The 54,445-nt window shown below is 69.7% G+C and carries 58 protein-coding genes and 1 tRNA gene (1 of these 59 only partly in view); 35 read left to right on the forward strand and 24 right to left on the reverse strand.

Annotation, left to right across the window (positions count from 1 at the left end):
* The first annotated feature begins 46 nt into the window (after positions 1-46).
* From OS889_RS05470 to OS889_RS05485, 4 genes are all read left to right on the forward strand, one after another.
* Positions 47-307 carry a hypothetical protein gene (locus OS889_RS05470; RefSeq protein WP_372388000.1) on the forward strand — a complete coding sequence of 87 codons (261 nt, stop codon included), beginning with the start codon at positions 47-49 and terminating at the stop codon, positions 305-307.
* 174 nt (positions 308-481) lie between these two features.
* Complete coding sequence (locus OS889_RS05475) at positions 482-940, forward strand: DUF5804 family protein (RefSeq protein ID WP_372388002.1); 459 nt, start codon at positions 482-484, stop codon at positions 938-940.
* A 109-nt stretch (positions 941-1,049) separates the two neighbouring features.
* Positions 1,050-1,364: a PRC-barrel domain-containing protein gene (locus tag OS889_RS05480; RefSeq protein ID WP_372388004.1), complete on the forward strand. Its 315-nt coding sequence runs from the start codon at positions 1,050-1,052 to the stop codon at positions 1,362-1,364.
* A 129-nt stretch (positions 1,365-1,493) separates the two neighbouring features.
* Positions 1,494-1,922 carry a hypothetical protein gene (locus tag OS889_RS05485; RefSeq protein WP_372388006.1) on the forward strand — a complete coding sequence of 143 codons (429 nt, stop codon included), beginning with the start codon at positions 1,494-1,496 and terminating at the stop codon, positions 1,920-1,922.
* A 6-nt stretch (positions 1,923-1,928) separates the two neighbouring features.
* Here OS889_RS05485 and OS889_RS05490 read toward each other — a convergent pair whose 3' ends face one another.
* Positions 1,929-3,086 (reverse strand): glycosyltransferase, encoded by a 1,158-nt coding sequence (locus OS889_RS05490; RefSeq protein WP_372388009.1) that lies wholly within the window; start codon positions 3,084-3,086, stop codon positions 1,929-1,931.
* A gap of 63 nt (positions 3,087-3,149) precedes the next feature.
* Positions 3,150-4,283, reverse strand: coding sequence for a glycosyltransferase family 4 protein (locus OS889_RS05495; protein ID WP_372388011.1), 1,134 nt, complete (start codon positions 4,281-4,283; stop codon positions 3,150-3,152).
* Positions 4,284-4,428: 145 nt separating this feature from the next.
* On the opposite strand from OS889_RS05495, the gene OS889_RS05500 reads away from it, so the two are divergent.
* From OS889_RS05500 to OS889_RS05510, 3 genes are all read left to right on the forward strand, one after another.
* On the forward strand, positions 4,429-4,710 hold the full coding sequence (locus tag OS889_RS05500) for a ribonuclease P protein component 4 (protein WP_372388013.1): 282 nt from the start codon (positions 4,429-4,431) through the stop codon (positions 4,708-4,710).
* A 136-nt stretch (positions 4,711-4,846) separates the two neighbouring features.
* Positions 4,847-5,095, forward strand: coding sequence for a YhbY family RNA-binding protein (locus OS889_RS05505; protein WP_372388015.1), 249 nt, complete (start codon positions 4,847-4,849; stop codon positions 5,093-5,095).
* Positions 5,092-6,003, forward strand: coding sequence for a mechanosensitive ion channel family protein (locus OS889_RS05510; RefSeq protein WP_372388017.1), 912 nt, complete (start codon positions 5,092-5,094; stop codon positions 6,001-6,003). Before OS889_RS05505 ends, OS889_RS05510 begins: the two co-directional genes overlap by 4 nt.
* Positions 6,004-6,054: 51 nt before the next feature.
* Here OS889_RS05510 and OS889_RS05515 read toward each other — a convergent pair whose 3' ends face one another.
* Together OS889_RS05515 and OS889_RS05520 are read right to left on the reverse strand one after the other, a co-directional pair.
* Positions 6,055-6,873 (reverse strand): HD domain-containing protein, encoded by an 819-nt coding sequence (locus tag OS889_RS05515; RefSeq protein WP_372388019.1) that lies wholly within the window; start codon positions 6,871-6,873, stop codon positions 6,055-6,057.
* Between the two features lie 63 nt (positions 6,874-6,936).
* Positions 6,937-7,416 (reverse strand): redoxin domain-containing protein, encoded by a 480-nt coding sequence (locus OS889_RS05520; protein ID WP_372388021.1) that lies wholly within the window; start codon positions 7,414-7,416, stop codon positions 6,937-6,939.
* A gap of 120 nt (positions 7,417-7,536) precedes the next feature.
* Here OS889_RS05520 and OS889_RS05525 point away from each other — a divergent pair, with 120 nt between their 5' ends.
* Both OS889_RS05525 and OS889_RS05530 read left to right on the forward strand, forming a co-directional pair.
* Positions 7,537-7,806, forward strand: coding sequence for a Sec-independent protein translocase subunit TatA/TatB (locus tag OS889_RS05525; protein ID WP_372388022.1), 270 nt, complete (start codon positions 7,537-7,539; stop codon positions 7,804-7,806).
* Positions 7,807-7,891: 85 nt separating this feature from the next.
* Positions 7,892-7,965 (forward strand) — tRNA-Arg (locus OS889_RS05530).
* 260 nt (positions 7,966-8,225) lie between these two features.
* On the opposite strand, the gene OS889_RS05535 is transcribed toward OS889_RS05530, so the two are convergent.
* From OS889_RS05535 to OS889_RS05545, 3 genes are all read right to left on the reverse strand, one after another.
* Complete coding sequence (locus OS889_RS05535; protein ID WP_372388023.1) at positions 8,226-9,059, reverse strand: MBL fold metallo-hydrolase; 834 nt, start codon at positions 9,057-9,059, stop codon at positions 8,226-8,228.
* Positions 9,060-9,489: 430 nt separating this feature from the next.
* Positions 9,490-10,179 carry a CPBP family glutamic-type intramembrane protease gene (locus OS889_RS05540; protein WP_372388025.1) on the reverse strand — a complete coding sequence of 230 codons (690 nt, stop codon included), beginning with the start codon at positions 10,177-10,179 and terminating at the stop codon, positions 9,490-9,492.
* 12 nt (positions 10,180-10,191) lie between these two features.
* The gene (locus OS889_RS05545) at positions 10,192-10,473 is read right to left on the reverse strand and encodes a DUF5789 family protein (protein WP_372388026.1); all 282 of its coding nucleotides are present in this window, start codon (positions 10,471-10,473) and stop codon (positions 10,192-10,194) included.
* A gap of 167 nt (positions 10,474-10,640) precedes the next feature.
* On the opposite strand from OS889_RS05545, the gene OS889_RS05550 reads away from it, so the two are divergent.
* On the forward strand, positions 10,641-11,576 hold the full coding sequence (locus OS889_RS05550; protein WP_372388028.1) for a cell division protein CdpA domain-containing protein: 936 nt from the start codon (positions 10,641-10,643) through the stop codon (positions 11,574-11,576).
* A gap of 4 nt (positions 11,577-11,580) precedes the next feature.
* On the opposite strand, the gene OS889_RS05555 is transcribed toward OS889_RS05550, so the two are convergent.
* Genes OS889_RS05555 through OS889_RS05565 form a run of 3 tightly spaced genes read right to left on the reverse strand, consistent with a single transcriptional unit; the run spans position 11,581 to position 14,301 of the window.
* A complete protein-coding gene (locus OS889_RS05555; protein ID WP_372388029.1) occupies positions 11,581-12,102 on the reverse strand; it encodes a Mut7-C RNAse domain-containing protein in 522 nt (173 codons plus the stop codon).
* A gap of 7 nt (positions 12,103-12,109) precedes the next feature.
* Positions 12,110-13,864, reverse strand: a complete 1,755-nt coding sequence (polX, locus tag OS889_RS05560; RefSeq protein ID WP_372388031.1) for a DNA polymerase/3'-5' exonuclease PolX — start codon at positions 13,862-13,864, stop codon at positions 12,110-12,112.
* Positions 13,861-14,301 (reverse strand): DUF5788 family protein, encoded by a 441-nt coding sequence (locus OS889_RS05565; RefSeq protein WP_372388033.1) that lies wholly within the window; start codon positions 14,299-14,301, stop codon positions 13,861-13,863. The genes polX and OS889_RS05565 overlap by 4 nt, the downstream gene beginning before the upstream one ends.
* A gap of 171 nt (positions 14,302-14,472) precedes the next feature.
* On the opposite strand from OS889_RS05565, the gene OS889_RS05570 reads away from it, so the two are divergent.
* A complete protein-coding gene (locus tag OS889_RS05570) occupies positions 14,473-15,822 on the forward strand; it encodes an alkaline phosphatase family protein (RefSeq protein WP_372388036.1) in 1,350 nt (449 codons plus the stop codon).
* Between the two features lie 42 nt (positions 15,823-15,864).
* Here the strand turns inward: OS889_RS05570 and OS889_RS05575 are convergent, their stop codons facing one another.
* A complete protein-coding gene (locus tag OS889_RS05575) occupies positions 15,865-16,953 on the reverse strand; it encodes a tubulin/FtsZ family protein (protein WP_372388038.1) in 1,089 nt (362 codons plus the stop codon).
* A gap of 123 nt (positions 16,954-17,076) precedes the next feature.
* Here OS889_RS05575 and OS889_RS05580 point away from each other — a divergent pair, with 123 nt between their 5' ends.
* The 8 genes from OS889_RS05580 to OS889_RS05615 are packed head-to-tail and all read left to right on the forward strand — an operon-like array spanning position 17,077 to position 26,813.
* On the forward strand, positions 17,077-17,565 hold the full coding sequence (locus tag OS889_RS05580) for a DUF7310 family coiled-coil domain-containing protein (protein WP_372388041.1): 489 nt from the start codon (positions 17,077-17,079) through the stop codon (positions 17,563-17,565).
* On the forward strand, positions 17,562-18,038 hold the full coding sequence (locus OS889_RS05585; RefSeq protein WP_372388044.1) for a DUF7311 family protein: 477 nt from the start codon (positions 17,562-17,564) through the stop codon (positions 18,036-18,038). Before OS889_RS05580 ends, OS889_RS05585 begins: the two co-directional genes overlap by 4 nt.
* Before the next feature lie 43 nt (positions 18,039-18,081).
* Positions 18,082-20,136 carry an ATPase, T2SS/T4P/T4SS family gene (locus OS889_RS05590; RefSeq protein ID WP_372388046.1) on the forward strand — a complete coding sequence of 685 codons (2,055 nt, stop codon included), beginning with the start codon at positions 18,082-18,084 and terminating at the stop codon, positions 20,134-20,136.
* The gene (locus OS889_RS05595; RefSeq protein WP_372388049.1) at positions 20,133-21,905 is read left to right on the forward strand and encodes a type II secretion system F family protein; all 1,773 of its coding nucleotides are present in this window, start codon (positions 20,133-20,135) and stop codon (positions 21,903-21,905) included. The genes OS889_RS05590 and OS889_RS05595 overlap by 4 nt, the downstream gene beginning before the upstream one ends.
* A gap of 57 nt (positions 21,906-21,962) precedes the next feature.
* Positions 21,963-22,442, forward strand: coding sequence for a DUF7283 family protein (locus OS889_RS05600; RefSeq protein ID WP_372388052.1), 480 nt, complete (start codon positions 21,963-21,965; stop codon positions 22,440-22,442).
* Positions 22,420-22,839, forward strand: coding sequence for a DUF7285 family protein (locus OS889_RS05605; RefSeq protein WP_372388054.1), 420 nt, complete (start codon positions 22,420-22,422; stop codon positions 22,837-22,839). The genes OS889_RS05600 and OS889_RS05605 overlap by 23 nt, the downstream gene beginning before the upstream one ends.
* The gene (locus OS889_RS05610; protein ID WP_372391558.1) at positions 22,836-23,750 is read left to right on the forward strand and encodes a DUF7284 family protein; all 915 of its coding nucleotides are present in this window, start codon (positions 22,836-22,838) and stop codon (positions 23,748-23,750) included. The genes OS889_RS05605 and OS889_RS05610 overlap by 4 nt, the downstream gene beginning before the upstream one ends.
* On the forward strand, positions 23,751-26,813 hold the full coding sequence (locus OS889_RS05615; RefSeq protein ID WP_372388055.1) for a DUF7286 family protein: 3,063 nt from the start codon (positions 23,751-23,753) through the stop codon (positions 26,811-26,813).
* 63 nt (positions 26,814-26,876) lie between these two features.
* Here OS889_RS05615 and sufD read toward each other — a convergent pair whose 3' ends face one another.
* From sufD to OS889_RS05635, 4 genes are all read right to left on the reverse strand, one after another.
* Positions 26,877-28,091 (reverse strand): Fe-S cluster assembly protein SufD, encoded by a 1,215-nt coding sequence (gene sufD, locus OS889_RS05620; RefSeq protein WP_372388057.1) that lies wholly within the window; start codon positions 28,089-28,091, stop codon positions 26,877-26,879.
* A gap of 1 nt (position 28,092) precedes the next feature.
* Positions 28,093-29,523, reverse strand: coding sequence for a Fe-S cluster assembly protein SufB (gene sufB / locus OS889_RS05625; protein ID WP_372388058.1), 1,431 nt, complete (start codon positions 29,521-29,523; stop codon positions 28,093-28,095).
* Between the two features lie 58 nt (positions 29,524-29,581).
* On the reverse strand, positions 29,582-30,505 hold the full coding sequence (locus tag OS889_RS05630; RefSeq protein ID WP_372388060.1) for an ABC transporter ATP-binding protein: 924 nt from the start codon (positions 30,503-30,505) through the stop codon (positions 29,582-29,584).
* A 169-nt stretch (positions 30,506-30,674) separates the two neighbouring features.
* Entirely contained in the window at positions 30,675-33,422 is a 2,748-nt protein-coding gene (locus OS889_RS05635) for a DNA-directed DNA polymerase (protein ID WP_372388062.1), read from the reverse strand.
* 114 nt (positions 33,423-33,536) lie between these two features.
* On the opposite strand from OS889_RS05635, the gene OS889_RS05640 reads away from it, so the two are divergent.
* The 3 genes from OS889_RS05640 to OS889_RS05650 all read left to right on the forward strand — a co-directional run bounded on the left by OS889_RS05640 (position 33,537) and on the right by OS889_RS05650 (position 34,756).
* Positions 33,537-33,725 carry a DUF7331 family protein gene (locus OS889_RS05640; RefSeq protein WP_372388063.1) on the forward strand — a complete coding sequence of 63 codons (189 nt, stop codon included), beginning with the start codon at positions 33,537-33,539 and terminating at the stop codon, positions 33,723-33,725.
* A gap of 73 nt (positions 33,726-33,798) precedes the next feature.
* Complete coding sequence (locus tag OS889_RS05645; protein WP_372388065.1) at positions 33,799-34,191, forward strand: DUF7322 domain-containing protein; 393 nt, start codon at positions 33,799-33,801, stop codon at positions 34,189-34,191.
* Positions 34,192-34,216: 25 nt separating this feature from the next.
* Complete coding sequence (locus tag OS889_RS05650; protein WP_372388067.1) at positions 34,217-34,756, forward strand: DUF7346 family protein; 540 nt, start codon at positions 34,217-34,219, stop codon at positions 34,754-34,756.
* A 7-nt stretch (positions 34,757-34,763) separates the two neighbouring features.
* On the opposite strand, the gene pan1 is transcribed toward OS889_RS05650, so the two are convergent.
* The 3 genes from pan1 to OS889_RS05665 form a co-directional block, all read right to left on the reverse strand.
* Positions 34,764-35,981 (reverse strand): proteasome-activating nucleotidase Pan1, encoded by a 1,218-nt coding sequence (pan1, locus tag OS889_RS05655; RefSeq protein WP_372388069.1) that lies wholly within the window; start codon positions 35,979-35,981, stop codon positions 34,764-34,766.
* A gap of 80 nt (positions 35,982-36,061) precedes the next feature.
* The gene (locus tag OS889_RS05660; RefSeq protein WP_372388072.1) at positions 36,062-36,991 is read right to left on the reverse strand and encodes an alpha/beta fold hydrolase; all 930 of its coding nucleotides are present in this window, start codon (positions 36,989-36,991) and stop codon (positions 36,062-36,064) included.
* Positions 36,984-38,345, reverse strand: coding sequence for an FAD-dependent oxidoreductase (locus tag OS889_RS05665; protein WP_372388074.1), 1,362 nt, complete (start codon positions 38,343-38,345; stop codon positions 36,984-36,986). Before OS889_RS05665 ends, OS889_RS05660 begins: the two co-directional genes overlap by 8 nt.
* Positions 38,346-38,552: 207 nt before the next feature.
* Here OS889_RS05665 and OS889_RS05670 point away from each other — a divergent pair, with 207 nt between their 5' ends.
* The 5 genes from OS889_RS05670 to nth all read left to right on the forward strand — a co-directional run bounded on the left by OS889_RS05670 (position 38,553) and on the right by nth (position 44,117).
* Positions 38,553-38,816: a MarR family transcriptional regulator gene (locus tag OS889_RS05670; RefSeq protein WP_372388076.1), complete on the forward strand. Its 264-nt coding sequence runs from the start codon at positions 38,553-38,555 to the stop codon at positions 38,814-38,816.
* Between the two features lie 95 nt (positions 38,817-38,911).
* On the forward strand, positions 38,912-39,376 hold the full coding sequence (locus OS889_RS16810) for a DUF7966 family protein (protein WP_504923073.1): 465 nt from the start codon (positions 38,912-38,914) through the stop codon (positions 39,374-39,376).
* The gene (mre11, locus tag OS889_RS05675; protein ID WP_372388078.1) at positions 39,373-40,647 is read left to right on the forward strand and encodes a DNA double-strand break repair protein Mre11; all 1,275 of its coding nucleotides are present in this window, start codon (positions 39,373-39,375) and stop codon (positions 40,645-40,647) included. Before OS889_RS16810 ends, mre11 begins: the two co-directional genes overlap by 4 nt.
* On the forward strand, positions 40,648-43,347 hold the full coding sequence (rad50, locus tag OS889_RS05680) for a DNA double-strand break repair ATPase Rad50 (RefSeq protein WP_372388080.1): 2,700 nt from the start codon (positions 40,648-40,650) through the stop codon (positions 43,345-43,347). It begins immediately after the preceding gene.
* A gap of 83 nt (positions 43,348-43,430) precedes the next feature.
* Entirely contained in the window at positions 43,431-44,117 is a 687-nt protein-coding gene (gene nth, locus OS889_RS05685; protein ID WP_372388082.1) for an endonuclease III, read from the forward strand.
* A 50-nt stretch (positions 44,118-44,167) separates the two neighbouring features.
* Here nth and OS889_RS05690 read toward each other — a convergent pair whose 3' ends face one another.
* Complete coding sequence (locus OS889_RS05690; RefSeq protein WP_372388084.1) at positions 44,168-44,650, reverse strand: DUF7321 family protein; 483 nt, start codon at positions 44,648-44,650, stop codon at positions 44,168-44,170.
* A gap of 102 nt (positions 44,651-44,752) precedes the next feature.
* On the opposite strand from OS889_RS05690, the gene OS889_RS05695 reads away from it, so the two are divergent.
* From OS889_RS05695 to OS889_RS05730, 8 genes are all read left to right on the forward strand, one after another.
* On the forward strand, positions 44,753-45,646 hold the full coding sequence (locus OS889_RS05695; RefSeq protein ID WP_372388086.1) for a DUF7319 domain-containing protein: 894 nt from the start codon (positions 44,753-44,755) through the stop codon (positions 45,644-45,646).
* Positions 45,647-45,779: 133 nt separating this feature from the next.
* The gene (locus OS889_RS05700; RefSeq protein ID WP_372388087.1) at positions 45,780-46,445 is read left to right on the forward strand and encodes a plastocyanin/azurin family copper-binding protein; all 666 of its coding nucleotides are present in this window, start codon (positions 45,780-45,782) and stop codon (positions 46,443-46,445) included.
* Positions 46,445-46,831 (forward strand): DUF7318 family protein, encoded by a 387-nt coding sequence (locus OS889_RS05705; protein ID WP_372388089.1) that lies wholly within the window; start codon positions 46,445-46,447, stop codon positions 46,829-46,831. Before OS889_RS05700 ends, OS889_RS05705 begins: the two co-directional genes overlap by 1 nt.
* 3 nt (positions 46,832-46,834) lie before the next feature.
* Positions 46,835-47,641, forward strand: a complete 807-nt coding sequence (locus OS889_RS05710) for a cytochrome b (protein WP_372388091.1) — start codon at positions 46,835-46,837, stop codon at positions 47,639-47,641.
* A gap of 4 nt (positions 47,642-47,645) precedes the next feature.
* Positions 47,646-48,431: a cytochrome b family protein gene (locus OS889_RS05715; RefSeq protein ID WP_372388092.1), complete on the forward strand. Its 786-nt coding sequence runs from the start codon at positions 47,646-47,648 to the stop codon at positions 48,429-48,431.
* A gap of 178 nt (positions 48,432-48,609) precedes the next feature.
* Positions 48,610-49,083: a DUF7315 family membrane protein gene (locus OS889_RS16795; protein ID WP_443673228.1), complete on the forward strand. Its 474-nt coding sequence runs from the start codon at positions 48,610-48,612 to the stop codon at positions 49,081-49,083.
* Complete coding sequence (locus tag OS889_RS05725; protein ID WP_372388093.1) at positions 49,076-49,351, forward strand: DUF7314 family protein; 276 nt, start codon at positions 49,076-49,078, stop codon at positions 49,349-49,351. The genes OS889_RS16795 and OS889_RS05725 overlap by 8 nt, the downstream gene beginning before the upstream one ends.
* A 104-nt stretch (positions 49,352-49,455) precedes the next feature.
* Positions 49,456-49,905, forward strand: coding sequence for a DUF7313 family protein (locus OS889_RS05730; RefSeq protein WP_372388095.1), 450 nt, complete (start codon positions 49,456-49,458; stop codon positions 49,903-49,905).
* 81 nt (positions 49,906-49,986) lie between these two features.
* On the opposite strand, the gene OS889_RS05735 is transcribed toward OS889_RS05730, so the two are convergent.
* The 5 genes from OS889_RS05735 to OS889_RS05755 form a co-directional block, all read right to left on the reverse strand.
* Positions 49,987-50,790: an NAD(+)/NADH kinase gene (locus OS889_RS05735; protein ID WP_372388097.1), complete on the reverse strand. Its 804-nt coding sequence runs from the start codon at positions 50,788-50,790 to the stop codon at positions 49,987-49,989.
* 121 nt (positions 50,791-50,911) lie between these two features.
* On the reverse strand, positions 50,912-51,835 hold the full coding sequence (locus OS889_RS05740; protein ID WP_372388099.1) for an alpha/beta fold hydrolase: 924 nt from the start codon (positions 51,833-51,835) through the stop codon (positions 50,912-50,914).
* Positions 51,836-51,882: 47 nt separating this feature from the next.
* Positions 51,883-53,031: a methylmalonyl Co-A mutase-associated GTPase MeaB gene (meaB, locus tag OS889_RS05745; RefSeq protein WP_372388101.1), complete on the reverse strand. Its 1,149-nt coding sequence runs from the start codon at positions 53,029-53,031 to the stop codon at positions 51,883-51,885.
* Positions 53,031-53,462 carry a cobalamin B12-binding domain-containing protein gene (locus OS889_RS05750; RefSeq protein WP_372388103.1) on the reverse strand — a complete coding sequence of 144 codons (432 nt, stop codon included), beginning with the start codon at positions 53,460-53,462 and terminating at the stop codon, positions 53,031-53,033. The genes meaB and OS889_RS05750 overlap by 1 nt, the downstream gene beginning before the upstream one ends.
* A 49-nt stretch (positions 53,463-53,511) precedes the next feature.
* Positions 53,512-54,445: the 3' portion of a GAF domain-containing protein gene (locus OS889_RS05755; RefSeq protein WP_372388105.1), read on the reverse strand. 380 nt of this gene lie beyond the right edge of the window; the window shows 934 of its 1,314 coding nt (coding positions 381-1,314); its start codon lies beyond the right edge, outside the window; its stop codon occupies positions 53,512-53,514.

The following is a 54,445-nucleotide window of genomic DNA, read 5'->3' on the forward strand; positions in this document are numbered from 1 at the left end:
CCGGGCAAAAATGGATTTACATACGTAGAGACCGTACGATCTGTCGATGTCAAAGACGTGCCGGCCCTCCCCGTCGGCGTCCGACCCCGAGTGGACCGTCCGCCAGGTGGTCGAGCGCCGCGACTGGAACGAAACGACCGAGACGTGCCCGCTGTGCGGCGACGCCGTCGATCTGCTCGGCCCCCACTACCAGGTCGAACTCGACCGCGAACGCACCCCCGGCAACGGCTCGAAACTCACGCGGGAGCGCCGCCTGCTCTCCTTCTGCGACGAGGCCTGTGCGACCGCGTGGCTCGGCGACGACTGATCTGCACGCTTTTTTGTCCGTCTCTCGCACCGCAATCGATTTATGAGCCCCAGCGGAACCCGGAGACGACCCGCGCGCCGCCGCAGGACGACCGACTATGACCGACGCCCCGTCGCCGCTCGCCCGTAGACCGCCCCGCGACCGCCCCCGTTCGAGCCGGGGGCGACCGGCCCGATGACCCGCGTCTGTCTCGTCGGCGCCGCCGACGTCGACGTCCAGTACGAACTCCTCTCGCGGGAGACCGCCCGCGAGGCGCTCTCGACCTACGAGCGACACGCGCCCTTCGAGAACTCCCTGGCGGTCGACACCGTGAGCCTCGGCGCGGCGGTGTCGCTGTGCAACGACCTGAACTGGTATCTCGTCCGCTTCGTCGACCTCGCGCTCGTCCGCGAGCCGAGCGTCTCGACCGAGGAGTGGCTGAGCCGCTCGCTCGCGACGCAGGTCCGCGACGGCGACGCCGACCCCGCGGAGACGGGCGACCTGCTTGCGGTCTACGGCGTCGAGGACGGCGCGCTCGTCGAGCCGATGTACGTCACCCGCCGGCCCGACGGGACCGTCCCCGAGTACGACCTCCGGCCCGCCTCGGAGACGGTCGTCGTCCGCGTCACAGAAGACGAGTTCGGCCGCGGGTAGGCGCCGCGGTCGGGACGTCTGACGCGCGTCTGTCTCTTCGGCCGTCAGCGCCCGGTTCGGCGCGCCGCGCCTGCGAACTATTAAGACGAACGCTCCCGACTGCCGGCATATGGACGAGACACCCGAGAAGATCACGACGCTCGTCGGCCGCGAGGTGTACTCGAACGAAGGCGTCTTCGTGGGCGAGGTCGCCGACGTCCGCCTGGACCTCGAAGACCGGCAGGCGGTGACCGGGCTGGCCCTCACACAGCTCAACGACGAACTCTTCGCCGATCTCGTGAGCGGGCAGAAGGGCGTCATCCTCCCGTACCGCTGGGTCCGCGCCGTCGGCGACGTCATCCTCATCAACGACGTCACCCTCCACGACGTGATCGAGCAGATGACCCAACCGAACAAGGACGACGCCGAAGACGCGCTGGCGTGACCGCTTTTCGATAGCTCGCTCTCTCCTCCGGGTCGCGGCCGCGTCCCTCCGCCGCCCGCGCCCGGACGTCCGACCGCCGTCACGGCCCCGACCAACAGCCATTTGCGGGGCGAGGCTGTATCCCGGCGTATGTCGGACGAACCAGACGATTCCGCTGTCGACAACGACACCGACGAAGCGCCCGACGGCGACGACGCCGAGGAGAAGTCCTTCCGCGAGCGCGTCGAGGAGATCCGCGAGCGACGCGCCGAGGAGCGCGAGGAGGGCGAGCGCCCCGACCCCGAGGAGATGATGGGCGGTGGCGGCGGTCCCGGCGGCGCCGGCGGCAACCCCTTCGCGCAGATGATGAGCGGGATGATGGGCGGCGGCGGACCCGGCGGGATGGGCGGCGGCCCGCCCGGAATGGGCGGCGGCGGCCCCGGCGGCCGCGGCGAGGAGAGCGACTCCGCGGGCAACGAAGAGCTCGTCCGCGAGGTCCGTCAGCTCCGCGACGAGGTCCGCGATGCGACCCGCCAGCTCCAGCGGATCGCCCAGGCAGTCGAAGACCTCGACGACTGAGACCGACTACGCCCGCGTCTCGCGCGCTCCGGGCGCCCCGCGATTTTCTCCGAGAAGCCGCTCGTAGAGGGCCGCGAGCTGATCGACCGCGTGTTCGACGCTCAGTTCGTCGCGTCGGGCGAGACACGACTCCGACAGCGACTCGCCCTCGTCGAGAACGCGCCCGATCGCGTCCCGACAGCCCGCGAGGTCGCCGTGGTCGTAGTGATAGCCCGTGACGCCGTCGTCGACGGTGTTCGAGAGCGCGCCGGCGTCGACGGCGACGACGGGCGTCCCACAGGCGTTCGCCTCCAGGGCGACGAGCCCCTGGGTCTCGACGGGGCTCGGGAAGACGAAGGCGTCCAGCGCCGAGTAGAACGTGGGAAGCTCCTCGCGCGGGAGGAATCCGAGGAACCGGGCGTCGACGTCGAGGTCGGCCGCGAGCGCCTCCCACTCCTCGCGCGCGGGCCCGTCGCCGCCGACGACGACGGTCGCGTCCAGGCCGTCGGCCGCGCGCAGGAACTCACCCACGTTCTTCTCGTGGCCGTGCCGGCCGGTGTAGCCGACGAGCGGCCCCGACGGGAGGTCGTAGCGCTCGCGGAACGCCTCGACTCCCGCCGGGTCGACCGGCGCGAAGAAGTCGGTGTCGACGCCGTTCGAGACCACCGCCGCGGGGACGTCGGCGTCGGCGTCGGCAAGGGCCCGCTCCTTCGCGGCCTCGCTCGGGAAGACGACCGCGTCCGAGCGGGCGAGGAACCACCGCTCGTACCGCTGGGCGATCCGCTCGATGCCGCGCTCGACGCGCGGGCGGGAGGTGAGGTAGTCGGCGTACTCCGCGGTCGGCGTGTGGTAGGAGGTCACGAGCGGGAGGTCGTTCCGGCGCGCGAGGCGGACCCCGCCGAGGCCGACCGCGAAGGGCGTGTGGGCGTGGACGACGTCGACGTCGCCGACGGCCTTCGGGATCCGCGGCGACCCCAGGCGGAACCCCTCGTACATCGGGAACGGGAGGCTCCCCACGGGGTGTTCGCCGTCGTCGGGGTCGTACGCGTCGCTCCCCGGGTAGACGACCGGCATCCGGCCGCCGCGGTCCCGCCAGCGGTCGCGCCACGTCCGGATGGTGTAGGAGACGCCGTTCACCGTCGGCAGGTAGGTGTCGGTGAAGACGGCGACCGAGGGGGGACTCATCGGCGGCGATTCACGGACGCGGGGGTAAACAGTTGCGGATCCGTCCGCGAGCGGCCGAGCGGGCTACTCGCCGCTCTCGTTTTCGGGCTCGATTTCCGCCTCGCTTTCTACGTCGACCTCGACCGGTCGCCCCGCCCGCTTCGCGTCGACGACCTCCCGGTACGTCGCGGCCAACTGCTCGCCGACGCGGTCGAGGCTGTGCTCCCTCGCGGTCTCGCGGGCGTTCTCGCCGAGGCGTTCGCGGAGTTCGGGGTCCTCGGCGAGCCGCTCGACGGCCTCGCGGAACTCCGCTTCGGTCTCGCACTTCAGGCAGTCGTGGCCGTGGGTGTAGAACTCCTCGAACACCGGGATGTCCCGGAGGACGACCGCCTTCCCGCAGGCCATCGCTTCGAGGACGGCGATCCCCTGGTTCTCGTTCTTCGTCGGGAAGAGGTAGACGTCGCCCGCGCCGTACGCGCCGCGGACGTCGTCGATCCAGCCGGTGAAGGTGACGTTCTCCGGCGGATTCGACGTCCAGCGCTTGACCGCCTTCGAGGCGTGCGGGCCGGTGTCGTAGGGGCCGAACCACGCGAAGTCGTAGGGGGTCTCTTTGGCCACTTCGCAGAACGTCGAGAGGCCCTTCCGCTCGAAGACGTTGCCGACGAGGAAGACGACCGTCCCCTCCAGGTCGTAGCGCTCGCGGTACTCCGCGCGGAGGTCCTCGTACCCCTCCAGGGCGTCAACATCGACGCCGTTCGTGATGGGCCTGATCGGCGCGTCGACGGGGTACGATTCGAGGACGCGCTTCGTGTACGCGGAGGGACAGAGCACGAGGTCCGCCTGCGAGTAGAACCACTTCAGGTAGCGGCCGAGCGCGGGCGCGATCGTCGTCGACCCGCGGAACGACTCTGCGAAGTCCTCGCGCGTGACGTGCGTGTGGAGGATCAGCGGGATCCCGTTCCGCTTTGCGTGCCGCGCGACCGCGAGCGAGCCCGGGCCGACGAGGTTGCAGTGGGCGACGTCGTACTCGCGGAGGAGGCCGCGGCCCCGGACGGTCGACTGGAGCCCGGCGAGAGGGTCGCCGCCGCGCCACGGCGAGGTCACCACCTCGACGTCCGTGCGGGCGAGCGCGGCGCGCTGCTGGTCTGTGGCCGTCCCGATCCCGCTCCGGTCGAGGTGAGATTCGAGTTCGAGGTAGTTGAGCGCGCGGAGTGCCACGTCTACCGTGACTTCGCCGCGGGGTCATTTATACTGTCTGTCCCGGCGGCGCGCTGGGTCGGATCGGCTCGGAACGATTCGGAACGGCTCGGAACGATTCGATTCGACTCGGAACCTCTTTTTCCGCTCGCCCGCACGCCCGGATATGGGCATCCCGGCCGAGCGGATCGACCGACTCCACGACCTCGCGCGCGAGGCCACCGCCGACGGCGACGTCGACCGCGCGCGCGAGTACGTTCGGCTGGCCCGCCGGATCGCCGAGCGGCACCGGACCGGCCTGCCGCGGCGCTTCCGGCGGTTCGCCTGCGACGACTGCGACGCGTACCTCCGGCCCGGGGCGACCGCGCGCGTCCGCCTCCAGTCGGGCCGCGTCGTGGTCCGGTGTCTCGCCTGCGGCGCGACGAAGCGCTACCCGTACGAGGACTGAGGCCGGTCGCGTTCGCTCCCCCGCCGAGCGTCGTCACAGGAATCGCCCGCGGCTGGAAGTGTGAGAGCCAGTAGGATTTTTTCAGCGGCGCTGGAAGCCTTAAGTTTCAAACCGAGCCCCCTCATATGGAGGGAATATGGACGAACAGGAGTTACGGAAGGCGGCGCACGATCTGGACGTCACCGTCTGGGTCGGCAAGGGGGGCATCGATCCGGTCGTCGACGAGGCCGCAGACCAGCTGGCCGACCGCGACCTGATCAAGGTGAAGTTCCTCCGGGCGGCCCGCGGCGGGACGACCGTCGAGGAGCTCGCCGCGGAGCTCGCAGACCGGACCGATGCGGAGGTCGTCGAGACGCGCGGTAACACGGGGGTGCTCCACAAATGAGCGGCGCCGTCCTCCAGGTCGGCGTCGGCCTGAGCGGGTCGATCGCGCGGTTCCTCGCCGACCTCGGGCTCCCGGACACGATCGCCGGGCTGGCCGGCCAGGCGATCGCCTTCCTGGCGGTCTTCCTCGTCCTGTTCTACGTCGGCCGGAGCGTCCTGCTCCCGCTTGCGGACCGGGTGATGAACTCCCGCGACCTCGAATCCCACGCCAAGAAGCCGATCCGGCGGCTCGTGGTCGTCGTGCTCGGCTTCGTCGCGGTCACCATCGCCTTCGGCGCCGCGGGCTACGGCGACCTCCTGCAGTCGCTCGCGACCGTCGCGGCCGCGGCTACGCTCGCGATCGGCTTCGCGATGCAGGACGTCCTCAAGAACTTCGTCGCGGGCATTTTCATCTACACCGACAAGCCGTTCAAGATCGGCGACTGGATCGAGTGGGACGGCCACTCCGGCATCGTCGAGGACATCAGCTTCCGCGTCTCCCGGGTCCGGACCTTCGACAACGAACTGCTCACCGTCCCGAACTCGGCGCTGACCGACGGCGTGATCAAAAACCCCGTCGCGAAGGACAAACTCCGCCTGCAGGTCCCCTTCGGGATCGGCTACGACGACGACGTCGAGCGGGCCACCGAGATCATCATCGAGGAGGCCGAAAACCACGAGGAGATCCTCGAAGACCCCGCCCCGACCGTCCGCCTGACCGAACTCGGCGACTCCTCTGTCACGCTCAAATCGCGCATCTGGATCGACAATCCGAGCCGTGCGGACTTCGTGAAGACCCGCGCGGAGTACGTCCAGACGGTGAAAGAGCGCTTCGACGAGGAGGGCATCGACATCCCCTACCCGAACCGGACGCTCGGCGGCGAACTCACCGTCGCGGGCCTCGACGAGGTCGCGCCCGCGGACGACTGAGCGCCCGCGGACGACTGGGCGCCCGCTTCCGATCTGGGACGGTTCTTCGATCTACAGCTCGATCCGCTCGACGAGCTGGTCGTCGGCGTCGGCCTTCGTGTTGACCGCGACGATGCGGACGTGTTTCTCCAGCCCCGAGTTGTGGAGTTTCGCCTTCAGGAGGTTGTCGACCTGATACACGCCGGCGGCGTTTATCATCTCGATCTCGACCAGCACGGGCCGGCCGTCTCCGGGCTTGAGGGTGACGTTCTCGATCGCCTGGCTGGAGAGGGTGTTGATGCCCCGTCCGCCCTTCTCGTAGGGGATCCGCGAGCGGCCGCGCTCCATATCGAGGGCGTCGGCGACGCGGATGACGCCCGCCTCGGTCGTCAATGGGTCCTCTTCGGTGTGATGACAGAGGATCGCGTGGAGGACCTCCGATTTGACCCGGACCGCGTCGCGGACGTCGTAGAAGTCGAAGCCGGCGAGGATCCGATCGAGGACGTCCGAGGCCAGCGGGATCGAGTAGTACGCGTGCTCGTCGCGGTGGACGACGTGACCGATGTCGTGGAGCGTCGCCGCCAGCGCGACGATCACCGCCTCGTCGGCCTCGTCGAGGCCCTGATCCGCGGCGCCGTTGAACGCGACGTCGCCGCCCTTCAGCAGGTCATAGAGGTTCAGCGCGCGGTTGCGGACGATCTCGATGTGCTTCGGCCCGTGGTCGTTGTAGCCCTTCCTCGTGACCGCGTTGACGTTCTGGGCCTCCAGGTACGTCTCGATCTCGGGGTCCGAGAGGAGCTCCGGAAGGATCGCGTTGAGCCGCTCGTCCGGGAAGTTGTGGTCTGCCTCGGGGTCGTACTCGTGTCCGACGCTCGGCGTCGATTCGGCCATACCAGCGGGTAGCCGACCGATCGCCAAGTACCTGCGGGTCCGCCGACCGCGGCGGTCGTGCGCCTAAGCGCTCGCCTCTTCGGCCGCCGCGGCGACCGCGTCGTAGTCGGGTTCGACGCCGGGGTCGTCGCTGACCCACGCGTAGGTGACCGTTCCCGAGCCGTCGACGACGAACACGGCGCGCTTTGCGACGTCGCGGACGCCGAGGTCGGCGAAGTCCATCGAGACGTCGTAGGCGTCGATGATCTCGCGGTTGGTGTCGCTGACGAGCCCGAAGTTCAGGTCGTTCTGGTCGCGGAACTCGTTGAGCGTGAAGGGGGTGTCGATGCTGATCCCGTAGACCGTCGCGCCGACGTCCTCGAAGTTCGCCATCTGATCGCGGAACGTACACATCTCGGTCGTGCAGGTCCCCGTGAACGCCGCGGGGAAGAACGCGAGCACGACCGGCGCCTCGTCGAGGTGGTCCGAGAGCGTGAACGAGCCGACGTCGCCGTCTGCGAGCGGTGCGGTGAAATCCGGGGCCTCGTCGCCGACTGATACCATACCCCTCCTGCGGGCGCGCTCCGGTTGAATGTTGCTGTCGACGTCCGTGTGCGCCGCGTATTTACCAGAGCCAGGCGAGCAAAAAGCCTATAATTACCACCGGGTTAGGTCCGGGTAGCGATGTACGGAACTATCACCCCTCTGTTCCCGGGGCTGCCGGGTGGGCCGGAGGTGCTCGTCGTCCTGCTCATACTGGTGTTGCTGTTCGGCGCGAACAAGATCCCGAAACTCGCCCGGTCGACGGGGCAGGCGATGGGGGAGTTCAAGCGCGGCCGCGAAGAGATCGAAGAGGAACTGCAACAGATGGACGAGGACGAAGACGAGGAGTCCGAGGCGACGACGTCGAGCGACTCCGAGACGTCGACCGAGACGTCGACGGAAACGAACTGACGCCCGACGCCCGTCCCCACCCGGTCTTTTCTCGGTCGGTGCGAAACCGTATCTGTTTAAGCGATCGCTCCGCTATTCGATCGCGGGACGCGTGGCCTAGTGGACCAGGGCGAGGGGTTCCTAACCCCTAGAGCGCGGGTTCGAATCCCGCCGCGTCCGTTCGCTTCGCTCACGAACGCGGCGACCTGCCGCTCGCTATGCTCGCGGGAGTCCCGCCGCGCCCGTTTTCCGCCGAGCGATAGCGAGGCGTGAAAACGACACTGAGGGATTCGAATCAGGGAGGTCGCACGCAGCGGAGCGAGCACGTCCGACCGTGGTTCGAATCCCGCCGCGTCCGTTCGCTCCGCTCACGCACGCGGCGACCTCCCGCTCGCTGTGCTCGCGAGAGTCCCGCCGCGTCCGTTTCCTCCTTCGGTAATTCAGAGGTCCACGCGATCGCCGATCTCGGCGATCTCCAGCGACTTCGGGTACTCGTAGCTCCGCGCGTGGTGATGGAGGGCCTTCGGGTCCGCGGTCAGCCCCTTCCACATATCCCAGTGGCTCGGGAGGAGGCGGTCGAACCGGAGGTCCGAGGCGGCCTTCACGGCTTCGTTCTCCGTGGAGTACCACCGCGTGCGCTTCGGCTCGCCCGTCTGCTTGTCGTCGATGTTGCCGATCGCGCCGAACGCCAGCACCCCGAGGTCGACGTCGTAGCGCTCGCCCACCGCGTCGAAGTCCTCGTGGGGCTTCGTGTCGCCGCCGTGGAAGAACGTCCCCGAGTCGTGTTCGAAGACGTACGACACCGGATGGGTCGAGTCGGGGTCGTGGGAGATCTCGACGTGAACGGTGAACTCCCCGACGTCGAGGGTGTCGCCCTCGGCGACCTCGTGGAACTGCGCCTCGTCGAGGTCGTACTCGTCGAGCCACGCCTCGTCGTCGTAGGCGACCGAAAGGGAGTCGTCGGGGGCATAGAAGTCCGCGCCCGTGCGCTCCAGGATCGGGGCCTGACTCGGACCGTGGGTGTGGTCGGTGTGCTCGTGGGTCGCGAAGACGGCGTCCATCTCCGCGACGTCCGCGGGGTCGAACGGCACCGGGATCATCCGGACCGTCCGCGGCGGGTCGCCCGTGCCCAGGTAGGGATCGATCGCGACCGTCGTTCCGGCCGACCCCTTGAGGATGAATCCGTTGCACCCGAGATACCAGATCGCGACCGTCTCGGGGTCCGCCGATTCGACCGCACGCGGGAGCCAATCGCCCCAGTCGCTTTCGACCATACGCGTCGGTACAGCCGTCCGTGGACTAATTCTGTCGGTTCGACGAGCGCCGATAGCCGCCCGGCGGAGAACTCTGGAGACCAGCTAGCAGTCTGTGAAAGAAATTCAGACCTTGGCATAATACAGAAAATAAGAAAACGAATACGCATATAATGAATGTAATGATGGGGTACCACATCAGATTGTATCGACAAAAAGTACTTATGTCATACCCACTTTCGACAAATTGCTATGTCAACGCATAACAGGGAGACGGCACACTTCTCGCAGATGGACGCGGCGATGCGCCAGCTCGGGTCGCGGGACCGTCGGCCGAACGCCGATTCGTGAGTCCGACGGCTTCTCCTGTGAGGCTCTCTGCCGGACGGCGATCCTGACTTGCAGACGTTACGATACTGTTTCTGTGCTGTCCGCGCGTGCGACCTGCTCTCTACAACGGCACCGGCAGCCATCGGAGCGCCGAGAGCACCGCCTCGGGCGGTATGACCGGATCGTGGAGCGTCAGCCAGTCTAAGAGCGTGAGCCCCAGCCCGTGGGCGACGATCGAGGGGAGCAGCGACTGGCTGTGGTAGTCGACCGCGCCGAAGAGGACGTCTGTCGGCCCCGACAGCAGCAGTTCGATCGGGGGCTTCCCGACGTGGTGGAGCGCGTAGACGACCGGGGAGATGAAGACGCTCTTGAAGCCGAACTCGTCGCTGACGCCGACACAGAGCAGTCCGCGATAATAGGTCTCGGCGGCGACGACGACGAGGAGCTGTTGGACCATATGCGGGAGGAACTCCCCGAGCGCGGTCGAGGTCTCCCACATCGGATAGTACGCGCGGATGCTGGGGAGCGACGCCCCCACGAGGTAGAAGGGAAAGACGAACGCCGCGAGCGCGAGCGTGTCGCGGAGGGCGCGCCGGTCGACGTGGAACCCCAGATCGCGGCCGTGTGTGGCCGCCAGCGTCGCGGGAATCAGGAGGAAGACGACCACGTCGCGGACGGCCCGTGCGGTGAGGTCAGACGGCGGTACCGACCACGAACTCCACGCGATCGAGAGGGCGAGGCCGACGACGACCGACCGCTGGAGCCACGTCGACTCGGCGGCGGCGTCGCGGAGGCGGGCGTGGACCGACACCGTCTGAGGGCCCTACTCCGTCGGGATCGGACCGTCGCCGACAGCGTCTTTGACGTGGTTCACGAACGACTGGCGGGAGTCGAAGTACGTCTCGTCGACCTCCGCCAAGACGTCCGAGAGCTGCTGTGGTCCCGACGGCGTCCGGATGACGCTGTCGCCCTCCTGGTCTTCGATCCGGCTCTTCTCGTGGGGCCAGGTGAGGCGCGCGGCGACCCGCGCGAGCGGCTGTCCTTCGACGGGCGTCTCCTCGCCCAACTCGACGACGGGACCCTCGGATTCCTCCTCGTCTGCCATACGCCGCGGTTCGCCACCCGCGACATTAATCCCTTCGACACGCCCGTTCGCCCCGGGCTCGGGGTCGCCGGCGGGCTCCGGCGCCCGCGGGGATATCCGTCCGATTCGGACGGCCGTCGTGCGTCCGTCTGACGCATCGTTTTGTGTGGTGGCCCCGAATGGCCACTATGCCCAGTCTCTCGGAGGTCTACAGGGGGAAGCAGTCGGGGGCGAGCCTCCGGCGACTACTCTTCGGATTGGGGCTGTTCCTCGCCGGCGCGCTCCTGGTGGTGACCGGAATCGTCGTCGCGACCACGGACGTCCTCTACGGGTCCGACCTCGCCGCCCTGACGGCGAAGCGTCAGCTCGGGGGCGTGCTCGCGGGCGTCGGCGTCCCCGCGGTGTTCCTCGGCATCTTCGCCGTGCTCCCGTCCGGGCGGCTCACGAAGGCCGCGGCGGTCATCGGCGCCGGCATCGCCGTCGTCGGCGTCGCACTCTTCACGCACGCGTATCCGTGTATGTGGTCCGGATCGCTCTGCGGCGCGGGGAAGCCGGACCTGACGCTTATGACCGTCAGCGTCTACTTCCTCGGCGCGATCGTCACCTTCTGGTGTCTGTTCGTCGGCGTCGCCAACTTCAAGACGCGCAACGACCCCGGGGGCACCGCCACGGTGAACGTCACCCGGAAGCGCGAGACGCGGTACGTCCCCGTCGAGCGCGACCGCGGCGGCTTCGGCGGCATCGGCTTCTTCGGCGGCACGCCCGACGGCGAGGTCGAGACCCAGACCGGCGGCCGCAGCGGGTCCTCGGGGTCGGCCGGCACCGCCTCCGACGGCGGCACCGACGCGGAGTCGATCTCCTCGCCGATGGACGAACCGACGGCCGGAGGCGGCTCCGCGACGGACGCGTCGCTGACGGCGAACGGCCCCCGACCACCCGGCGGCTCGGAGAACGACGCGTCGGGACGCAGCCTCGACGCCAGCGACACCTACTGCGGCAACTGCGCGCACTTCGAGTACGTCCGGACCGACGAGGGGATCCGGCCCTACTGCGGGGCCACCGAGGAACTGATGGACGATATGGACCCCTGCGAGGAGTGGACCTCGCGGTCGCGGCGACGATAGACCCTCACAGCTCTCCTAATGTCTCCGCCACGTCGTCCCAGTGGCTACCCTTCCAGAACGCCTGCCCGCAGTCCAGACACCGCCAGCAGTCGGTCTCGGCGGGATCGGGCGCGTACGAGGGAAGTGACTCGTCGGCGTCGACCGACCGAAGCTCGCCGTTGCAGGCCGCACACCGCTTCGGTGACTCGGATAGCGAGAGGTCGTAGCCCGCGTCGTCGACCTCACGGAGTTGCTGCCGGACGTCCTTGCTCTTGACGAGCACCGCGCCGTCGACGCGCGCTGCGAGATCCGAATCGCGGGTGAGGAGCGTCCGGTCCGAGGCGCGGGCCATCGCGGCGATCTCGTCGTCGCCCGGGTCGGAGTCCGGTCGCGCGCGCTCGCCGTCGCGTTCCAGCACGTACGCGGCGTCGTAGCCGCACATCCGCAGATAGGTGGTGAGCTTGCCGAGCATCGCGTCGAGGAGGAGCCGCGACGGATCCGTCCCCGCCCGGTCGTTCGCCGCCTCGTCCGTCGTCCGGTCCGTCATCGTCGCCTCAGTGCAGGAACGATCGCAGATCGCCGACGGCCCACGCGTTCAGTACGTCGTCGGGCTCGCACCAGCCGCGACGGGCGGTGTGGACGCCGTACCGCGCGTAGTCCAGCGCGCCCGGGGCGTGGGCGTCGGTGTCGATCGCGATCGTCGCGCCGGCGTCGACGGCGACGCGGACGAGCTCGCCGCGCAGGTCCAGACGCGCGGGGTCGGCGTTGATCTCGATCGCGGTCCCGGCGTCGGAAGCGGCGGTCGCGACCCGCTCGACGTCGAACTCCAGTCCCTCGCGCTCGTTGATCAGCCGTCCCGTCGGGTGGCCCAGGACGTCGACGCTGGGGTGTTCGACCGCGCGGACGAGCCGCTCCGTGGCCGCCTCCCGGTCCTGGCCGAGCGCGGCGTGCGGGGAGGCGACGACGACGTCCAGTTCGTCGAGGACGTCGTCGCCGGTCGAGAGGTCGCCGTCGCTGTCGACGTTCGTCTCGACGCCGTGAAAGAGCGTCAGGTCCTCGCCGTACTCCTCGCGGGCGTCTTCGATCGCTCCCATCTGTTCCCGCAGGTCGTCGTCCGAGAGGCCGACGCCGCCGACCATCCCCGGTCCGGTCGCGTGGTCGGTCACGGCGTAGTAGTCGTAGCCGCGGTCGACGGCGGCTTCGACCATCTCGCTCACGCTACTGCGCCCGTCGGACCAGTCGGTGTGGGTGTGGAGGTCCCCGTGGAGGTCGTCCTCTCCCAGTAGCTCCGGGAGGGCTCCCTCGCTGGCGGCGTTGATCTCGCCGGTCCCCTCGCGGAGTTCGGGGGGTATCCACGGCAGGTCGAGCGCGGCGTACATCGACTCCTCGGTTTCGCCGGCGACCCGCTCGCCGACGCGCTGGTCCGCGTCGGGATCGTCGACCTCCGAGACGTCGAAGACGCCGTACTCGTTCATCTTCAGGTCCCGCTCGATCGCGACGTTCCGGAGCCGGACGTTGTGGTCCTTGCTCCCGGTGAAGTACTGGAGCGCGGCGCCGAACTCGGATTCCGAGACGACTCGGAGGTCGATCCGGACGTCGCCGGCCCGGCCGCTGGCCTTGTGCTGGCCGGCCTCGATGACGTCGGTCAGCGTCGACCACTCGGTGAACGCGTCGACGACGCGCTCGCCCGACTCGCTGGCGACGAGCACGTCCACGTCGCCGATGGTGTCGCGCCAGCGGCGGATCGACCCCGCGACTTCCGCCTCCGCGACGGCGTCGACCTCGCGGAGGTACGCGAGGGCGTCGTCGGCGAGCGGCCGCGCGTCGCCCAGGCGCTCGCGCTCTTGGGCCTGCCGGGCGAACCCGACGTTCTCGCGGATGTTCGCCTCCGTCTTGGGGCCGAAGCCCTTCACCTCCTGAATCTCTCCGGCCTCGGCCGCCGCCGCGAGCTCGTCGAGCGTGGTGATCCCGAGCGCCTCGTAGAGCGTTCCGACGGTCTTCGGGCCGACGCCCTCGACGCGCGTGAGCGCCTCGATGTCGACCGGGAGCTCCTCGCGGAGTTCGCTCAGCTCTTCGATTTCTCCCGTTTCGACGTACTCGACGACCTTCGCGGAGATGGCGTCGCCGACGCCGTCGATCTCCTCGACCGCCTCGGCGCCCTCGGCCGCCAGCGCCTCGATCGGCTCGGGGTGCTCGCGGATGTTCTCGGCCGCCCGCCGGTAGACGTTCGGCTTGTACTCGACGCCGTCGGCTTCGAGGAGGTCGGCGAACTCCTCCAACTGCGAGGCGACCTCCGCGTTCCGGCTCACAGCCGCCTCCCGCTCCCGCCGGCGTCCTCGCGTCCGAGCGCCTGCTTCAGGAACTTCATCCAGCGCTTCCGGTCGGCGGCCTCCTGGACGTCTGCCTCCTGTTCGAGGTCGACCGGCCGGAGCTGTTCGAGGGCGTTCAGCGCCCGGTCGATTCCGACGATGCTCTCGGCGAGCTCCTCGCCCTTCTCGTAGCTGATCTCGCCGTCTTCGATCCGCTGGAGGCGCTGGAGGCGCTCCCGGCGGAGGTTCTTCTTCGCGCGCTCGACCCGTTCGCGCTCGCCCGAGGGGATCGTGTCGCGGCGCTTGATCTCGAAGACGAAGTCCCGGAGGTCGATCTCCTCGCCCTGGACGTCGATCGCGTCCGGGATGTCCGCACCGACGGTCGCGGCCTCGCGGTTGACCCGCTCCAGCAACTGTTTCCGTTCGAACTCCTTCACGGCTCTTGTGGCCCCTAGCGCGGGCGCACACTTCGCTCCTTCGCCGATCGCACTCCCCCGGTCGTACCCCCGATCGCACTCGTTCGTCCGCCTCCCGTCGGTGTCGCAGACGGCGGCAGACGGCCGCCGAGAGACGAACATACTTATGACTACCGTCGGAATACGGTCGGTATGGGACTGTTCGATCGACTGCGCGGGGAGGACCACCCGCGCGTCGCCTTCGTCGGTATCGACGGCGTGCCGTTTAGTCTTCTCTCCGACAACCCGGACCGCTTTCCGAACTTCGCCGCCCTCGCCGAGGAGGGGAGCGCGGGCGCGATCGAGAGCATCGTTCCCCCCGAGTCCTCGGCGTGTTGGCCCTCCCTCACGACGGGCGTGAATCCCGGCGAGACGGGCGTCTACGGCTTCCAAGATAGGGAAAACGGCTCCTACGACACCTACGTCCCGATGGGCCGGGACGTCCAGGCGACGCGGCTCTGGGACCGCGTCACCGACGCCGGCCGCCAGGCGAGCGTGCTGAACGTCCCCGTGACGTTCCCGCCGCAGCGCAACGTCCAGCGGATGGTCTCGGGCTTCCTCTCGCCCGGCGTCGACAAGGCGGCCCTCCCCGACGAGTTCCGGGACGAACTCGACGACCTGGGCTACCGGATCGACGTCAACGCCAAGCTCGGCCACGACGACGACAAGACGGAGTTCATCGAGAACGCCCACGAGACGCTCGACCGCCGCCACGAGGCGTTCCAGAACGTCATCGGCGCCGACGACTGGGACCTCTTCTTCGGCGTGTTCATGACGACCGACCGGGTGAACCACTTCCTGTTCAAGGACTACGAGCGCGACGGCGAGAACAAGGAGGCGTTCCTGGAGTTCTACGAGAAGGTCGACGAGTACGTCGGCGAGATCCGCGCGTCGCTGCCGGACGACGTCACGCTCGTCGTCGCCTCCGACCACGGCTTCACCTCGCTCGACTACGAGGTCCACTGCAACGCCTGGCTCGAAGAGCAGGGCTGGCTCTCCTACGAGGACGACGACCACGAGGAGCTCGGCGACATCGCCGACGACACCCGGGCGTACTCGCTGATCCCCGGCCGCTTCTACATCAACCTCGAAGGCCGCGAGCCCCGCGGGAGCGTCCCGCAGGACGACTACGAGGCGGTGCGCGCAGAACTCAAAGCCGAACTGGAGGAGCTTGAAGGCCCCGACGGCAAGAAGGTCGCAGACCGCGTCGTCGAGAAGGAAGACGCCTTCCGCGGCGACCACGACGACATCGCGCCGGACCTCGTCGTCGTCCCGAACCACGGCTTCGATCTCAAGTCCGGTTTCAAGGGCAGCGAGGAGGTCTTCGGCACCGGGCCACGGAACGGGATGCACAGCTTCGACAACGCGACGCTGTACGTCGACGACCCGGACGTCGAGATCAAGGACGCGGACCTCTACGACATCGCGCCGACGATCCTGGACCTGCTGGAGGTCGACTACGCCCGCACCGACCTCGACGGGGCGAGCCTCCTCAAGCAGTAAGTCGCCGTCGGATCACCCGCAGAATACCCCGTTTTCCCGCGCTTACAGCAGGTCGTCCAGTTCGTCGTTCGTCCACTGCTCGGCCGGATCGGTCCGCTCGGCCGCCCCCTCGACGTCTTCCTCCTGGGCGTCTTTCGCCCGCTGGAGGAACGTCTCCAGGCGCTCGGAGCGCTCGACGCCGCCCAGGAGCACGAGCGTGGCGATCCGGTCGCTGGAGAGGGGGAAGTCCCCACCGCGGACCTGGAGGCTCCCCGTCTCCTCTTCGACCCACCGGCGCGCGCGCTCGACGCCCTTCCGCGGGATGGCGTCCTGGTCGCCGGCGACGATCAGGAGCGCGGCGTCGGCGTCGGTCGCGTCCGGCAGGCTCGATCCGGTGAGGAGGGCGCGCCGGGTCGTGCTCATCACGGCGTTGATGTTCTCCTCGGCGTCGGGGGCGGCCTCCGCCGAGGCGTAGCCGAGCGCGGCGATGCCGCCGGAGCGGAGCGTGTTGATGATCTCCGAGGAGTCGACGACGCTCTCGGCGACGCCCTCGACGGCCTCGCCGGAGGCGAGAAGCAGGCCGACGCGCTGGGCGATCTCGTGATTGATCGAGTCGTAGCCCTCGGTGACGCTCTCGCCCACCGAGCGGAAGGCGTCGTTGTCGACGAGGAGGAGGGAGTCGGCCTCGCGCGCGAAGGTCTTCAGCGACCGGCCGGCGTTCACCTGGTACATCGACCCCTCGTCCTTGCCGGGGAGGATGCCGAGGCCGTAGACGGGGACGTCGTAGATGCGCTTGAGTTCCCTCGTCAGGACCGGGGCGCCGCCGCTGCCGGTGCCGCCGCCGAGTCCCGCGACCACAAAGATGGACTCGGTCCCGGCGACCACGCGGCCGTCGAGCGCCGACAGCACCTCCTGTGTGTCGGACTGCATCACCTCGGCGCCGAGTTCGTTGTCGCCGCCGACGCCGTGGCCCTTCACCCTGTCCTGGCCGATGAGGACGGTCTCGAAGGGCAGATCCTGGAGGTCGGTCTTGGCGGTGTTGACCGCGACCGCGCCGCGGACGGAGCCGAACCCCATCCGTTCGTCGTATTCGACCAGTTCGCGGGCGAGTTTCCCGCCGGCCTGGCCGACGCCGATCAGGACGGACTTCATACTCGCCCCATCGGCGAGACGACCCTTCAACGTTCGCCTCCTGGAGCCGGTCGCCTCGTCAGCCGTCGCTCCCCCACGACTCCCGCCCGACGGTTTATATCGGATACCGCACCCACCCGCGGTATGACGAGCGACTCCGACGGCGCGGACGACGGATCGACGCGGGACGCGAACGCGAATAGCGGCACCGAAGACGCCCGAGAGCGAATCGACCGACTGGAACGCCGCGTCGCGTCTCTGGAGTCGGAACTCGACGCGGCCCGTGGGCTGCTCGGCGGCATCGCGGCCGTCGACGAGTCGGTCGATCGCCGCGCGTCGATCGCGCTCGCCAAAGCCGAATCGCTCGAACGCGAGTTCGCCGCCGCCGAGCCCGGACTCGTCCGCGAGCGGCTTGCCGAGCCGTCGGACGGGGAGGCTCGGTCGGGTGGCGGGGCCTCGGAGAACGGGACGGCCCCGGCGGCGTCCACTCGCTCCGAGCGACCGGTGGCCGACGAGGCTCGGCCGCCGGCGAACGCGAATCACTCGGCGGCATCGCCGTCCTCAGTGTCGGACGGACGTGACACCGACGCCGACGACGGCCTCGCGGCGAGGCTGCGCGGCGTGCTCCGGTGATCCGGCTGGTCGTCGCCGCGGCGCTCGCGGTCGCGATGGTCGCGGCGGCAGCCCCGGCGGTCGAGGACGCGCAGGCGACGCGGACGGCCGACACCGTCGAGGCGTTCGGCGATCGGCTGGACCGGGCCGGACGGTCGCTCGCGGCGACCAGCGATTCGGCCACCAGCGTCGATCTGGCGGCCACGCGCGGCGTCGCGTTCACGTACCCGGGGGCGTCGTGGACGACGGCGCGGCCCGCGTTCGTCGCCGTCGGCGGGCGCCCCGGCGGGTCCGGGAACCGCTCGGTGCTCGCCTACGCGCTGCCCTCGTCGCCGACGCGACTCCGCGCGCTCTCGCTACCGGTGCCCGTGCGGACGCCGACCGGCCCGGTCGTGTTCCGCGGACGCGGCCGGCAGACGGTCTCGCTCGCGCTCGTCGCCGGCGCAGACGGCGACGGGCCCGCGCTGGTGATCGGCCGCGGCGACGCCGCCTGACGTCGCCCGACCGTTTATATACCGAGACGCGGCCACCCGCCGTATGTCGCGATACCTCGATTCGCTCCGCGCCGACGCCTTCGGTTCACTGCTCACCGACGCCGCGGTCTCGGTCGGGCTGTCCGGTGGATCAGCAGAGGCCACATCTTCGGACGCCGACGCGGAGGCGGACTCGGAAGTCTGCCGGTGCTCGGTCGCCGTCGAGTCCCCCACCGGGCTGGGGCTCGCAGATCGGTGCGTGCTCGTCGTTGACGCCGACGACTGCCCCGGCCGCGGGCGACTCGAAGCCGGTCCCGCGTGTCGAGCCACCGTCGTCGACGCCCTCGTCGAGCGCGACGTCGACGCCGTTCGGACCCGACACGCAGGCCGCGAGCGCACGTACGTCGACGCGGCACTGGCGCTGCTCGTCGCCGCCGGCCGCTTCGTCGAGCGCGCCGCCGTCCACGACGCCGACTTGGCCGACCGAGCCCGCCGTGATCCGCTCTCGGCGGCGCACAGGGCCACCGGACGCGCGGGCGCAGTCGCCCGGATCGCCGCCGAGTGCGGCCTCGCCGAACTGGCCGCACGCGTCGGCGCCGAGGGAGCACCGCCGTCGGAGGCCGGCGAATCGGACGCCTACGAGCGGGCGCTGGATCCGTTCGTCGGCCCCACGATCTCCCGGACGCGGGTGTCTCGACGGCTCCTGCCGGGTGCGCGGGTCGTTTCGGAGCGATCGCTTCCGACCGGCGCGGTGGCACGTATCTGCGAAGCGCCTTCCGGGACGTACTACCATCTCACGCCCGCGACCGAGGGACTCGACGCCGACGCGACGGCGACACTTGCCACCGCCTACGACGTGCTCGCGAACGGCTCGGTCGGCGGCGGATCGCGGGCGCCGGGGCGGGCGGTCAGGCGCGTCGCGGGCGACGACGAGCCGATCGAGACGCTCTCGGCGGTGCTCGCGCGCCACACCCGCGGGCTCGGCGTCTTCGAGCACCTCTTCGCCGACGAGGCGGTCTCGGACGTCGTCGCCTCCGCGCCCGTGGTCGACGGCCCGGTCCGGGTCGTCGTCGACGGCGAGCGGTTCCCGACGAACGTCCACCTGACGCCCGGCGGCGCGGCCGCGCTCGCCTCGCGGTTCCGCCGGGAGAGCGGGCGGGCCTTCTCGCGGAGCTCGCCCGCGCTCGACGCCTCTGTCGTCGCCGAGACGGGGCGGCGGATACGCGTTGCCGGCGTGACCGCGCCAGCCAGCGACGGCGTCGGATTCGCGTTCCGCGTCCGCGACGACGAGCCCTGGACGCTCGGCCGACTCGTCGCCGCGGGATCGCTCTCTGCCCGCGCGGCGGCCTTCCTGTCGCTCGCAGTCGAGCGCGGCTCGGCGCTCATCGTCGCCGGCACCCGCGGCGCCGGGAAGACGACCCTGCTCGGGGCGCTGCTGTGGGCGCTCCCGGCCGCGACGCGGCTCGTGACGATCGAGGATACGCCGGAGTTGCCGGTCGAATCCCTCCGCGAGCGCGGACGTGACGTGCAGGCGCTCCATACCGACGCGGTGCTGGGCGATGCGGCGAGCGAGGGGCGCTCCTCCGACGGATTCGCTCCGACGGACGCGCTCCGCGCGGCGCTCCGACTCGGCGACGGCGCGCTCGCCGTCGGCGAAGTCCGCGGCGAGGAGGCGGGCGCGCTCTACGAGGCGATGCGCGTCGGCGCTCAGGGCCACGCGGTCTTAGGGACGATCCACGGCGACTCGGCGGCCGCCGTCCGCGAGCGCGTCGTCTCCGATCTGGGGGTGCCGCCCTCGTCGTTCGGCGCGACGGACCTCGTCGTCACCTGCACCCGCGACGGCGACGCGCGACGGGTCTCCGCGATCGAGGCGGTCGAGACGCACGGCGGCGAGTCGTCGTTTCCCGCGCTCTTCGCGCGCGATGCGGGGCAACTCCGTCCCTCCGGTCGCATCGAGCGCGGCGAGAGCGCCGTCGTCGATCGGCTTCGATCACCGGGCGAGTCCTACGCCGAGTTCCTCGCGGCACTGGGGGCTCGGACGGCCCGGATCGATCGGCTCGCGACTACCGGGCTGACGCGGCCGGCGGATCTCGACGCCGAACGGAGCGAGACGCGATGACGAACGGCGCCGACGCGGTCGTCAGGGTGGCGCGGACGCTCGCCGGCTGGTATCCGGGCGACGTCGAGCCGACGCGGGAGCTGCACCGGTCCCTGGCATTCGTCGAGAGCGACCTCGCCGGCGACACCGTCGTCCGCGCCGGCTACGTCCTCGCGCCCGTCGTCGTGGTCACCGTCTTCGCCGTCCTCGCGCTCGCGATCCCCGGCCTGTCACTTCCCGCGGCGCTGCCGCTGGCGGCCGGGCTCGGACTGTGCGCTACCCACGTGGTCCATCGACTGCCCGTCGCGGCGGCGACGCTCCGCCGGACGCGCTCGCTCGGCGACGCGCCCGGCCTCGTCGCCCGCGCGGCGCTGCGGCTCCGGCTCGATCCGTCGCCCGAACGGGCCGCGCTGTTCGCCGCGCGGACGGGGGAGGGTCCGCTGGCGCGCAGCCTGGCCGCGCACGTCGAACGCACCCGCGCGGGGCCGACGTCGGGGCTCGGCGCGTTCGCGGCCGAGTGGCGGACGTGGTTCCCGGCGCTGGAGCGCTCGACGTCGCTGCTTTCGGCCGCGGTCGACGGTCCGACCGACGAGCGCGATCGCGCGCTCGACCGCGCGCTGGAGACGGTGCTCGACGGCACCCGCTCGGAGATGGCGGACTTCGCGGGCGCCGTTCGCGGGCCCGCGAGCGGCATCTACGCCTTCGGCGTCCTCCTGCCGCTCGCCCTGGTCGGCGTGCTTCCCGCCGCCAGCGCGGCCGGGATGTCGGTGCCGGCTGCCGCGTTCGTCCTCCTCTACGACGTCGCTCTCCCGGGCGGCCTGGTCGTCGCCGGCGCGTGGCTGCTCCTCCAGCGGCCGGTCGCGCTCGCGCCGGCGCGGGTGCTCGCGTCCCACCCCGACGTCCCCTCCGGTCCGATTCGCGGCGTGGCCGCGGGCGTCGCGTGCGCGGGAGCCGGCGCCGTCGTCGGTGGCTTCGTCGCCCCGTGGGCACCGCCGGTCGCGGCCGCCGGACTCGGCGTCGGCGGCGCGCTCGCCGTCCACTACCGACCTATGGCCGCGGTGAGAAAGCGGGTCCGACGGGCGGAAGCGGGGCTCGCGGACGCGACGGCGGTCGTCGGCCGGCGCGTCGGCGCCGGCGAGTCCGTCGAGACGGCCATCGAGTCGGCGGCGGAGGCGACCACCGGCCCGACGAGCGACCTCTTCGACGAGGCGGCCGGCGTGCAGCGACGGCTCCGCGTCGGCATCGACCGCGCGTTCCTGGGCGAACACGGCGCACTCGCGGACCTCCCGAGCCCGCGGGCCCGCGCGACGGCGACCCTGCTGGCCATCGCGGGGCGCGAGGGCCGTCCGGCCGGCCCGATGCTCGTGCGGCTCGCCGATCATCTCACCGAACTCCGGCGGGTCGAGGCCGATGCCCGCCGCGAGCTCGCGGCGATCACGGGGACGCTCACGCACACCGCGGCCCTCTTCGGCCCGCTCGTCGGCGGCGCGACCGTCGCGATGGCCGTCCAGATGGCCGCGGCGGAGACGGCCCGGCCCGTCGGATCGGCGGCCGCCGCGTCCTCCGCGTTCGGCGCCGCGTCGGAGTCCGCGACCGCGATCGCGCCCTCCCTCTTCGGGACGGCCGTCGGCGCGTACGTGCTCGTGCTCGCGGTCGTCCTGACCGTCGTCGCGACCGGGCTCGACCGCGGCCTCAATCGCTCGCTCGTCGGCTACCGCGTCGGTCTAGCGCTCTGCTCGGCGACCGCAGCGTACCTTGCGGCGTTCGTCGGCGCGTCCACGCTGTTCTGAATCCGCTTCCGAGTCCGGGCGTGAGGGTTTATATATCAAAACGGGGCCATCCGCGCTATGTTCGACCTGACGCTGGACGCGTGGTACGGCTGGATCGGGCTGTCGCTGGCGAGCGTCGCGCTCTTCGGGGCGGTCGCCGGGCTCCCGACGGCGCCGCCGCCCGACGCGGGGGCCGTGGCGGCGACGATCGACCGGGTCGCGGGCGCGGAGTACGCCTCGACGGCCGAGCACCCACTCGACGCCGAGCAGATCCGGCTTGGTACACGCCGGATCGCGCTCCGTTCGGACGCCGGGACCGCGCACGCGACGCTCTCGTTCGGCCCGGTGACGCCGGTCCCCGTGACCGATTCGCCGCTCCGGGACGTCCTCCACGGTATGCCCCCGGAGCGGGCGTTCGACTCGCCCGAGGCGTTCCGCCAGGCGGTCGTCGCCGCCCGTGCCAACGCGACCGACGCGCCGTGGCGCGAGGTCGACCGGACGCTGATCGCCCGCCGGACCACCTGGGAGGGAGTGGATGTCGTCCTCGTCGACGCGTGAGGGCGGCGCGGACGCGCGGGCGCAGACGACGCCGATCGTCGCCCTGATAGCGCTCTTCGCGGTCTGTTCCGGCGTCTCGCTGTACGCGAGCGCGCTGACGGCAGCGACGCCCTCCGAGACGACCAACGCTTTGGCCGAGCCGACGCTGGACCGCGTCCACGACGCCGTGAGCACTGGCGGAGTCGTCGACCCGTTCGCGCTGCCGCGGGCCGCCGGCGTCGCTCCCGACGGCTACCGCGTCGCCGTCGAAGTGACGACCGACCGGGGCCGCTTCGGCTCCGGCAGCCCGCCGCCGCGGGGAGGAGTCGACGTCGACCGGGCGAGCCGTCCGGCGAGCGTCGATGTCGGGACCGGCGATGTCGTGTGGGGGCGGCTGACGGTCTGGGTGTGGCGATGAACGCCGCGCTCGACGCCGGCGTCTGCCTCCTTCTCCTCTCCGCCGGCGTCGTCGGCCTCGTGACGGTCGACCAGGCGCCCCCGGCGACGCCCAGCCGCGCCGACGCCGTCGCCGACGCGCTCGCGACGACGACCGCGCAGGTCGACTACTCGCTGACGCCCGACGTCGACGCGCTGAACGCGTCAGGTGCGGCGGTCGCAGACGAGGAGACGTTCGCTCCCGACTCGCCCGAACTCGATCGGACGAGCCACGGAAGTCTCGCGGGGCTGCTGGCTCGCGCCGCGACCGCCAGCGGTGGGGTCGCGCTCGACGCGGTCGAGCCGAATGCGACGACGGAGCCCGAGATCCATCCGCTCACGCGAACGCGGTCCGGTTTCGCGCGCGCCGTGGGCGACGCCGTCCTGGCGCGAACCGGCGCGAAAGTACGCGTGGACGCGACGTGGCGGCCGTATCCGGATGCACCCGTCGGTGGACAGTTTGGCGTCGGTCCCGATCCGCCCGCCGGCCGCGTCCACGCGGCGTCGCTCGTGATCCCGACCGGCGTCGAGCCGCTCCCGCCGTCCGCTCGGACCGACTTCGACGCGCTGGGATCCGCCGTGGCCGACCGCACGGTCGCCGTCCTCGTCCCCGCGGGGCCGGCGCGCGTGACGCTCCGCGGCGACGATCCGACGGCCGCCCTGGTGCGCCACCGCTACGCCCGTCTCGCGTCGGTGACGAACGCATCCCTCACGGAACCGCTCGCGACTGAGGACACCAGAGCGGCCAACGAGCGAGTCGCGCGACGCCTCGAAGCCCGGATCACCGGCGACCTGCGGGCGGCGCACGACACGCCGATGGAGGCCGTCGAGGCGGTCTCGGTGGACTCGGTCCGCATCGTCGTCAGGACGTGGCCCGCGTCGGAGGGGATCTGAATGCGGCTCGCCGACGACGACCGCGCACGCGTGCCGTTCGCGCTCCTCGGCGTGTTGCTCCTCGTCGGGAGCTCGACGTTCGCTGCCTCGCTCGCGACGCCGGGCCCGGAACCGATCGATCGGGCCGCGGACGTCGCGGCCGACCGCGTCGAGGGCGAGGTGACGGCCGCGGTCCGCACTGCGGTTCGCGACGCCGCCCGCGCGGCCGCCCGCGACCCGGTCACGGTCGCGGCCGACACGCCCGCCGGCCGAGCACTCGGAACGGAGGACCCGTTCCGACGGTCCCTCCGGCTTCGGATCTTCGCCGCCGCCCGCGACGCGGTCGGGCCGATCGAACACCGCAGAGGCGAGAGCGTCGCCCACGCCTCGTTCGGTGCGGGTGTCGAGGACGTCGAGGGCGCGCTCTCTCGGGTCTCCGTCGCGGGGCGAGACGACGGAACGGAGCTCCGGGCGACGGTCCGCGGCATCGCGGTGACGGTCAAGCGGAACGGACGCGTCCTCGACTCTTACCGGACGAACCGCACCGTCACCGTCGCCGTTCCCGTGCTCGCGCTCCACGACCGGACCGAGGCCTTCCAGACGCGCCTCGACGCGGACCCGATCGCGGCGCCGGGGCTCGCCCGGCGGCTGACGGTCGGCGTCACGGCGATGGCGCAGGCCCGCGGACTCGGCCAGTACGGCGGGCTGCCGATCTCGAACGTCGTCGGCAACCGCCACGTCGCGCTCTCGACGAACGCAGGCTTACTCGACGCCCAGCGGGCGTCGTTCGGACACGCCGACCCCGAGGCCGCCGCTGGCGTCCGCGCGGCGACGCTTCAGACCGGCGTCACCGACGTCCTCGGGCCGCGGACCGACCCCCGCGTCCTCGCCGCGGTGACGGGACAGCTCCCGGATCCGAACGACGCCGAACGCGTGGACGCCGCCTCGCGGCCGGGCGCGCTCCCGGCGACGCGCACGATCACGGTCGGCGTCAACGACACGGCGGACGAGGCCTTCGTCGCGCTCCTCCGGGGCACGGACGGTCCGAATCTCGATTCGATCCGTCGAGAGAGCTACCGCGCGAGCGTCAGCGTCGGCGCCGATGCGCGGCTGGTGCGGAACGGCCGTCGGCCGTCGCCACGCGCTCCCGGCGAAAACTGGACGCTCGCGTACTCCGACGTCGATACGAGCGTTTCGGTCCGGGGCGGTGGCCGCTCTACCGCCGTCGTCTCCGCCGGCCATCGCGCGCGCCGGCTCTACGCGGCCACGCGCCGCGTGGTCGAACGTCACACCGTCCGGCGCACCTGGGTCAAGATCAACGCCTCACCCAGAACAACCTCGGCATCCTGGCGCGACGCCCATCGCGTCCGCGTGACTGCGACCGGCCGCCTCGGCGACGCCCGCGGACCGGACCGCGCCGTCGACCCGCTCTTCCGGACGGGCGGCGCGATCGGCGGGCCGAACCTCCGAGGCGGTAGCTCCGTCGCCCGGGACCTCGTCGCCGAACTCGGCGGTCCCGACGCGATCGCTCGACGGGCGGTGACCGGCGGCCGGACGAACGCCCGAACGCGGTTCACCGGCGACCGCCCCGACGACCTCTCGGCGTGGGTGTACGCCGACGTCGCGGCGCTCCGGGAACGGGTCCGACGTCTCTCCGTGGAGGTATCAGCCAGCGACGCCGCGACGGGACAGCGCAACGGCGCCGCCCGGCTGGCCGATCGGGTCAGGAGCCGCCGCGCGGCCCTCCTCGATGCGCCGCGGCGCTACGACGGCGCCGCCGACCGCGCTCGGGTCGCCGCGCGCGCCGCGTACCTCGATCTCGTGCTCGCTCGCCTGGACGAGCGCGCGGGGCAGACGGGGAAGCAGAACGCCGGCATCGGCCGAGCGCTCGCGGCGAAGGGTATCTCGGCGACCAGAGCGAACGACCTCGCCGACCTGACGCCCGAAGCCCCGTCCCGTCGGTTCGCCCTCGGGAGCGACTCCGGGGCCCGCGGACGGACCGCCTTCGTCCCCGACGGCGACCCGGCGTACCTCGCGCCCGCGCCGGTCGAGGGGTCGCTCGTCGACGGCATCGCCGACGACGAGCGGTACGTCGGCCTCGCGGTCAGGAACCTCAACGTCTTCGCGGTCCCGTACGGCGACGCCGCGGACCTGGTCACGCGGACGCTCTTCGGCGATCCCGGTCGCGTGTCGCTCCACACCGCCGGCCAGTCGCTCGTCGCCGCCGACCGAACGCTCGCGGCGCATCCGAACGCGACGCTCCGGGCGCGGACCGACCACCTGAGATCGAGAGTCGCCCAGTCGATGGATCACATCCGGGAGCGAGCGACGCGGACGCTCGCCCGCGAGTCGTCGCTGTCGCGTCCCGAGAGCGAGACCGTCGTCCGACGGGCGTTCGCGCGATGGGACAGCCCCGGTGAGCGCGCGGTCGCCGCGACGGACGGATCGCTGGCGGCCGCGGTCGCGTCGGCCGCGATCGAGGAGGGAGCGGCACGCGAAAGCGACGGCTCCCGAACGGTGACCGAAGACCGCATCCGAACGGCGCTCCGCGTCGATCTCCGGGACACCGCGACGAGCGCGGACGTCCGCGTCTCGCAGGCCGCCGTCGAGGACGCGGTCTCGACGACCCGAGGGCTCCTCCGCGAGGAGGCACGGGCGAGGGCGGGAGCCGCGACCGAGCGGGCGATCGCGCGGGCGTCGAACGGGACCGTCGGCGGTATCCCGGCGGGCCTGCCGATCCTCCCGACGCTCAACCCCTGGGTCGCGACCGCGAACGTCTGGGTCGTCGAGTCCCGCGGCGCCTACGGGCGCTTCGCCGTCACGACCGACTCGGGCGCCACGACGTACGTTCGCGACGGCTCGTCGGTCGCTTTCGACGTGGACGGCGACGGCGAACCCGAGGTCCTCGGTCGGAACGAACGGATCGGCTTCCGGGTCCGGACGGTCGCCGTCGTGGCCGTCCCGGCGGGGAAGCTCGGCGTCGGCGACACGGACGGCAATGTCGACGAGCGATCGGTGGCGTGGGCCGGTCCCGAACCCGGCCCGCGCTGTGTCACGCCGACCGGGCGGTGTCCGCGGGAGTAGTCGGCGGCGTCGCTGTCGGTCGAGCGTCGAGAGGGAAAAACGGATCCGCGCGTCAGTCCGAGATCAGCGGAGCCGCGCGGCGATCAGCCCTTCGAGGTCGTCGCGGAACTCGTCGACTGCGATCTCTTCGAGGACGGGCACGAAGAAGCCCTCGACGAGCATATTCCGCGCCTGTCCGTCGGGGATCGCCCGCGACACCATGTAGAACAGGTCCTCCTTGTCGACCTGGCCGACCGTCGCGGAGTGGGAGGCCTCGGTGTCGTGATTGTGGATGATCAGCTTCGGCGACGCGTCGGCCTCGCTGTCGTCCGACAGCATCAGCGTGTTCTCGCGCTGGTACGAGGAGGTGTTCCACGCCTCGCGGCCGACGTCCTGGACGCCCTCGTACACCGAGCGGGCCTCGTCGTCGAGGACGCCGCGGGTCACGAGGTCGGCGGTCGTGTTCTCGGCGTTGTGCCAGACGCGCGCGTTGACGTCGAAGTGCTGGTCGCCGTGACCGAAGAACGCGCCGACGATCTTCGTCTCCGAGGAGTCGCCGTTGAGTTCGGACTCGACGTCAGAGCGGGTCAGTCGGGAGCCGAGGTTGCCCTCGATCCAGTTGACCGTCGCGTAGGTGCCGACGTCCGCGCGCTTCAGCGAGTACGTGTAGGTGTCCTCGTCGAGGTCCTGCAGCGAGCCGTACTGGACGTAGGAGTTCTCGCCGGCGTCGATCTCGACGAGGTTCGAGAAGTACCGCGCGTCGGCGTCGACGTCCTCGCCGGACTCGATGCTCTCCAGAATCGTCACCGACGACGACTCCTCGGTGACGACGAGCGTGTGGCTGAACAGCGAGCGGGAGTTCATCTCCGCGCGGACGGTCACGTCCTCGGCGTCGACGCCCTCAGGGACGTAGACGACCGTGCCGGTGGTGAAGAGCGCCGCCGACAGCGCGGTCAGGTAGTTCTCTTCGGGGTCGACCGTCGAGCCGAACGCGGACTCGACCAGGTCGGGGTGCTCGTCGAGCGCCTCGGTGAAGGTGAGGACCTCGACGCCCTCGGCCGAGGTCCGCTCGGTCTCGTCGCCCTGATCGAGCGGGTCGACGAGCGACTCGAAGTCGAGCGCTTCGAGGTTCGTCCAGCGCCGGCCGGGCGTTTGGATGACGTCTGGCAGCTCCAGTTCGTCGAGCGCGTCGAGCGCCGAGAGCCGCCGTTCGAGCAGCCACTCGGGCTCGTCGCGCGCGTCCGAAATTTCGCGAACCGTCTCTTCGGAGAGGTTCGCCGGGAGTTGTACGCCGCTCATACTATCCGAGGCTCCCCTCCATTTCGAGTTCGACGAGGCGGTTGAGTTCGACCGCGTACTCGATCGGCAGCTCTTCGGTAATGGGCTCGATGAAGCCCGAGACGATCATCTGCTTGGCGTCGTCGTCGTCGAGGCCGCGCGACTGGAGGTAGAACACGTCCTCGTCGCCGATCTTCCCCACTGTGGCCTCGTGGGCGACGTCGACCTTCGACTCGTTGATCTCCATATACGGCATCGTGTCCGACGTGGACTCGTTGTCGAACATCAGCGCGTCGCACTCGACCGAGGTCGAGGAGTCCGAGGCGCCGTCGGCGATGTGGACCAGTCCTCGGTAGTTGGTCCGGCCGCCGTCCTTCGAGATCGACTTCGACTCGATGGTCGACTTCGTGTTCGGCGCGTTGTGGTAGACCTTCGCGCCGGTGTCGATGTTCTGGCCCTCGCCCGCGAAGGCGATGGTGATGTGGTTGTCGGAGGCGCCCGGGCCCTTCAGGACGGTCGAGGGGTACAGCATCGTCGCCTTCGAGCCCATCGAGCCGGAGATCCACTCCATCCGGCCGTTCTTCTCGACGATGGCGCGCTTGGTGTTGAGGTTGTAGGTGTTCTTCGACCAGTTCTGGACGGTCGAGTACTGGACGTGGGCGTCCTCGCCGACGAAGACCTCGACGCCGCCGGAGTGCAGATTGAACGCGGAGTACTTCGGGGCCGAACAGCCCTCGATGTAGTGGACCTCCGCGCCGTCCTCGGCGACGATGAGGGTGTGCTCGAACTGGCCCATCCCCTCGGAGTTCATCCGGAAGTACGCCTGGACGGGCATCTCGACGGTGACGTCCTCGGGGACGTACACGAACGAGCCGCCGGACCAGACCGCGCCGTGGAGCGCCGCAAACTTGTTGTCCGACGGGGGAACGCACTTCGTCATGAAGTGCTCCTTGACGATCTCGGGGTGCTCCTGCACCGCCTTGTCCATATTCATGAAGATGACGCCCTTCTCCTCCCAGCGCTCCTGCATATTCTGGTAGACGACCTCGGACTCGTACTGAGCGCCGACGCCGGAGAGCGCGTTCTTCTCGGCTTCCGGGATACCGAGCTTGTCGAAGGTGTCCTTGATCTCGTCGGGGAGCTCCGTCCAGTCGTCGACGCCCGCGCGGACGTCGACGTCGGGGCGGATGTATGGGACGATCTCCGCGACGTCCACTTCCGAGAGGTCAGGCTGACCGGGCCAGTCGGTGGGCATCGGCATCTCCTGGAACTGCTCAAGCGCGCGGAGGCGCCGCTGCAGCATCCACTCGGGCTCGTCCTTGTCTTCGGAGATGACGCGGACCGTCTCCTCGGTCAGGCCCTTCTCGGTCTGGAACGCCGAGGACTCCTCCTTCTTGAAGTCGAAGCGGGCCTCGGTGTCCGTCTCTTTGAGGTGATCTTGTTCGGAACTCATTGTGTGTAGTGTGTGTTTACGGTTCCTTTCTTATGAGCCTGTGCGTAACTGAACATAGTTACGCGGTCTCGTAGACTTCCTCGCGGACCCAGTCGTAGCCGTGGTCTTCGAGCTGCTCGGCCAGTTCGGCGTCGCCGCTCTTGACGACCTTGCCGTCCAGCATAATGTGGACGTGATCGGGCTCGACGTACTCGAGAATCCGCTGGTAGTGGGTGATCTGCAGAATGCCGGTGCCCTGCTCGTCGCGGAGGGCGTTGATGCCCTTCGAGACGTCCTGGAGGCGGTCGATGTCCAGCCCGGAGTCGATCTCGTCGAGGACGGCGATCGCGGGCTCGAGGATGGCCGCCTGCAGGACCTCGTTCTGCTTCTTCTCGCCGCCGGAGAAGCCGGCGTTGAGGTAGCGCTGCATGAACTTCTCGTCCATGTCCAGCACCTCCATCTTCTCCTTGAGGAGCTGCTGGAACTCGGCGACGCCGATCTCGCCCTCGTCGGCGGGGCCCTCCATCGGCGAGGTCTCGTAGCCCGCCTCTTCGTCTTCGTCGTCCGCCTCGGCCTCGTCTTCGTCCTCCTCTTCGAAGAGCTCCTCGCGCTCTTCGAGCTTGGCGTTGAGCGCCGTCCGGAGGAAGTTCGTCATCGTGACGCCTTCGATCTCCGCGGGGTACTGGAAGCCGAGGAAGATACCGAGCGCCGCGCGCTCGTTCGGCTCTAGATCGAGTAGATTCCAGGTGCGTTTGTCCTCGGGGATCTCGAGGTCCTGATCGAAGTCGTCTTCGTCGAGGTGGAGCAGGATCTCGCCCTCGGTCACCTCGTAGGCCGGGTGGCCGGCGATCACTTTCGCCGTCGTCGACTTCCCGGACCCGTTCGGTCCCATCAGGGCGTGGATCTCCCCGGAGTTGACCTCCAGGTCGACGCCGCGAAGAATCTGTTCGCCGCCTTCCTCCGCCACGTTCGCGTGGAGGTTCTTGATTTCGAGTGTAGCCATCGTGTTTCGTTGCCTCGTGTCTCAGAAGTGGGCTGTGGCGCTCATAATGGTTACGCATTCGCCATTCGGAACTTTACTGTCGATAAAATTTATTTGCGTTTTGCGAAAACCCCGGCCCGGTTCCGTGACGCGCCGCGCGGGTGGCGACGAACCGACGGTCCGGCGCCGCTCAGACGAAACTGCCGAGCCCGGTCTGTTCCTGCCCGGACTTCACCTCGTCCCACGACATCCCCAGCGCCTCGATAATCCGCGATATCGGTCCCTTCAGCGTCTTCTCCAGCATCTTGTCCCAGTCGACCTCGAAGGCCTCGGGGAGCTGGTCGTCGTACTCGACGCAGATCACGTCGGGGTCGCGCTTGAACTCCCCGTAGAGCGCGTCGCGCTGGGGGTCGTAGCCCTCCTCTTCTTCCATCCGCCGGAACCACGAGGGGTGGACCTTCCGGAGGTAGAGCCGCTTCGGCTTCGATCCCCGCCCGAAGTTCGTTCCCAGGAACTCGTTGGCGTACTTCGCGCCCCGGACCTGCGCGGTCGCGGTGTCGTAGGCGTCCAGCCGCTTGCCGATCCCGCCCGGGATCCCGATCTTCTCGACGGGGATCTCGCCGGTCTCGAAGTCCTCGATGACGCCGTTGAGGTAGTCGGCGATCTCCTCGTTCGCCGTCCCGTAGACGATCATCTCGATGACGCGCTTTTGGACCTCCTTCGTGATCGGCGCGATGTCCGAGCGCTTATACTCGAAGCCCGTGATGTCGATGTCGTCGACGTCCTTCCCCTCCTTCCAGACGATGTGGCCCGCGTAGCGCTTCTTTTTCCCCGCCTGGAAGAATCGCCGGTAGAGCTTCTCGAACTCGATCTGGAAGCGGTGCTCTTCTGCGTCGAGTTCCTCGCGGGCGAACTCGTCGTAGGAGCCGTTGATGTACTCCTCCAGCTCGAAGGACTGCTCGATGGCTTCTTTTTTACTGACGTCGCCGCCGAGCTCCAACATCACGGAGTCGGTGTCTCCGTAGATGACACTTTTGCCGAGGTCGTTCGCCGCCGAGGCGGTGTGCTCGATGACGTCGCGCCCCGTCGCAGTGACGGCGGCGCCCATCTCCTTGTCGTATAGCCTAAATCGATCCCAGCCCAGGACGCCGTAGAGCGAATTCATAATGACCTTGACAGCCGCCTGCTGACGATCGTACTGCTCGTAGGCGGACGTGTCGGGGTCGTGGTCGTTCCGGAGCGACTTCTTCTCCTCGCGCTCTGCGAGGAGGTCGTCGATCATCTCGCGGATGATGCCGTCGGGCTCGCGGCGGAAGTGCGTCCCGTTGGGGGCTTGGAAGGTCTCGCCGTCGTACGTCTCGGGGTCCACCTTGGTCTCCGGCGATGCGTTGATCGTCACCATACACATCGGGTAGAGGGACTTCAGGTCCAGCACGGTGACGTTCTCCTTGACGCCGGTGATCGGATCGAAGACCGCGCCGCCCTCGTACTCCTCGGCGTCGGCCTGGCCCTTCGAGGGGAGCGCGAAGCGGCCGTGGGCCTCGTGGAGGATGTAGATGTCGACGGTGTCGCCCGGCGTGGGGGCGTCTTCCAGCTTGCAGCCGACGAACGTCCGCACCTCGTCCCAGAAGGCGACGACGTCCTGTTTGCGGTCGATCTCGACGCAGAGCTCCACGTCCCGGACGTTGTACTCCAAGAGGCGCTCGGGGTCCTGCTCCCAGAGGTCGCCGATGTCGCCCGGGTAGCGCTCCTTGCCGACGTCGAGTTCGAGCTCGCCGACGGCGTCCAGGCGGTAGGACTCCAGTTCGGTGAACTGCGTGCGCTTGTACGCGTACAGCAGGTCGAAGACGACCCGGCCCTTCACGTTCGGGCCGCCCCAGCCGCTGCGCCAGACCTCGTCGATCCGGGAGAACCGTTCGGGATCGAGGTCGCGCTCCGAGGTCGGATCGAGGATCTCCATCCGATCGAGGAGATAGGGCATGTCGAAGTCCTCGAAGTTCCAGCCCGTCAGCACGTCCGGGTCCGTCTCCTCGATGTAGGAGACGAACGCGTCGAGCATCGCGTCCTCCTCGGCGAACGTCCGCACCTGGATCTCGGTGTCGTCGCGGAGCGGCTCATAGGTCTTCAGATCCTCGGGCGAGCCCACGCCCTCGCCGGCCTCGGGGGCGTCGTAGAGCCACGCGACGTACTCGTCGCGGCGGGAGTCGTGAGAGGTGAGACAGACGATCGGCTCTTCGCCCTCCTCGGGGAAGCCCGAGCGGTCGTCGACCTCGATGTCGAAGGTGTTCACCCGGAGGTCGGCGTCGACGTCGACGGCCTCGATCTCGTCGTGGGGGATCTGGATCGGAGGGTTCGCGGCGTCGTCGGAGCCGCCGGGCGCGTCGTCGTCCCCTTCCAGCCGCCGCGCGGGCACCCGGATCCCGCTCTTTACGTCCTTGTCGATCAGGAGGCGGTTCGGAAAGAGGATGTCCGCCTCGTAGTGTTCGAACTCGTCGCGGATCTCCCCGACGTCCCGCGGGGTCTGCGTGCAGATCTTCGTCAGGTCCTCGCCGCGGATGCTCTCGTAGCCCTCGTCGGTCCGGGTGATCACGTCCTTATCGAGTTTGTCGTCGTCGAGGTTCTCCGTCGGCGCGAAGAAGTACGGCTCGAACCCCAGGACGCGGACGTGCTCGCGGTCCCCCGCCGCCGTCCGGCCGAACACGTGCAGGACGGGATACTCGCGGCGGCCGCTCCCCTCGATGGAGTAGTTCACCTGGGTCACCATCAGCTCGACCGTCCCGTCGGCGTCGGGAAAGCGGATCTCCTCGCTGTCGACGACCTCCGAGACGTGCTGTGTGCCGTTGCCGGCGACCGCGACCGCCTCCGCGTCGGGCCGGGCACCCTCGTCGGCGGCCTCGTCGCCGCCGCTCCAGTCGTCAGTGAGCCCTGCCTGTTTCATAGCACTCCGTTCGTGAGTCCCGAGTAAAAGCTTCGGCATTGCGCCCAGCCCGCTATCGCCTCCGAGAATTTGGGCGCAAGACATTTAGTATGGTACACCATACCAAAGACCGAGATGGTCGACCCTGCAGACTCCGAGCGGACGGATCGGTCGCCAGCCGCGCCGGCGCGGTTGGGTGAGGCTCGCGGACTCGACGGCGTCGAGTCCTACGAGGTCGACGAGGGAATCGTGTTCTACGATCCGCAGAACCCGCTCGCGTGGGTCGAAGCGGCCCGAACGGTGACGCTCACAGACCACTGCTGAGCGGACGTCTTCTTCGGTTCTTCACCCCTGGAGCGAACCGCTTTTGCGACTGCCGGGCCTCGGTAGAGGCACCGTGCTGGACTCCGACGAGTGGCCCGACGAGCCGGACGAACCCGATCCCGAGGCCCGGTGGGGCAGCCCTGAAGACGACCTCGTCTCGGTCCCCGGGATCGACCTCCCCGGCGAGGATGCCGAGGACGCCGGCACCGAGGTCGACAGCGACCTCGCGAAGTTCTTCTGGGTGACGGTGATCTACGCCAACGTCGCCCTCGCGGGCGTGAGCATCGGGCTGATGCTCGTCGGCTTCCGCGGGCAGGCCGTCTGGGGCGGCGGCGCCGTCGCCGTCGGGCTGTTCGCCCTCTACCGGACCTACGATCTCTATCGGACGTATCAGGACCACGTCGCCGCCGAGGAGTCGGAGGAAGCAGAAGACGCAGATTCGGAGCCGAGTGAGCATAACGGATAAGCGCCCGCCGCGACTCCTCCGACGTATGCAGACCGTCCGCGACGCGTCGGGCGACCGTTACCTCCTCGTGAAGCGCTCCGCGGAGTCGAGTCGGGTCCGCGATCCGAACACGGGAGAAGAGCGGTACCTCCCGAACGCCGAACTCTCCTTCGAGGACGGCGAGGCGCCGCTTTCGGTCGCCGCGGCGGCCGTCTCCGAGCCGGTCCGACGCGTCGTTTCCGCCGCCCACGACGACCGCTCGCTCGGCCTGCTCGTCGAGCTCGCGGACCGCGGGCCGCTCCCCGTCGTCGAACTGCTCGGCGGCTACGACCTCTGCGAGTCGGACCTACACGGCCTCCTCTCGGAGTTCCGCGCCGCGGGGCTCGTCGCGGAGACGACCGTCCACGGCGAGCGCGGCTACGACGCGACCGAGACGACTCGCCGCGCCGTCGCGTCGCTCCGCGGGGGGAGCGAAGACGACGAGCGTACCGGAAGCGACGAGGACAGCGCGGTAAACGGAGACGGACGCGAGAACGCAGACGGGGACGAAAGCGGAAACAGAAACGGAAACGAGAACGAAAACTGAGTGCCGATCAGGCGAACGCGCGGCTCGCCTCGCCGTCGGCGCTCGCGTCGGCCTGGATCTTCTCCCAGGCCTCGACGAAGTCGCCCATCCGGATCTCGGTCCTGTCGTCGCGGATGGCGAACATCCCCGCCTCGGTGCAGATCGCCTTGATGTCGGCCCCGGAGGCGTCGTCGGCCAGCTCGGCCAGCTGCTCGAAGTCGACGTCGTCGGCGACGTTCATGTCGCGGGTGTGGATCTGGAAGATGATCTCCCGGCCCTCCTGCTCGGGCTTGGGGACCTCGATGAGGCGGTCGAAGCGCCCCGGCCGGAGGATCGCCTCGTCCAGCATATCGAAGCGGTTCGTCGCGGCGATGATGCGGATGTCGCCCCGCTCGTCGAAGCCGTCCATCTCCGAGAGCAGTTGCATCATCGTGCGCTGGACCTCGGCGTCCCCAGACGTCTTCGAGTCCGTCCGCTTGGAGGCGATCGCGTCGATCTCGTCGATGAAGAGGACGGCGGGCTCGTTCTCGCGGGCGACCTCGAAGAGGTCCCGGACGAGCTTCGCGCCCTCGCCGATGAATTTGTGGACGAGCTCGGAGCCGGCCATCTTGATGAACGTCGCGTCCGTCTGGTTCGCGACGGCCTTCGCGAGCATCGTCTTGCCCGTGCCCGGCGGGCCATAGAGGAGCACGCCGGAGGGCGGCTGGATGCCGACCTGCTCGAACATCTCCGGCGATTCGAGCGGCATCTCGACGGTCTCGCGTACCTCCTGCATCTGCTCTTCGAGGCCGCCGATGTCGCCGTAGGTGACCTCGGGGCTGTGGTCGACCTGCATCACGCGGGCGCGGACGTCGGTCTCGTTGTCGAGGCGCTTGACCACCGAGAGGGAGTTGTTGACCGCGACGCGCGCGTCGGGTTCGAGGTCCTCGCGCATCTCGTCTGTGACCTCGGTGAGGGCCTCCTGATTGTTGCCGTGCTGCTTGATCACGACGCCGTCCTCGGTGATCTCCTGGACCGTCGCGACGAACAGCGGCGACTGCTTGAGCTTCTTGTTCTCGTGGGTGAGCCGTTCGAGCTTCTGCTGGTACTTGTTGTTCTCCGCGTTCGCGTCCAGCAGTTTGTCCCGCATCTCCTCGTTCTGGGACTCGAGGACGTCCAGCCGCTCTCTGAGCGCCTGGATCTTCTCCTGCTGCGACGCCGCCTCCTCGTCGTAGGGGAGTTCGACGTCGTCCACAGTATCAGTCATCATCCTCCGTAGGTCACGGCTTCATAAGAGACTTCGGGTGAGAGAAGCCCTTTCACACCGTCCGAGGGCGCCCTCGCGGCTCACTCCAGGAACTCACAGAGCAGATCGTTCACCCGCTCGTCGGCCTCGTGTTGCACCCAGTGGGTCGCGTCCGAAATCGGCTCGAACCGCCCGTTCGCACACCTCTCGGCGCTGGCTTCGGCCATCTCGGGATGGAGGTACGGGTCCTCCAGTCCCCAGATCAGCATCGTCTCCGGCTCGACAGTCCAGGTCGGCGGCTCGGGGGCGTCCTCGCGGACGAGCGCCCGGTACCAGTTCACCATTCCGGTGAAGGCGCCCGGCCGGGACCACGCGCGTTTGTACCGATCGAGTGCCCGCTCGCCGAAGGTCTCGGGGCTGGTCGAGGTGTCGACGAACCACCGCAGCCCCCGCCAGTCGTCGACGCGCCAGGCCCACTCGGGCACGCGCGGCAGCTGGAAGAAGAAGATGTACCAGCTCTTCAGCAGCTGGCTCGGCCGGCCGGGGAGGAACTCCTGGAAGACCGCGGGGTGCGGGACGTTCATCGTGACGGCCCGGTCGACCCGCTCGGGGTACCGAAGCAGGGTCTGCCAGACGACCGCGGCGCCCCAGTCGTGGCCGACGATCCGGGCGCGGTCGTACCCGAAGGCGTCGAGCAGTCCGACCGCGTCCGCGGCCAGTTCGTCGATCGCGTACGCGGCGATCGCCCCCGGCTTGTCGCTGCGGTTGTAGCCGCGCTGGTCCGGCGCGATCACGCGGTAGCCGGCGTCGACGAGGGGCTCGATCTGCGCGCGCCAGCCGTACCAGAACTCCGGGAAGCCGTGGAACAGGAAGACCGGCGGCGCGTCGTCGTCGCCGGCGACGAGCGCGTGCAGTTCGATCCCGTTGGTCTCGACGCGCTCGAACGTCGCCGACGGCGGGAGGGCCTCCGGCGCCACCTCCCGCGAGTCGGTGCCGCGGCCCCGCGTGATCGCGCCGTCGGTCTCAGACATACTCCCTCACCTTCGCGCCGGCGACCCGGCCAACGACGCTCGGGCGCATCAGCGAGATCGGCGTCGTCTCCAGCCGCAGGACGCGCGTGAACGCCTCCGAGACGTGACCGTCCGTGTGCGCGGCGTCGACGACCCACGAGAGGTAGCGGTTGAGGAGGTCCGTGCCGGGCGGCTTCTCGCCCTCGGTCTCGGCGTACTCGAAGTCGGCGCCGACGGTCATCCGCCAGACGACGTTGACGGTATCGGCGACGCGGTCGAAGAAGCGCGACTGGAGGTCCGACCGCCCGTTCGCGAGCGCGTGGTGTAGCTGGAGCGCGTCGAGCGCGGCCACCGACATCCCCTGGCCGTAGATCGGATTGAAGCTCGCGACCGCGTCGCCGGTGACCAAGAGCCCGTCGGGGAACCGATCGAGGTCCTCGTAGTACCGGCGCTTGCTGGCGGGGAACGGGTACTGGTGGATCTCCTCGCCGTCCCACTCGTGTTCGTCCAGGAGCTCGCGGATCTCCGCCGTCGGCAGCGACGCCGCGAACTCCCGGAAGCCCTCGGGGTCGGTCGGCGGGTGGTCGCCGTGCCGGCCGAACACCGTCACGATCCACCGCTCGTCCTCTACGGGCACGGCTGTCCCGCCGCGGGTCGTCGGCGGCGAGGGGACGACCAGATACCCGCGGTCGTCGTCCGCCGGCCGCTCGACGGCGACCGTGCTGTACGCGAGGTCGACGCCGACGTCTTCGGTCTCCGGCGTCGGGTAGCCGTTCCGTTCGAGCCACGTCGGCGTCCGCGAGGTCCGGCCGGTCGCGTCGACCACGAGGTCGGCGGCCAGGGCGTCCTTTTCGTCGGCCGCGTCGACGAGCGTGACGCCGGTGACGGTCGACGCCTCGCCGTCGGAGCGGTAGCCCGTGACGTGGCACTCGCCCCGGAGCGTGACGTCGTCGCGCTCACGCATCCGCCGCCGCACGAGCAGTTCGAAGAGCGGCCGGCTCGCGCAGTAGAACGGCAGTTCGTGCGGCGACTCCGCGAGGAAGTCGCCCTGCTGGTAGAGATCGAGCTTCTTCGAGGCGTCCATTATGACGCCGCCCTCCGCGAGCAGGTCGTCGCCGTAGCCGGGGAAGAGGTCTTCGAGCATCACCCGGCCGGGCTCCAAGAGCGCGTGGACGTGGTTCGCCTGCGGGACGCCCCGCCGCGCGACCCGCTCGTCGGGCAGCGGGTCCCGATCTAAGACCGTCACCGACTCGAAGGCGTCCGCCAGGACGCGCCCCGCCAGGAGGCCGGCCATACTCGCGCCCACGACGACGGCGTGTCCGTCCCGCTCGGTCACGCGGTCGGCGTCGTAGCGCGCGACGTCGTCGAGCGTCATCGCCGCCCCCCGACGGGTCCGTCTCCCAGGTCCGTTCTCCCGTACGCCCCGCCCGCTCTGCGCTGTGTTCCGAACATCGAGTGTGCCCCCGTTCGTGTTCGAAACTGTCGGGGGCGCGACCTTATGGATTGCCGTCAGTATATGCAATTCAGTAATATATTTATACAGTAAATATTATTACTCTACATCCCGGAGTGGTGAACACGAATGAGCACGACAGAGGTACTCGCCCCCGAAGAGGAGTCGACCGACCGCTGGGAACCGGTCCGCGAGATGCCGCCGAGCGCGAAACTGGTCGCGAAGGTACTGGACTACAACGACACGCTGACGCAGACGCAGCTCGCCGAGGAGACGCTCCTGCCGCCGCGGACCGTCCGCTACGCCCTCACCCGGCTGGAGGACGCCGACGTCGTCGACTCGCGCTTTTCGTTCACCGACGCGCGAAAGCGGCTCTACACGCTGGAGATCTGATCCGTCGGGGACACGTCCACCGCCCGGTCCGTTCCGCTCTCGCTCGGACTCTCGACGACGCGAAGCTTCATACGTGATCCCGCGCCAGCCACGGCGTGACTCACCGTTCGCCGGCCACGTCCGCGTCTGCTCCTGATCCCACTCTCGACCCCACCTATGCTTCTCCTCCACCCGCCCGAACCGTCCGCCGGTCGCTCCGCGCGCTCGCTGACGGCTCCGCCTCCGAGACGTCCGTTTCGGACCCCGAGAGCGTCGTCGCCGACGCCGAAGCGGCCGTCGATTGCGCCCGCGAGGCGGCGTCGTACGTCGCGGGCGGTCGGCTCCGGCGACTCGATGCAGCCGTCGGGGCGGCCGAATCGCGCGGCGCCAGCGATCTGGCGCGTCGCGGTCGGCGGGCTCGGCGGATCCTCTGCCGACTCCGCGCCGCGATGGTCGGCTCCTCCGACGGAACCGGTGCTGGCGACGCCGCCGCTGACGCCGACGCGAATCCCGACCGCGACCACTTCCGCCCCGCTCGCGGAACCGTTTTAGGCCACAGCGGTCAACGTCCGCCCAGATGACACGGGTGATCCACACCGGCGACACCCACCTGGGGTACCAGCAGTACCACTCCCCCGAGCGCCGGCGGGACTTCCTCGACGCGTTCGAGCAGGTGATCGACGACGCCGTCGCGGGCGACGTCGACGCCGTGGTCCACGCCGGCGACCTGTTCCACGACCGCCGGCCGGAGCTGCGGGACCTGCTGGGGACGATCCGCGTGCTGCGTCGCCTCCGCGACGCGGGCGTCCCGTTCCTCGCGGTCGTCGGCAACCACGAGGCGACGCGCGGCGGCCAGTGGCTCGACCTCTTCGAGAGCCTCGACCTCGCCGAGCGCCTCGGCGCCGAGCCGCGGACCGTCGGCGACACGGCCTTCTACGGCCTCGATCACGTCCCCGAGTCCCGGCGCGAGGACCTCGACTACGACTTCGAGTCCCACGAGGCCGCCCGCGCCGCCCTCGTGAGCCACGGCCTGTTCACCCCCTTCGCGCACGCCAACTGGGAGACCCAGACCGTCCTCGACCGCTCGAACGTCGACTTCGACGCGGTCCTCCTGGGCGACAACCACGCGCCGGGCACCGAGATCGTCGACGGCACGTGGGTCACCTACTGCGGATCGACCGAGCGCACGAGCGCCGCCGAGGAGGAAGCGCGCGGGTACAACCTCGTGACGTTCGGCGCGGACGACACCGACGGCGCCGAGGCGGCCGATTCCGAGACCGCAGACGGCGCGAGCGCCGCGGTCGACATCCGCCGTCGGACGCTCGATACGCGCCCCTTCGTCTTCGTCAGCGTCGAACTGCGCGAGGGGGAGAGGAGCGACCGCGTCCACGAGCAGCTCCGCCAGCGCGACGTCGAGGACGCGGTCGTCGTCGTCGAGGTGACCGGCGAGGGCGACCCGGTGACGCCCGCCTCGATCGAGGAGTCGCTGGCCGACCGGGGCGCGCTCGTCGCCCGCGTCACCGACCGCCGCGAGGGGGAAATCGAGGCCTCGATCGACGTCTCCTTCGCCGACCCCGACGCCGCCGTCGACGAGCGCGTCCGCGACCTGGGTCTCTCGCCGGCCGCCCTCGACGTCGAGGAGACCATCCGCGCGGACGCGGTCGCGGACTCGAACGTCCGCGAGGCCGTGGAGTCGCGGGTGGCGGACCTCCTCGACGAGGGGAGCGAGGCGTTCGCGCCCGCCGAGCGCGACGGCGACGAAGCGGCCGCGGATGAGGCCGAGAGTCCCGACGACGGGGACACCGACGAACCGACGCCGGCCGACACCCAGGTCACGATGGAGGACTTCTAGATGCGCTTCGAGCACATCTCCTTACAGAACTTCAAGCCCTACGCCGACGCCGACCTCGACCTCCGGGACGGCGTCACGGTCATCCACGGCCTGAACGGCAGCGGCAAGTCCTCCCTGCTTGAGGCGTGCTTCTTCGCGCTCTACGGCGCCCGCGCGCTCGACGAGACCCTCGACGACGTCGTGACGACCGGCGAGGACGAGGCCGCGGTGACACTGTCGTTCGTCCACGAGGGCGCGTCCTACCGGGTCGAACGGCGGCTTCGCCGTTCGGGCGAGCGGATGCAGACCGCGTCGTGTACGCTCTCGGGGCCGGACGTCGAGATCGACGGCGCCACAGACGTCCGGGCGTTCGTTACGGACCTCCTCCGGATGGACGCCGAGGCGTTCGTCAACTGCGCGTACGTCCGTCAGGGCGAGGTGAACAAGCTCATCAACGCCACGCCCGCACAGCGCCAGGACACCATCGACGACCTCCTCCAACTCGGGAAACTGGAGGAGTACCGCGAGCGCGCCGGCCAGGCGCGGCTCGGCGTCGAGGACGTCCTCTCCGAAAAGCGCGGCGCGCTCTCGAAGCTCGACTCCCAGATTGAGGAGAAGGAAGACGCCGGGCTCCACGAGCGGCTGAACGAGCTCGAAACCGAACTCGGCGAGGTGGACGACGAGATCGAGCGCTTTGAGGAGAACGAGGCCCGCGCGGAGGAGACGCTCGCGGAGGCCGAAGACGTCCTCGACTCCTACGAGGAGACGAAGGCGAAGATCGACGACGTCGAGGCCGACATCAGGGAGTTAGAAGAGACGATCCGCGAGGACGAGTCGACGCGCGAGGAGCTCCGCGAGGCCGTCGTCGAGCGTCGCGAGCGGATCGACGACCTCGAAGCGACGCTCGAATCGGCCGTCGACGCGACCGATCTCGACGCGAGCGGCCCCGCGGCCGTCGACGACGACGCCCTCGAAGCGCGTCGCGAGGAGCTCGACTCGGCCGAAGAGGAGGTCCGCGAGGACCTCCAGGAGGCCCGCCAGCGCGAGACGATGCTGTCGAACCAGGCCGAGAAACTGCGCGAACGCGCCGACGAGTTCGAATCGCGGGCCGAAGAGTCCCGCGAGCGCGCCGCGGAGGCCGATTCGAGCGCCGCGGACGCGGAGGAGCGCGCCGAAGCGTGGCGAGAGGAGCGCGCCGACGTCGACGACGAGATCGAATCGATCCGCGAGCGGTTCGAGAATGCGCCGGTGGAACCGGGCGACGCGGCCGAGCACCGTGAGTCGGTGCAGGCCGACCTCCGGGAGGTGCGCGACGAGGTCGCCGACGCGCGCGCGGAGATAGAATCCTTCCGCGAGCGCCTCGACGAGGCGACGGCCCTGCGCGAGGAGGGCAAGTGCCCCGAGTGCGGCCAGCCGGTCGAGGGATCACCCCACGTCGACGCCATCGGCGAGTACGAGGCGCGGATCGAGGAGTTAGAGGCCGACCTCGACGACCTCCGCGAGCGGCGCGACGAGCTCGAATCGCGGCTGGAGACCGCCGAGGCGCTCGTCGAGGCGGGGACGCGACTGGGGAACCTCCGGGAGAAGCGCTCGCTGCTCGAAGACAGCGTCGCCGACGCTGAGTCGACGGCCGAAGAGCGCCGCGAGGAGGCCGCGTCCCTGCGCGAAGACGCCGCGGAGTTCGAGTCGCAGGCCGAAGAGAAGCGCGAGGCCGCCGAGTCGCAGGCGGAGGCGGCCGCGGACGCCGCCGAGCGAGTCGCGGACCTGGAGGAGCAGCTCGACGGCGTCGAGGCCGCCCGCGAGCGACTCGACCGCGTCGAGACGCTCCGGGAGCAGATCGCGGAGCTGGAATCCGAGATCGAAACGCGCCGCGAGCGCCGCGAGACGATCGCGGACCGGAACGACGAGCGCCGGGAGTACCTCCAGGAAAAGCGCGAGCGCCGCGACGAGCTCGCCGAGGCCGTCGACGAGTCGCGCGTCGAGACGGCGAGAGAGAACAAGGAGGAGGCCGAGACCTACCTGGAGAACGTCGAGGTGAAGCTCGAGGAACTCCGCGAGCGGCGCGACGAACTCCAGAACGACATCGGGAGCGTGAAGGGCGAGCTCTCCCAGCTCGAATCCCTGCGCGAGGACCGCGAGCGGGTCCGCGAGCGCGTCGCCGACTTGGAGTCGCTCCACGAGGAGGTGTCGACGCTCGAATCGACCTACAGCGACCTCCGCGCCGAGCTGCGGAAGCGGAACGTCGAGACCCTCGAACGGATGCTCAACGAGACGTTCGACCTCGTCTACGGCAACGACGCCTACTCGCGGATCCGCCTCGACGACGAGTACGACCTCACGGTCTTCCAGAAGGACGGGACGGCGCTGGAGCCCGAACAGCTCTCCGGCGGTGAGCGAGCGCTGTTCAATCTCTCGCTCCGGTGTGCGATCTACCGCCTGCTCGCCGAGGGCATCGAGGGCGCGGCGCCGATGCCGCCGCTGATCCTCGACGAGCCGACGGTCTTCCTCGACTCGGGGCACGTCTCGCGGCTGGTCGACCTCGTCGAGGAGATGCGCAGCCTCGGGGTGAAGCAGATCCTGATCGTGAGCCACGACGACGAGCTCGTCGCGGCCGCCGACGACCTCGTCACCGTCGAGAAGGACCCCACGAGCAACCGCTCGTCCGTCGACCGCGTCGACGACGCGTCGCTCGCGGCGGTGGCCGCCGAGTCCGACGACTGAGGGCGTCGGCCGGACGGTTCCGTCGCCTCTCTCTGCCCGCCCGAAGCCGAACCACTCAACACCGACGGCTCCGAGGGTCGCGTATGGGCACGCCGCTCGACGACCGCGAGGAACAGGCCGCCGCGGTGCTCGACCGCCTCTACGAGGAGTACCCGGACTCGACGATCTCGCTGAACTTCGCCGATCGACTGGAGCTGCTCGTCGCCGTCGTGCTCTCGGCGCAGTGTACCGACGAGCGCGTGAACGAGGTCACCGAAGACCTCTTCGAGAAGTACCGGTCGCCCGAGGACTACGCCGCGGCCGACGAGGAGAAACTCGCCGAGGACATCTACGGGATCACTTTCCACAACAACAAGGCCGGCTACCTCAAGTCGATCGGCGAGACGCTCGTCGAGGAACACGACGGCGAGGTGCCCGATACGATGAGCGACCTCACCGACCTCTCGGGCGTCGGCCGCAAGACCGCCAACGTCGTCCTCCAGCACGGCCACGACGTCGTCGAGGGGATCGTCGTCGACACGCACGTCCAGCGGATCGCGCGGCGGCTCGGCCTCGCCGACGAGGAGCGTCCCGAGAAGATCGAACAGGAGCTGATGGAGTTGGTCCCGGAATCCGACTGGCAGCAGTTCACGCACCTGTTCATCAGCCACGGTCGCGCGGTCTGTACGGCCCGGAACCCTGACTGCGAGGAGTGCGTGCTCGAAGACGTCTGCCCCTCCTCGAAGCTCGACAGCGACGTCGACCTCGCGTCCGGCGAGGCGTGGGGGTAGGGTAGGCCGCGTTTCCCCGCCGCGTCCCCGCCCCGGCGGCCGCGCGCCGCTCACCCGAGCACGTAGCGGATCCCGAACCGATACAGCCCGAGGAGCCACGCGAGGAGCCAAAAGAGCACGTAGCCGAAGACGCCGGCGCGGAGCCGGCCGCGCCAGGCGCTCATATTCGGGTGGAGCTCGTCGATGTCGATCTCCTGGTCGGGGTCGTCGTAGAGGTCCGCCTCGCGCTTCACCTGGAGGATCCGCACGATGCCCGTCAGCGCGAACACGAGCAGGGCGTACGCCTGCAGTCCCAAGAGCGCGTGCAGGACCGCCACCCCGGTCAGCTGATCGAGCAGCCGCGGCACCATCCACGACGCCACCGGAACGGTGGTGAGGACGAGCCCCGGCACGATGATCTTCAGGTGGTAGACGAGGAGGTCCCAGGTCACCGTCTCGGCGTCGATCATCACCCACGCGCCGTAGAGGTAAAACGGGAGACTCGCCGTGACCATCAGCGCGGCGACCGTCGCGATGGCCGAGTCGGATACCATCGACCGCGCTACGGACCGGCGGCGGGTAAAGTGCCCGACTCGCGTGCGGTCGCACTCCGGTGAACCGTTACCCTAAGGAGCCTGCCGCGCCAACTTCCGACGATGACGGAGCCCTCAGAGGAGTCGTACGCGACGGACCGCCGCGCCGACGCGGCGGCCGCCGGCGACTCCGACGCCGACACCGACGGTTCAGATGCTGGCCCGTCCGCCCCCGAGTCAGACGACCTCGAGGCGCTCCGGAGGGAGGTCGAAGAGACCTACGACTTCGACGACTTCGGCCCCGCCGATATGGCCGAGATGAGCCTCGAAGAGTGGGAGGCGGCGTTCGATCCCGACACCTGGATCGTCGGCGAGGAGCTCCTCGACCGGGTCGAACAGGAGCTCGAAGCGCGGGTCGCGATCCGCGAGATCTTCGCGGTCGTAGAGCGCATCACCGAGGGCGAAGACCGCGTCGTCGCCTACTCCGACGAGGGGTACGCGGTCATCTACGACGACGGCAGCGTCGAGGGCGAGGGCACGGTCCTCCGGGACGTCAAGCCCACCGTCGCGCTCTGTTCGATGTCCGACTACGAGCTGATGGACGCGCCCGAGGACGCCTCGCTTCCCGAGCCCGAGGAGGTCGTCGAGGGAAGCGGCGAGTTCGGCAATCTGATGCTCCAGATCGTCGCGGGCGTCCAGATCCTCGTCGGCGTCGGAATCCTGATCGCGTGGCTGGCCCTCCCGTCCCTGTCGACGGTCGTCGCACCGATCGCCTCGTTCGGCTTCCTCGTGATCGGCGCCTTCCTCTTTTTCGTCGTCGCGAACGCCCGGCTCTCCGATCGCTTCCGGACCGAGGAGTTCCGGGCCCGGCTTCGCGCGCTCGACGCCGCGGACGACGAGCCGCCGGAGGCCGTCGCCGAGGTGATGCCAGACGCCGACACCGAAACCGATGTCGACGGCGACTCCGCGGCGAACGAGAACGAGAACGGAACCGAGACCGACCGAACTGACGGGTGACGACGCCCAGGCGCGTCTCCGACCGCCCCGGCGCCAAACCGCCGGGAGGACGCCCGACGACCCCGCTGCGGGGATCGCGGCCTCACGGGGGAGTCGGTGGGTTTAAGCGCGTTCCATCCTGAGACCGACGTGTATGAAGAGGCGGGACTTTCTGCGAGCAGCAAGCGTCCCTGCTGCCGCCGCGACGGCCTCTGCCGCCACCGGTACCGGCGCTGCCCAGGAGACGGAGGGCGGCACCGCGACCGGGACGGCAACCGGGACCAGCACCGGGACTGGCACGAGCACCGGAACCGGCACTGGCACCGCCACCTCCGGCGGCGGTGGCGGCGGCCCGACCGCCACGGTGACGGTCGGCCCCGGCGGCTCCCTGGTGTTCGAACCGGGGACGAGCGAGCCGCTCCAGATCGCGCCGGGCACGACGGTGGAGTTCGTCTGGGAGTCGGACAACCACAACATCGTCGTCGACAGCCAGCCCGATGGCGCGAACTGGCAGGGCCACGAACCGCTTGAAAACACCGGCTTCACCTACACGCACACCTTCGAGACGCTCGGCACCTACGAGTACTACTGCGCGCCGCACCAGAGCGCGGGGATGGTCGGCACCATCGAGGTCGTCGAGAACCCCAACGCGGGCGGCGGCGGTGGCGGCGAGAAGGAGCTCCACTCGTTCGGCGTCCCGATCCACGCCCACTGGGTCGGCGCCGCGACGATCCTGGGGATCCTCGTGACCGTGATCTTCACGTTCTACGTCCTGAAGTACGGTGAGTCGGCCCACACCGGCACCGGGAGGAACGGATAATGTCATCGAGCGGCAGCACCTACGGCGACATCCATCGGTACGAACCGGCCCGCGAGAGTACGGCGGCCGCGATCGCGATCGTCCTGCTCACGATCATCGAGGTCGTCTTCGTGTTCCTGTTCACCTACGGCCTGCTGTCCGGCTGGGGCCTGAGCGAGACCGGGAATATGTATCTCGGCGCCGTCCTGGCCGTTATCTTCATCGACCTGGCGTTCATACTGGCGCTGTACCGCAAGGAGTTCCTGCCGGACGTCGTGATCGTGAAGAAGCGGCGCCGTAAGTACGAAGACCTCTACATTCGGGAGGAAGACGTCGACGGAACGCCGTTCGCCGACGGCGCGTGGGACCAAGTCAAGCGCGCGATCTACCCGTACTACAAGCGATAACCAATGAGCCTCGAAAAGAAAGACGAATACGACCACAAAGGCTGGATGAAGGAGAAGGATCTGACTCCTGTGGAGTCGACCTTCCTCACTACCCTCATCTGGCTGGACAAGCGGTTCCGCATCGTCGACTACCTGGAGCTCTTAGAGACCCTCTACTACCGGGTCAACCTCCAGATGCCGAAGAGCCACACCGAGCAGTACAACCTCGACAACAAGTTCTGGTACTGGTACCCGCTGTACACGCTGGGCCTGTTCTCGACCTTGGCGTACGTCGTCGCCGCCATCTCCGGCGCGCTGTTGGGCTTCTACTACAGCCCCTCGGCCGCCGCGGGATCGGAAGCGGCGGGGACCGTCGCCTACGAGAGCATCGCGTTCATTATGCGCGACCTCCAGTTCGGGTTTATGCTCCGCTCCATCCACCGGTGGGCGGCGCAGGTGATGGTCGCCGCGGTGTTCCTCCATATGCTCCGCGTGTACTTCACCGGCGCGTACAAGGAGCCCCGCGAGCTCAACTGGCTGATCGGCATCGTCCTGATCAGCCTGACGATGGTGTTCGGGTACACCGGCTACCTGCTCCCGTGGGACCAGCTCGCCTTCTGGGCGGGCCAGATCGGCGTCGAGATGTCGCTGTCGATCCCGCTCGCCGGCGAGTGGGTCGCCCAGCTGCTCTTCGGCGGCTTCTCGCTGAGCCAGGCGACGTTGCAACGGATGTACATCCTCCACGTGTTCCTGCTCCCGTTCGTGGTGACGACGCTCATCGCCATCCACATCGGCATCGTCTGGGTGCAGGGCATCGCAGAACCCCACTAGACCAATGACCGACGACAACACCTCCGAGACCGACTCCGACTCCGACTCCGACGACGTCCGCACAGACGGCAGCGGTATCGTCGCGCCCGACGACGAGACGCCGACGTGGCGCGAGCGCAAGACCCGCGCCCAGGGGCTCTCCCGGCTCACTTACGAGTACTTCGAGCGCGCTCGTCGAGAGGACCAGGACCTCCGCCAGGAGTCCGACTACGTCGAGCGCGACGTGCTCGCGTTCCCGACGTGGCCCCACGAAGTCATCCGAAACCTCTCCATCGCGAGCTTCTTCGTGGGGATGCTGCTGTTCCTGTCGGCGACGATGCCGCCGCACATCGGCTCGCCGGCGAACCCCTCCAGCACGCCCGCGATCATCCTGCCGGACTGGTACCTCTACTGGTCGTTCGGCCTGCTCAAGCTGGGCCCGCTGAACCCCGAACTGGCGATCCTGGGCGGCCAGAAGCTGATGGCCGACCGGACCTACGGCGTCCTCGCGAACCTCGTCGTCGTCGGGATCGTCGCCATCGTGCCCTTCCTCAACAAGGGGAGCGCGCGCCGGCCGGTCGAACAGCCGTTCTGGGCGGCCGTCGGCGTCGGCGGCGTCATCTTCGCGTTCACGATCAGCGTCTACTCCGCGAAGAATCTGCTCCCGATGAACGTCCACCTGGCGTTCGACCTGACGTTCCTGCTTCCGATCGTCGGCGGCTTCGTCACCTGGGCGGTCCTGAAGACGATGCGCGAGGGGTATATGTACGACCTCAACCGCCGGTACTACCGGCTCCGGCCACCGAAGTAACCGGACTTCGGCAGTCGTCTCCGACTCTGCTCCGGCTCCGCTCCGGCCTCCGATCCGAGGCCGACGCTGACGGTCCCGCCGATTCGTTTCGGTCGTTCTGTCTGTTTCTTCCGATCGTACTTGCGCTCCGACGACGCACACGGAAAGGTCCATTTCGCTTCCGTCCGTAGCGCCCACAATGACTGATGGAGACGCGGCCGGCGCGGGCACGGGCGCAGTCGACCGCCCCGACGCCGCGGCGGCCGAGACGGAGTCGGGGGCGGACGCGGGCAGCACAGAGCCGAGCGGAGCGGACGCCGAGGGAGCGACGGGGACCGGCGTTCGCGGCCGCGACGTCGTCGTTCCGATGCCGCTGTACAAGGTCGTGACCGTGTTCTCGACGCTCATCGCGGTCGTGAGCGTCGTGTTCGGGTTTATGCTCCTCGACGCCGCGACGCTGAACGTGAGCTTCCTCGGCAACGCGATCCGCGGGCTGCTCGCGTTTGTCGGCCTCGCCGTCGCCGACGGCATCCTGAGCACGGTCCTGGCGGCGCTCGGGCTCGGCATCATCGGGTTCGGCGCCGGGGTGTACGTCCTCGGGACGCGGTTCCGCGCCCGCGGAATGGGAAAGTCTCAAGAGGACTCCGGCGAAGCTTCGAACAACGATGGCTGACGAGTTCGTCAAGGGTCTGGGGATCTTCACCAGCGCGGGACTCGCGTGGATGGTCCTCGCTGGGTGGTACCGTACGCCGAGTTTCGAGAGCAGTCAACAGCTCGTCGCCCCCCTGTCGCTCGGCGACTCCGCGACGATGTTCGACACGCTGGGGGTGTTGCTGATGGACGTGTTCTTCTGGTTCGCGATCATCGGCGCGCTGACCTTCTGGGTCGGCATCCCGGCCGTCCGGCAGGCCCGCGAAGCGATCGAAGACCGCGCGCAGTAGTCCGCGGTCCGACCCCACCTCCCGACTGCCGACGCGCCGTCAGTCGCCGCGATTCCCGCGCCGGATTGGAAAAACTCTAATGACTCCTGTACCCACGTTCTGATATGCAACCGCTACAGTTCCTCGTCCCGATCGACGCACTGGAGTCGATCGACGGGATCCTTCCGATCGTCGTCTTCGCGCTGGTGGTTCTCAACATCCTCACGCGGCTGCTCCAGCACAACCGCCACGAGCGGCAGGCCGAGGAGGGCGACGACGACGAGGCGATCTCTCGGTGGCTCCCGCATACGGCAACCACGCTGGCGATGGTGTTCGCGTCGCTCCTCTATATGATCGTCGCGCCCCACGGCGGAATGGTGATGTCGGTGCTGGTGCTCGGGGTGTTCGTCACGGACTTCTTCGAGTTCGAGTCCCGCAAGGTCGAAGCCCGCTCGAAGAGCAAGGACCTCGAAAAGCCGACGGCGGCGATCGGCGCGTCGGCCTTCGCGCTCCTGTACGCCAGCTATCAGAGCTTCTTCTTCCTGATCGCGCCGATCTGGAACTCGATCGTCTGAGCGGTCACACGGCCGTGGGCCGTCGCTCTCTCGGCTGATTTTTCTCCCGCCGAGCGTGTCTCACAGTGAGAGGAATCACTATCACTCCGCGTTCGCGCCGGAGTCGCTCTCTGTGGCCGTACCGAACGTCTGCGGCGCGGCGATCGACAGCGTCTCCGCGACGGTGATCGAGATCGGGACCGCGGCCGGGACCGTCCGCGCGACCGCGTCGTCGAGCAGGAGCGACACCGCCGCCTCGTCGCGCTCGACAGACAGCGAGACCGGAGGCTGGAGCACCCACGTGTCGGCGTGCATCGCGTACGGGGAGATCGGCACGGCCGCCAGCCCCGTCTCGGGCGCGAGCAGCGGCCCGTCCACGGCGTGCGCGTAGCCTTCGCTCCCGAGCGGCGTGGCGACGACGATCCCGTCGGCCCTGACGGTCTCGCTCCAGCCGTCCGACGCGACGCCGTACTCGGAGATGCGCGCGGGCTCTGCGGTCACGAGGGACACGTCCGCGAGCGCCGCGCCGACCGGCTCGCCGTCGACCGCGACGCCGAGGACGGGGTGAGGCGCGGTCTCGTACGCACCCGTCGCGACGGCGTCGATCGCGGCGTCCACCCCGGCCGTCGACGCGTCGTAGCGTCCCGCCCCGGCGTCGACGACGAAGACGGGACAGGCCGGCGGATCCGCCGCCAGCGCGAAAAGCGACGCCTCGCCGACGGCGAAGACGGCGTCGACGTCGGCGGTATCGACGCCGGCAGTGTCGGTGCCCGCGTCCCGGCTCGGGACCGACACCCGTTCGACGTCGACGCCGTCGCGCTCCGTCGCCCGCGCTTCGACGGCCTCGGCGGTCGCGTCGGACCCGTCGGCGTCAACGACGAGCACGGACCGGGACGCGCCGCTCACGGCTCTGCCTCCGTTCGCGGTCGCGGGCGCGCCGGCTCGGCTTCGGGCATACCCGCCGATAGACCGCTCCCGGAAAAAGACCCAGCGGTTCGCGTCGCCCCGCGCGGTCGACTCTCGGCGCTCACTGCCCGACGGCGTCGCGGACGACGTCGAGCGACGCCGCGGGGAACTCCACGTGCGGGAGGAGCTTGGCGTCGTCGACGACGACCAGCCGGCAGTCCGCCGCCGCCGCCAAGTCTCGGCCGCGCTTCAGCGGCGTGATCTCCGCCTCGCGGCCCCACAGCAGCGTCACGGGGGCGTCGACGTCGGCGAGGGCCTCTCCGAGGTCGAACTCGGCGTTGAGGAAGCCGCTGACGAACGACGCCGGCGCGTACCGCGCGTTCGGCTGGTGGGCGGTCCGCCACTCGTAGTCCATCCACTCCTCGCTCACCTTCCCCATATCGTAGTAGCCGTGGTCGGCGTTGAAATAGCGGATCGAGGGCTTCGAGCCGAGCAGATTGAACAGCCCCTCGCCGAGGACCGGCGAGCGGAGGAGCTCGCGGGCGAGGAGGTTCCGATCCGGGCCGCCGCGCTCCGTCGGACAGATCAGGACGACGGACGCGAAATCGAGGTCGTCCGCGGCATCGACGAGGTACGCGCCCGTCAGCGACGAGGCGACGACCGCGGGCGTATCGAACTCGGCGACGAAGTCGCGGACGAACTCCCGGTACAGCGTCGCCGAGTAGCGGAGCGGCGGCCGCTCGGAGGTCCCGAAGCCCGGGAGGTCCGGCGCGACGACGTGGTAGTCCTCGGACAGGTCGTCGAAAATTTCGCGGAACTCCCCGTTCGAGCCGGCGGCGTTGATCCCGTGGAGCAACACGAGGTCGGGGGCCTCGGGGTCGCCCGCCTCCGCGTACTGCACGTCGAAGCCGTTCCACTCGAACGTCCGCTGGGACCCGGAGAGCGCCGGCTCCAGCGGCGGGGCCCGATTCCGAATCGCGGCGTTGGCGAGCGCGATCGCGCCGGTCCCGGCGATCGCGGCGCCGACGACCGATCTGAGTTTCATACCGGATCACAGTGTCGCGAGACGCTTGAGGCTGCTGGCGCCGTCCCTCACTCGTTTTCGGGGTCGCCGCCGTCGCCCGATCCGTCCTCGTCCGATTTCACGCACTCCCGGATCGGCTCGACGACCCCGTCGGCGACGGTGTAGGGGTCGGTCTCGCGGGCCTGGACCCGCTCGGCGAGGGCGTCGAGGCCTCCCCGTCGCGCCAGTTCGGCCTCCGCGAGCTCCGTGAGGTCGCTCCGGACGAGCCGGCGGATCTCCGCGCCGTGTCGCTGCCGCGCCTTCGCCTCGCGCGCGCCGGACTCGCGGAGCCAGGCGTCGTGTCCGTCGAGCGCGTCGAGGAGGTCGTCGACGCCCTCGCCGGTCGTCGCGACCGTCTCGACGATCCGCGGGTCCCACTCGGCCGTCGCGTCGGAACCGTCTTCGCGGGTCGCCGCGTCGGCACCGCTCGCCATCCCGGGGCCGTGGTGGCCGCTCTGCGCGGACTCGGCCTCGCCCGCCGAGCGCTGGCGGTGAAGCATCTCCTCCAGTTCGGCGACGGTGCGGGCGGCCCCGTCCATATCGGCCTTGTTGACGACGAAGACGTCGCCGATCTCCAGGATCCCGGCCTTCAGCATCTGGACGTCGTCGCCGCTGCCGGGCTGGACGAGCACCGCGACGGTGTCGGCGGTCCGGACGATGTCGACCTCGCTCTGGCCGGCGCCGACGGTCTCGACGACGACGACATCCTTGCCGAAGGCGTCGAGCGCGGTGATCGCTTCCGTCGTCGCGGTCGAGAGCCCGCCGAGCCGCCCCCGCGCGCTCATCGACCGGACGAAGACGTCCATATCGCCGCTCGACGCGCCCATCCGGATCCGGTCGCCGAGGACCGAGCCGCCCGAGTACGGCGAGGAGGGGTCGACGGCGACGATTCCCACGGTCTGGCCCCGGTCGCGGTACGCCCGCGCGAGCTTGTCGACGAGCGTCGACTTCCCCGCGCCGGGGCTGCCGGTGACGCCGACGACGGCGGCGTCGCCCGCGTGGCCGTGGAGCCGGGCGACGAGGTCGCGGTGGCCCGGCGCGCGGTTCTCGATCAGGGTGATCGCTCGCGCCAGCGCGCGGTGCTCGCCGGCGAGCAGCCGCTCTACGAGGCGCTCGATGCGCGCCTCGGTGGCGTCTGGATCCGCGACGTCCTCGCCTTCGGGGTCGTCTCCGCCCATCACTCGCGCTCGGGGGCGTGCTCGCGCACGAACTCGATCGTCTCTTCCATCGGCGTCCCGGGGCCGAAGATCGCGGCGACGCCCATCTCCCGGAGCCCCTCGCGGTCCTCCTCGGGAATGATGCCGCCGACGATCAACAGCGTGTCCGCGAAGGCGCCGTACTCCTCCAGCCCGTCGACGACCTTCGGCACGAGGGTGTTGTGCGCGCCCGAGAGGATCGAGATCCCGAGCACGTCGACGTCCTCCTGGACGGCGGCCTGGACGATCTCCTCGGGCGAGCGGTGCAGGCCGGAGTACACCACCTCGAACCCGGCGTCCCGGAACGCGCGGGCGATGACGTGAGCCCCCCGGTCGTGCCCGTCGAGACCGACCTTCGCGATGAGACAGCGGATCGGACGGCTCCGCCCGCCGTGTTCGGCGTCGGCGCTCATACCTCGCCGTTCGGCCGCCCCGGGTTTGGATCTACCGGCGCGGCCGCTCTCAGCCGAAGTACCCCGGCACGGAGCCGTCGTCGGCGGGATCGACGTAGATCCCGTAGGCGCACTCGTCGCTGCCGGGCGGCGAGACGGCGACGACGTGCAGCGCGAACGTCCCCACGCCGCCGGCCGCGGTCGGGCGTTCGACGACGCCCGTCGAGACGCCCGCGGTCCCGAGCGCGGCCTCGAACTGTTCTGTCTCCGGCACGTCGGCGACGTCGGCGAGCGGCCGTCCGCTCCGGACCGTGCCGAACTGCTCGTCGTAGGCGCCGTTTACCTCCTCGATCCGAAGCTCGCCGTCGCGTCGCTCCACGTAGATCGCCGGCGCGGGCAGGCCGTCGAAGAAGGCGTGGAGCCGGTCGCGCTCGCGCCGCAGCGTCACCTCCCGTTCGATCCGTTCGAGCGCCTCGCGGGCGTAGCCGGCGAGGATCTCGACGAACTCCAGGTCGCTCTCGTCGAAGGCGGCGCGCGCCCCGCTCGCGACCTGGATCACGCCGCGGCCGTCGATCGGGACGCTGATGCCGGCGTGGAGTTCGTCGATCTGCGGTCGGGCGTCCTCGACGGACTGGAGGTCCGAGACGATCTCCGACTCGCCGGTGCGGAGCGTCCGCCCGGCGATCCCCTCGTCGACGTGGAGGGGCCGCACCGACGCGTCCGGGAGCGACGTCGCCCGCGGGAGCAGGCGGTCTCCCTCCAACAGATAGATGACCGCGTAGTCGTACGCCAGCGCCTGGGTCGTCGCGTCGAGGGTCCGCTCGACCACGGCGCCGACGGTCTCGCAGGCGGTGATGTCCTCGGCGAAGTGACTCAGCGCCGTCAGCCGCGCGTTCGACTCCCGGAGGTGGCTCGTCCGCTTCGCGGCCGCGACCTCGGCGCGGACGCGCTCTACGAGCCCCGTGATTGTCGATTCGGTCGGGTCGCTCATCTCGACGGTCTCG

The sequence above is a fragment of the Halobellus sp. MBLA0158 genome (genome assembly GCF_041477585.1).
Lineage (GTDB): Archaea > Halobacteriota > Halobacteria > Halobacteriales > Haloferacaceae > Haloquadratum > Haloquadratum rubicundus.

What these genes read in the sequence shown, in the direction of transcription:
- OS889_RS05470 (WP_372388000.1), top strand. Translation starts at nt 47, where the DNA reads ATGTCAAAGACGTGCCGGCCCTCCCCGTCGGCGTCCGACCCCGAGTGG.
- OS889_RS05475 (WP_372388002.1), top strand. Translation starts at nt 482, where the DNA reads ATGACCCGCGTCTGTCTCGTCGGCGCCGCCGACGTCGACGTCCAGTAC.
- OS889_RS05480 (WP_372388004.1), top strand. Translation starts at nt 1,050, where the DNA reads ATGGACGAGACACCCGAGAAGATCACGACGCTCGTCGGCCGCGAGGTG.
- OS889_RS05485 (WP_372388006.1), top strand. Translation starts at nt 1,494, where the DNA reads ATGTCGGACGAACCAGACGATTCCGCTGTCGACAACGACACCGACGAA.
- OS889_RS05490 (WP_372388009.1), bottom strand. Translation starts at nt 3,086, where the DNA reads ATGAGTCCCCCCTCGGTCGCCGTCTTCACCGACACCTACCTGCCGACG.
- OS889_RS05500 (WP_372388013.1), top strand. Translation starts at nt 4,429, where the DNA reads ATGGGCATCCCGGCCGAGCGGATCGACCGACTCCACGACCTCGCGCGC.
- OS889_RS05505 (WP_372388015.1), top strand. Translation starts at nt 4,847, where the DNA reads ATGGACGAACAGGAGTTACGGAAGGCGGCGCACGATCTGGACGTCACC.
- OS889_RS05510 (WP_372388017.1), top strand. Translation starts at nt 5,092, where the DNA reads ATGAGCGGCGCCGTCCTCCAGGTCGGCGTCGGCCTGAGCGGGTCGATC.
- OS889_RS05515 (WP_372388019.1), bottom strand. Translation starts at nt 6,873, where the DNA reads ATGGCCGAATCGACGCCGAGCGTCGGACACGAGTACGACCCCGAGGCA.
- OS889_RS05520 (WP_372388021.1), bottom strand. Translation starts at nt 7,416, where the DNA reads ATGGTATCAGTCGGCGACGAGGCCCCGGATTTCACCGCACCGCTCGCA.
- OS889_RS05525 (WP_372388022.1), top strand. Translation starts at nt 7,537, where the DNA reads ATGTACGGAACTATCACCCCTCTGTTCCCGGGGCTGCCGGGTGGGCCG.
- OS889_RS05535 (WP_372388023.1), bottom strand. Translation starts at nt 9,059, where the DNA reads ATGGTCGAAAGCGACTGGGGCGATTGGCTCCCGCGTGCGGTCGAATCG.
- OS889_RS05545 (WP_372388026.1), bottom strand. Translation starts at nt 10,473, where the DNA reads ATGGCAGACGAGGAGGAATCCGAGGGTCCCGTCGTCGAGTTGGGCGAG.
- OS889_RS05550 (WP_372388028.1), top strand. Translation starts at nt 10,641, where the DNA reads ATGCCCAGTCTCTCGGAGGTCTACAGGGGGAAGCAGTCGGGGGCGAGC.
- OS889_RS05555 (WP_372388029.1), bottom strand. Translation starts at nt 12,102, where the DNA reads ATGACGGACCGGACGACGGACGAGGCGGCGAACGACCGGGCGGGGACG.
- OS889_RS05570 (WP_372388036.1), top strand. Translation starts at nt 14,473, where the DNA reads ATGGGACTGTTCGATCGACTGCGCGGGGAGGACCACCCGCGCGTCGCC.
- OS889_RS05575 (WP_372388038.1), bottom strand. Translation starts at nt 16,953, where the DNA reads ATGAAGTCCGTCCTGATCGGCGTCGGCCAGGCCGGCGGGAAACTCGCC.
- OS889_RS05580 (WP_372388041.1), top strand. Translation starts at nt 17,077, where the DNA reads ATGACGAGCGACTCCGACGGCGCGGACGACGGATCGACGCGGGACGCG.
- OS889_RS05590 (WP_372388046.1), top strand. Translation starts at nt 18,082, where the DNA reads ATGTCGCGATACCTCGATTCGCTCCGCGCCGACGCCTTCGGTTCACTG.
- OS889_RS05595 (WP_372388049.1), top strand. Translation starts at nt 20,133, where the DNA reads ATGACGAACGGCGCCGACGCGGTCGTCAGGGTGGCGCGGACGCTCGCC.
- OS889_RS05600 (WP_372388052.1), top strand. Translation starts at nt 21,963, where the DNA reads ATGTTCGACCTGACGCTGGACGCGTGGTACGGCTGGATCGGGCTGTCG.
- OS889_RS05605 (WP_372388054.1), top strand. Translation starts at nt 22,420, where the DNA reads ATGTCGTCCTCGTCGACGCGTGAGGGCGGCGCGGACGCGCGGGCGCAG.
- OS889_RS05610 (WP_372391558.1), top strand. Translation starts at nt 22,836, where the DNA reads ATGAACGCCGCGCTCGACGCCGGCGTCTGCCTCCTTCTCCTCTCCGCC.
- OS889_RS05615 (WP_372388055.1), top strand. Translation starts at nt 23,751, where the DNA reads ATGCGGCTCGCCGACGACGACCGCGCACGCGTGCCGTTCGCGCTCCTC.
- sufD (WP_372388057.1), bottom strand. Translation starts at nt 28,091, where the DNA reads ATGAGCGGCGTACAACTCCCGGCGAACCTCTCCGAAGAGACGGTTCGC.
- sufB (WP_372388058.1), bottom strand. Translation starts at nt 29,523, where the DNA reads ATGAGTTCCGAACAAGATCACCTCAAAGAGACGGACACCGAGGCCCGC.
- OS889_RS05630 (WP_372388060.1), bottom strand. Translation starts at nt 30,505, where the DNA reads ATGGCTACACTCGAAATCAAGAACCTCCACGCGAACGTGGCGGAGGAA.
- OS889_RS05635 (WP_372388062.1), bottom strand. Translation starts at nt 33,422, where the DNA reads ATGAAACAGGCAGGGCTCACTGACGACTGGAGCGGCGGCGACGAGGCC.
- OS889_RS05640 (WP_372388063.1), top strand. Translation starts at nt 33,537, where the DNA reads ATGGTCGACCCTGCAGACTCCGAGCGGACGGATCGGTCGCCAGCCGCG.
- OS889_RS05650 (WP_372388067.1), top strand. Translation starts at nt 34,217, where the DNA reads ATGCAGACCGTCCGCGACGCGTCGGGCGACCGTTACCTCCTCGTGAAG.
- pan1 (WP_372388069.1), bottom strand. Translation starts at nt 35,981, where the DNA reads ATGACTGATACTGTGGACGACGTCGAACTCCCCTACGACGAGGAGGCG.
- OS889_RS05660 (WP_372388072.1), bottom strand. Translation starts at nt 36,991, where the DNA reads ATGTCTGAGACCGACGGCGCGATCACGCGGGGCCGCGGCACCGACTCG.
- OS889_RS05665 (WP_372388074.1), bottom strand. Translation starts at nt 38,345, where the DNA reads ATGACGCTCGACGACGTCGCGCGCTACGACGCCGACCGCGTGACCGAG.
- OS889_RS05670 (WP_372388076.1), top strand. Translation starts at nt 38,553, where the DNA reads ATGAGCACGACAGAGGTACTCGCCCCCGAAGAGGAGTCGACCGACCGC.
- mre11 (WP_372388078.1), top strand. Translation starts at nt 39,373, where the DNA reads ATGACACGGGTGATCCACACCGGCGACACCCACCTGGGGTACCAGCAG.
- rad50 (WP_372388080.1), top strand. Translation starts at nt 40,648, where the DNA reads ATGCGCTTCGAGCACATCTCCTTACAGAACTTCAAGCCCTACGCCGAC.
- nth (WP_372388082.1), top strand. Translation starts at nt 43,431, where the DNA reads ATGGGCACGCCGCTCGACGACCGCGAGGAACAGGCCGCCGCGGTGCTC.
- OS889_RS05690 (WP_372388084.1), bottom strand. Translation starts at nt 44,650, where the DNA reads ATGGTATCCGACTCGGCCATCGCGACGGTCGCCGCGCTGATGGTCACG.
- OS889_RS05695 (WP_372388086.1), top strand. Translation starts at nt 44,753, where the DNA reads ATGACGGAGCCCTCAGAGGAGTCGTACGCGACGGACCGCCGCGCCGAC.
- OS889_RS05700 (WP_372388087.1), top strand. Translation starts at nt 45,780, where the DNA reads ATGAAGAGGCGGGACTTTCTGCGAGCAGCAAGCGTCCCTGCTGCCGCC.
- OS889_RS05705 (WP_372388089.1), top strand. Translation starts at nt 46,445, where the DNA reads ATGTCATCGAGCGGCAGCACCTACGGCGACATCCATCGGTACGAACCG.
- OS889_RS05710 (WP_372388091.1), top strand. Translation starts at nt 46,835, where the DNA reads ATGAGCCTCGAAAAGAAAGACGAATACGACCACAAAGGCTGGATGAAG.
- OS889_RS05715 (WP_372388092.1), top strand. Translation starts at nt 47,646, where the DNA reads ATGACCGACGACAACACCTCCGAGACCGACTCCGACTCCGACTCCGAC.
- OS889_RS16795 (WP_443673228.1), top strand. Translation starts at nt 48,610, where the DNA reads ATGACTGATGGAGACGCGGCCGGCGCGGGCACGGGCGCAGTCGACCGC.
- OS889_RS05725 (WP_372388093.1), top strand. Translation starts at nt 49,076, where the DNA reads ATGGCTGACGAGTTCGTCAAGGGTCTGGGGATCTTCACCAGCGCGGGA.
- OS889_RS05730 (WP_372388095.1), top strand. Translation starts at nt 49,456, where the DNA reads ATGCAACCGCTACAGTTCCTCGTCCCGATCGACGCACTGGAGTCGATC.
- OS889_RS05740 (WP_372388099.1), bottom strand. Translation starts at nt 51,835, where the DNA reads ATGAAACTCAGATCGGTCGTCGGCGCCGCGATCGCCGGGACCGGCGCG.
- meaB (WP_372388101.1), bottom strand. Translation starts at nt 53,031, where the DNA reads ATGGGCGGAGACGACCCCGAAGGCGAGGACGTCGCGGATCCAGACGCC.
- OS889_RS05750 (WP_372388103.1), bottom strand. Translation starts at nt 53,462, where the DNA reads ATGAGCGCCGACGCCGAACACGGCGGGCGGAGCCGTCCGATCCGCTGT.